General features: G+C 50.8%; 50 protein-coding genes (2 of these 50 cut by a window edge). 14 read left to right on the forward strand and 36 right to left on the reverse strand.

Annotation, left to right across the window (positions count from 1 at the left end; translation table 11 throughout):
• Together EHT25_RS01260 and EHT25_RS01265 are read right to left on the reverse strand one after the other, a co-directional pair.
• Window positions 1-80, reverse strand: partial view of a DUF3037 domain-containing protein gene (locus tag EHT25_RS01260; protein WP_124869447.1) — the 5' portion only. 301 nt of this gene lie to the left of the window's left edge; only the first 80 of its 381 coding nucleotides appear in the window; the start codon lies at window positions 78-80; its stop codon lies off the left edge, out of view.
• Window positions 61-861, reverse strand: a complete 801-nt coding sequence (locus tag EHT25_RS01265; protein WP_124869450.1) for a HipA family kinase — start codon at window positions 859-861, stop codon at window positions 61-63. Before EHT25_RS01265 ends, EHT25_RS01260 begins: the two co-directional genes overlap by 20 nt.
• Before the next feature lie 168 nt (window positions 862-1,029).
• On the opposite strand from EHT25_RS01265, the gene purL reads away from it, so the two are divergent.
• The 5 genes from purL (at window position 1,030) to EHT25_RS01290 (ending at window position 6,359) form a co-directional block, all read left to right on the forward strand.
• A complete protein-coding gene (gene purL / locus EHT25_RS01270) occupies window positions 1,030-3,279 on the forward strand; it encodes a phosphoribosylformylglycinamidine synthase subunit PurL (RefSeq protein WP_124869454.1) in 2,250 nt (749 codons plus the stop codon).
• Window positions 3,280-3,293: 14 nt separating this feature from the next.
• Window positions 3,294-3,890 (forward strand): Uma2 family endonuclease, encoded by a 597-nt coding sequence (locus EHT25_RS01275; protein ID WP_124869457.1) that lies wholly within the window; start codon window positions 3,294-3,296, stop codon window positions 3,888-3,890.
• A gap of 46 nt (window positions 3,891-3,936) precedes the next feature.
• Window positions 3,937-4,701, forward strand: a complete 765-nt coding sequence (gene truA, locus EHT25_RS01280) for a tRNA pseudouridine(38-40) synthase TruA (RefSeq protein WP_124869460.1) — start codon at window positions 3,937-3,939, stop codon at window positions 4,699-4,701.
• Window positions 4,702-4,771: 70 nt separating this feature from the next.
• Complete coding sequence (locus EHT25_RS01285; RefSeq protein ID WP_229311396.1) at window positions 4,772-5,755, forward strand: XdhC family protein; 984 nt, start codon at window positions 4,772-4,774, stop codon at window positions 5,753-5,755.
• 13 nt (window positions 5,756-5,768) lie between these two features.
• Window positions 5,769-6,359, forward strand: a complete 591-nt coding sequence (locus tag EHT25_RS01290; RefSeq protein WP_124869466.1) for a nucleotidyltransferase family protein — start codon at window positions 5,769-5,771, stop codon at window positions 6,357-6,359.
• A 37-nt stretch (window positions 6,360-6,396) separates the two neighbouring features.
• On the opposite strand, the gene EHT25_RS01295 is transcribed toward EHT25_RS01290, so the two are convergent.
• The 10 genes from EHT25_RS01295 to EHT25_RS01340 form a co-directional block, all read right to left on the reverse strand.
• Entirely contained in the window at window positions 6,397-6,921 is a 525-nt protein-coding gene (locus EHT25_RS01295; protein WP_124869468.1) for a DinB family protein, read from the reverse strand.
• Between the two features lie 212 nt (window positions 6,922-7,133).
• Complete coding sequence (locus EHT25_RS01300; RefSeq protein WP_124869471.1) at window positions 7,134-8,426, reverse strand: serine hydrolase; 1,293 nt, start codon at window positions 8,424-8,426, stop codon at window positions 7,134-7,136.
• A gap of 16 nt (window positions 8,427-8,442) precedes the next feature.
• The gene (locus EHT25_RS01305; protein ID WP_124869475.1) at window positions 8,443-10,884 is read right to left on the reverse strand and encodes a TonB-dependent receptor; all 2,442 of its coding nucleotides are present in this window, start codon (window positions 10,882-10,884) and stop codon (window positions 8,443-8,445) included.
• Between the two features lie 16 nt (window positions 10,885-10,900).
• Window positions 10,901-11,674: a hypothetical protein gene (locus EHT25_RS01310; protein WP_124869478.1), complete on the reverse strand. Its 774-nt coding sequence runs from the start codon at window positions 11,672-11,674 to the stop codon at window positions 10,901-10,903.
• 230 nt (window positions 11,675-11,904) lie between these two features.
• The gene (locus EHT25_RS01315) at window positions 11,905-12,870 is read right to left on the reverse strand and encodes an AAA family ATPase (RefSeq protein ID WP_124869481.1); all 966 of its coding nucleotides are present in this window, start codon (window positions 12,868-12,870) and stop codon (window positions 11,905-11,907) included.
• Window positions 12,871-12,983: 113 nt separating this feature from the next.
• A complete protein-coding gene (locus EHT25_RS01320) occupies window positions 12,984-14,345 on the reverse strand; it encodes a peptidylprolyl isomerase (protein WP_124869485.1) in 1,362 nt (453 codons plus the stop codon).
• Window positions 14,346-14,445: 100 nt separating this feature from the next.
• Entirely contained in the window at window positions 14,446-16,665 is a 2,220-nt protein-coding gene (locus EHT25_RS01325; RefSeq protein WP_229311397.1) for a peptidylprolyl isomerase, read from the reverse strand.
• A gap of 285 nt (window positions 16,666-16,950) precedes the next feature.
• Window positions 16,951-17,523: a hypothetical protein gene (locus EHT25_RS01330; protein ID WP_124869489.1), complete on the reverse strand. Its 573-nt coding sequence runs from the start codon at window positions 17,521-17,523 to the stop codon at window positions 16,951-16,953.
• Window positions 17,524-17,605: 82 nt separating this feature from the next.
• Window positions 17,606-17,944 (reverse strand): avidin-fold protein, encoded by a 339-nt coding sequence (locus EHT25_RS01335; RefSeq protein WP_310588709.1) that lies wholly within the window; start codon window positions 17,942-17,944, stop codon window positions 17,606-17,608.
• Window positions 17,941-19,023 carry an agmatine deiminase family protein gene (locus EHT25_RS01340; RefSeq protein ID WP_124869492.1) on the reverse strand — a complete coding sequence of 361 codons (1,083 nt, stop codon included), beginning with the start codon at window positions 19,021-19,023 and terminating at the stop codon, window positions 17,941-17,943. The genes EHT25_RS01335 and EHT25_RS01340 overlap by 4 nt, the downstream gene beginning before the upstream one ends.
• 35 nt (window positions 19,024-19,058) lie before the next feature.
• On the opposite strand from EHT25_RS01340, the gene EHT25_RS01345 reads away from it, so the two are divergent.
• Window positions 19,059-22,370: a leucine-rich repeat domain-containing protein gene (locus EHT25_RS01345; RefSeq protein WP_124869495.1), complete on the forward strand. Its 3,312-nt coding sequence runs from the start codon at window positions 19,059-19,061 to the stop codon at window positions 22,368-22,370.
• On the opposite strand, the gene EHT25_RS01350 is transcribed toward EHT25_RS01345, so the two are convergent.
• From EHT25_RS01350 to EHT25_RS01395, 10 genes are all read right to left on the reverse strand, one after another.
• Window positions 22,371-22,874, reverse strand: a complete 504-nt coding sequence (locus EHT25_RS01350; RefSeq protein ID WP_124869499.1) for a hypothetical protein — start codon at window positions 22,872-22,874, stop codon at window positions 22,371-22,373.
• Window positions 22,875-22,987: 113 nt separating this feature from the next.
• The gene (locus EHT25_RS01355; RefSeq protein ID WP_124869502.1) at window positions 22,988-24,025 is read right to left on the reverse strand and encodes an acetate and sugar kinases/Hsc70/actin family protein; all 1,038 of its coding nucleotides are present in this window, start codon (window positions 24,023-24,025) and stop codon (window positions 22,988-22,990) included.
• A 110-nt stretch (window positions 24,026-24,135) separates the two neighbouring features.
• Window positions 24,136-25,161, reverse strand: a complete 1,026-nt coding sequence (locus EHT25_RS01360; protein ID WP_124869507.1) for a hypothetical protein — start codon at window positions 25,159-25,161, stop codon at window positions 24,136-24,138.
• Between the two features lie 110 nt (window positions 25,162-25,271).
• The gene (locus EHT25_RS01365) at window positions 25,272-25,997 is read right to left on the reverse strand and encodes a hypothetical protein (RefSeq protein WP_124869510.1); all 726 of its coding nucleotides are present in this window, start codon (window positions 25,995-25,997) and stop codon (window positions 25,272-25,274) included.
• Between the two features lie 186 nt (window positions 25,998-26,183).
• Entirely contained in the window at window positions 26,184-27,812 is a 1,629-nt protein-coding gene (locus EHT25_RS01370) for a hypothetical protein (RefSeq protein ID WP_229311398.1), read from the reverse strand.
• Between the two features lie 8 nt (window positions 27,813-27,820).
• Window positions 27,821-28,693 carry a carbon-nitrogen hydrolase gene (locus EHT25_RS01375; RefSeq protein ID WP_124869516.1) on the reverse strand — a complete coding sequence of 291 codons (873 nt, stop codon included), beginning with the start codon at window positions 28,691-28,693 and terminating at the stop codon, window positions 27,821-27,823.
• A 12-nt stretch (window positions 28,694-28,705) separates the two neighbouring features.
• On the reverse strand, window positions 28,706-29,728 hold the full coding sequence (locus EHT25_RS01380; protein ID WP_124869518.1) for a glycosyltransferase family 9 protein: 1,023 nt from the start codon (window positions 29,726-29,728) through the stop codon (window positions 28,706-28,708).
• Window positions 29,729-29,875: 147 nt separating this feature from the next.
• Entirely contained in the window at window positions 29,876-30,970 is a 1,095-nt protein-coding gene (locus EHT25_RS01385) for a DUF4249 domain-containing protein (protein WP_124869521.1), read from the reverse strand.
• Between the two features lie 12 nt (window positions 30,971-30,982).
• The gene (locus EHT25_RS01390; protein ID WP_124869524.1) at window positions 30,983-33,400 is read right to left on the reverse strand and encodes a TonB-dependent receptor; all 2,418 of its coding nucleotides are present in this window, start codon (window positions 33,398-33,400) and stop codon (window positions 30,983-30,985) included.
• Between the two features lie 111 nt (window positions 33,401-33,511).
• Window positions 33,512-35,209 (reverse strand): helix-hairpin-helix domain-containing protein, encoded by a 1,698-nt coding sequence (locus EHT25_RS01395; RefSeq protein WP_124869527.1) that lies wholly within the window; start codon window positions 35,207-35,209, stop codon window positions 33,512-33,514.
• Window positions 35,210-35,353: 144 nt separating this feature from the next.
• Between EHT25_RS01395 and EHT25_RS01400 the strand changes: the two genes are divergently transcribed.
• Entirely contained in the window at window positions 35,354-35,638 is a 285-nt protein-coding gene (locus EHT25_RS01400; protein WP_124869530.1) for a 2TM domain-containing protein, read from the forward strand.
• 53 nt (window positions 35,639-35,691) lie between these two features.
• Here the strand turns inward: EHT25_RS01400 and EHT25_RS01405 are convergent, their stop codons facing one another.
• The gene (locus tag EHT25_RS01405) at window positions 35,692-36,486 is read right to left on the reverse strand and encodes a thymidylate synthase (RefSeq protein ID WP_124869533.1); all 795 of its coding nucleotides are present in this window, start codon (window positions 36,484-36,486) and stop codon (window positions 35,692-35,694) included.
• A gap of 133 nt (window positions 36,487-36,619) precedes the next feature.
• On the reverse strand, window positions 36,620-37,036 hold the full coding sequence (locus EHT25_RS01410; RefSeq protein ID WP_124873432.1) for an OsmC family protein: 417 nt from the start codon (window positions 37,034-37,036) through the stop codon (window positions 36,620-36,622).
• A 135-nt stretch (window positions 37,037-37,171) separates the two neighbouring features.
• On the opposite strand from EHT25_RS01410, the gene EHT25_RS01415 reads away from it, so the two are divergent.
• A complete protein-coding gene (locus tag EHT25_RS01415; RefSeq protein ID WP_124869535.1) occupies window positions 37,172-37,507 on the forward strand; it encodes a hypothetical protein in 336 nt (111 codons plus the stop codon).
• Here the strand turns inward: EHT25_RS01415 and EHT25_RS01420 are convergent.
• The 12 genes from EHT25_RS01420 to EHT25_RS01475 form a co-directional block, all read right to left on the reverse strand.
• Window positions 37,504-38,073 (reverse strand): precorrin-2 dehydrogenase/sirohydrochlorin ferrochelatase family protein, encoded by a 570-nt coding sequence (locus tag EHT25_RS01420; RefSeq protein ID WP_124869538.1) that lies wholly within the window; start codon window positions 38,071-38,073, stop codon window positions 37,504-37,506. The genes EHT25_RS01415 and EHT25_RS01420 overlap by 4 nt on opposite strands.
• Window positions 38,074-38,124: 51 nt before the next feature.
• Window positions 38,125-38,874 carry a uroporphyrinogen-III C-methyltransferase gene (cobA, locus tag EHT25_RS01425; protein ID WP_124869540.1) on the reverse strand — a complete coding sequence of 250 codons (750 nt, stop codon included), beginning with the start codon at window positions 38,872-38,874 and terminating at the stop codon, window positions 38,125-38,127.
• Window positions 38,875-38,952: 78 nt separating this feature from the next.
• Window positions 38,953-41,100: a nitrite/sulfite reductase gene (locus EHT25_RS01430; protein ID WP_124869543.1), complete on the reverse strand. Its 2,148-nt coding sequence runs from the start codon at window positions 41,098-41,100 to the stop codon at window positions 38,953-38,955.
• Between the two features lie 358 nt (window positions 41,101-41,458).
• Window positions 41,459-42,712 (reverse strand): sulfate adenylyltransferase subunit 1, encoded by a 1,254-nt coding sequence (locus tag EHT25_RS01435; protein WP_124869546.1) that lies wholly within the window; start codon window positions 42,710-42,712, stop codon window positions 41,459-41,461.
• 85 nt (window positions 42,713-42,797) lie between these two features.
• The gene (gene cysD, locus EHT25_RS01440) at window positions 42,798-43,709 is read right to left on the reverse strand and encodes a sulfate adenylyltransferase subunit CysD (RefSeq protein WP_124869549.1); all 912 of its coding nucleotides are present in this window, start codon (window positions 43,707-43,709) and stop codon (window positions 42,798-42,800) included.
• 94 nt (window positions 43,710-43,803) lie between these two features.
• The gene (locus tag EHT25_RS01445; protein ID WP_124869553.1) at window positions 43,804-44,517 is read right to left on the reverse strand and encodes a phosphoadenylyl-sulfate reductase; all 714 of its coding nucleotides are present in this window, start codon (window positions 44,515-44,517) and stop codon (window positions 43,804-43,806) included.
• A gap of 53 nt (window positions 44,518-44,570) precedes the next feature.
• A complete protein-coding gene (locus EHT25_RS01450; RefSeq protein ID WP_229311400.1) occupies window positions 44,571-45,635 on the reverse strand; it encodes a Gfo/Idh/MocA family protein in 1,065 nt (354 codons plus the stop codon).
• 52 nt (window positions 45,636-45,687) lie between these two features.
• On the reverse strand, window positions 45,688-46,164 hold the full coding sequence (locus tag EHT25_RS01455) for a PIN domain-containing protein (protein WP_124869559.1): 477 nt from the start codon (window positions 46,162-46,164) through the stop codon (window positions 45,688-45,690).
• Window positions 46,136-46,372 carry a UPF0175 family protein gene (locus EHT25_RS01460; protein ID WP_124869562.1) on the reverse strand — a complete coding sequence of 79 codons (237 nt, stop codon included), beginning with the start codon at window positions 46,370-46,372 and terminating at the stop codon, window positions 46,136-46,138. Before EHT25_RS01460 ends, EHT25_RS01455 begins: the two co-directional genes overlap by 29 nt.
• A 44-nt stretch (window positions 46,373-46,416) precedes the next feature.
• Window positions 46,417-47,610, reverse strand: coding sequence for a trans-sulfuration enzyme family protein (locus EHT25_RS01465; RefSeq protein ID WP_124869566.1), 1,194 nt, complete (start codon window positions 47,608-47,610; stop codon window positions 46,417-46,419).
• A gap of 91 nt (window positions 47,611-47,701) precedes the next feature.
• Window positions 47,702-48,760 (reverse strand): sulfite exporter TauE/SafE family protein, encoded by a 1,059-nt coding sequence (locus EHT25_RS01470; RefSeq protein WP_124869570.1) that lies wholly within the window; start codon window positions 48,758-48,760, stop codon window positions 47,702-47,704.
• 227 nt (window positions 48,761-48,987) lie between these two features.
• Complete coding sequence (locus tag EHT25_RS01475) at window positions 48,988-50,160, reverse strand: S8 family serine peptidase (RefSeq protein ID WP_124869574.1); 1,173 nt, start codon at window positions 50,158-50,160, stop codon at window positions 48,988-48,990.
• Window positions 50,161-50,361: 201 nt separating this feature from the next.
• On the opposite strand from EHT25_RS01475, the gene EHT25_RS01480 reads away from it, so the two are divergent.
• From EHT25_RS01480 to pnuC, 6 genes are all read left to right on the forward strand, one after another.
• Complete coding sequence (locus tag EHT25_RS01480; RefSeq protein ID WP_124869577.1) at window positions 50,362-51,435, forward strand: plastocyanin/azurin family copper-binding protein; 1,074 nt, start codon at window positions 50,362-50,364, stop codon at window positions 51,433-51,435.
• Complete coding sequence (locus EHT25_RS01485) at window positions 51,432-52,991, forward strand: DUF7133 domain-containing protein (protein ID WP_229311401.1); 1,560 nt, start codon at window positions 51,432-51,434, stop codon at window positions 52,989-52,991. Before EHT25_RS01480 ends, EHT25_RS01485 begins: the two co-directional genes overlap by 4 nt.
• A 143-nt stretch (window positions 52,992-53,134) precedes the next feature.
• Window positions 53,135-55,942, forward strand: a complete 2,808-nt coding sequence (leuS, locus tag EHT25_RS01490; RefSeq protein WP_124869581.1) for a leucine--tRNA ligase — start codon at window positions 53,135-53,137, stop codon at window positions 55,940-55,942.
• A gap of 102 nt (window positions 55,943-56,044) precedes the next feature.
• Window positions 56,045-56,845, forward strand: a complete 801-nt coding sequence (locus EHT25_RS01495; protein ID WP_124869584.1) for an exodeoxyribonuclease III — start codon at window positions 56,045-56,047, stop codon at window positions 56,843-56,845.
• 46 nt (window positions 56,846-56,891) lie between these two features.
• The gene (locus tag EHT25_RS01500) at window positions 56,892-57,329 is read left to right on the forward strand and encodes a DUF29 family protein (RefSeq protein ID WP_124869588.1); all 438 of its coding nucleotides are present in this window, start codon (window positions 56,892-56,894) and stop codon (window positions 57,327-57,329) included.
• Window positions 57,330-57,428: 99 nt separating this feature from the next.
• A protein-coding gene (gene pnuC, locus EHT25_RS01505; RefSeq protein ID WP_229311402.1) for a nicotinamide riboside transporter PnuC crosses the window boundary here: on the forward strand, window positions 57,429-57,671 show its 5' portion. The gene runs 372 nt beyond the window's last position; 243 of the gene's 615 nt are visible here — the first part of the coding sequence; its start codon is at window positions 57,429-57,431; its stop codon lies beyond the right edge, outside the window.

Raw genomic sequence — 57,671 nt, forward strand, 5'->3', positions numbered from 1 at the left:
ACGCCGACATTTAGGAATTCTTCGCGTTCGACGCGTGGCACGACGCGGATCACGGCGTACTCAAACAAGTGATTGGGCATGTTTCGCTTCGTTGACAAAGACTTCTGAATGGGCGAGCCGGGTTTCTAAAAACCGGACATAAATCTGTCGTTGTTCTTCCGCCGAATCGGCCGTTGGCTCGTTCGTCAGCCACTCATCCGGAACCAGATCAACAATGGCCTGAATGCGTTCAGAAGTTAATATCTGACGAAATTCGGCATCGACGGCATCTAATTCGGTGGCCCAGGGGAGCAACACGTGATCTTTCACCGCTGCGAATGGTTTTTTAGCCTGTTCTTCCCAGGGTTGCCCGGAATGGTGAAAATAAAGCGCAGCTCCGTGGTCGATCAGCCAGAGTTCCCGGTGCCAGATCAGCATGTTGGTATTGCGGGCCGTCCGATCCACGTTGGTGATGAAACAATCGAACCAGACAATCTGCGACGCCAGCCGGGCGCTGACCGCGTTCAAAACCGGATCGAAGGTCGTGGCGCGGGAAAGAAAGTGCAGCCCCAGATTCAGTCCTCCACTGGCCCGTAACAAATCCTGAATTTCCTCGTCCGGTTCGGTTCGGGCCATCGCCGGATCGAGAATGGCGAATACAATTTCGGGAATCCGGAAACCGAGTGCGCGGGCTAGCTCCCCGGCGATCAGTTCGGCAATGAGCGCTTTGACGCCCTGACCCGCGCCCCGAAATTTCAGCACGTACAGAAAATCGTCGTCAGCATCCACAATGGCGGGCAGCGAACCGCCTTCGCGCAACGGCGTAACGTAGCGGGTCACCTGGACGGTCCGGACGGGAGATTCGCGATTGCGTTGGGCCATTCGTAGTAATTTATTGGGGCCGTCTTCAGCTCCGGTTTCAAGTTTGCGGGAAATTTAGGCCATTTTTTTGAGAATTCAGGGTTGATTTACCGATTCGTTCGGCAACGGTTTCGGCAGGATACGTGAAAAGCCTTACCTTTGCCCACACGAACATTCTGCTCAATCCGCATGTCTGCTGAAACGACCGATCAATTACCAACTCTCGAAACTGCTCGCAAACTGGGCCTTCTTCCCGACGAATACGACCGTATCATTGCCATTCTGGGTCGCAAACCCAATTTCACCGAACTGAGTATTTTCTCCGTAATGTGGTCGGAGCACTGCTCGTATAAAAACTCGATTGTCTGGCTCAAAACCCTGCCCCGCGACACCACCGGCGATGCACCGAGCCGGATGCTGGCCAAAGCAGGTGAAGAAAACGCCGGTCTGGTCGATATTGGCGATGGTCTGGCCTGTAGTTTCAAGATCGAGTCGCACAACCACCCGTCGGCCATCGAACCGTATCAGGGCGCAGCGACCGGTGTGGGAGGGATCAACCGCGACATTTTTACGATGGGCGCGCGGCCGATTGCCCAGTTAAACTCCTTGCGGTTTGGTAATTTATCGTTGCCCAAAACCCGGCGACTGCTAAAAGGTGTGGTCAAAGGCATCGGCGATTACGGCAATGCGTTCGGGATTCCGACCGTGGGCGGAGAGGTTTATTTCGACGATTGTTACAACGTCAATCCGCTCGTCAACGCGTTCTCGGCCGGGATCGTTGAAACCGGAAAGGTGGCAAAAGCTACGTCGTATGGTGTTGGTAACCCGGTTTTTATCGTCGGATCAGCCACGGGCAAAGACGGTATTCACGGCGCAACGTTTGCATCAGAAGATATTTCGGATAAATCGACCGAAAAACTCCCGGCGGTTCAGGTGGGCGATCCGTTCATGGAAAAACTATTGCTGGAAGCCACATTGGAGATCATTGCGACAGGCTATGTCATTGGTATTCAGGATATGGGCGCAGCCGGTATCATCTGTTCGACGTCTGAAATGAGCGCCAAAGGCGAACACGGTATGGACATCGACCTCGATAAAGTGCCGACGCGCCAGCTTAACATGGAACCGTTCGAAATCCTCCTGTCGGAGTCGCAGGAACGGATGCTGGTGGTCATTGAAAAAGGCAAGGAAGACGTTATTCGTCAGATTTTTGATAAATGGGATTTGAATTGTGAGCAGATCGGCGTCGTTACCGATACCGGTCGTTTGCATTTTCACCGCTATGGTCGGCTGGTGGCCGACGTTCCCGCCGATGACCTCGTGCTGGGGGGTGGTGCTCCGCAATACCATCGCGAATACCGCGAACCGGCTTATTTTCAGGAGTTTAAGAAGTTTACGATTGATGGTATTCCCGACGTAGAAACCGCAGAGATCAAAACGGTTGCCGAACACCTGCTTTCGCACCCGAACATCTGCTCGCGCCGGTGGGTCTACGAACAATATGATTCGATGGTCGGAACCGCCAACCGCAGCACGAACGAACCTTCGGATGCCGCCGTGGTCAGTGTGAAAGGAACCGACAAATCCATCGTCATCACGGTCGATTGCAACAGCCGCTACGTCAATGCCGACCCCGAAGAAGGGTGCGCCATCGCCGTGGCCGAAGCCGCCCGCAACATCGTGTGTTCGGGTGGAGAACCGCTGGCCATTACAAACTGCCTGAATTTCGGAAATCCCTATGTGCCAGAGGTTTACTGGCAGTTTGTGGGTGCCATCAAAGGGATGAAAAAAGCCTGCGAAAAATTCAATACGCCGGTAACGGGTGGTAACGTCAGTTTCTACAACCAGAGCTCCGACGAAGGACCGGTTTTCCCGACGCCGACAATCGGGATGCTGGGGCTGATGGAAAAGCCGGATAACCGCATGACGCTCGGTTTCCGTCAGCCGGGTGACCTGATTTACCTGCTGGGCGAGTCGAAAAATGATGTCGGTTCATCGGAATATCTGTACTCATACCGGGGCGTCAAAGGCTCGCCGGCACCGGTTTTTGATCTGGACGAAGAATTTACGCTGCAAGCCATTGTCAAGGGTATTATTCAGGAAAAATTAGTTGTTTCGGCACACGATATTTCCGATGGTGGGTTGTTCGTCACGCTGGCCGAATCGGCGATGGTGAATCAAACCGGTTTTACGATCCGGACCGATGGCGGTTTTCGGAAAGATGCGTTCCTGTTCGGTGAGAGCCAGAGCCGGGTGGTCGTGTCGGTTTCACCGGATCAACAGGCTCAGTTTGAAGGCTCGCTGGAAAAGTCCAATGTTTCGGTTCGCCAGTTAGGTACGGTTACAGATGGTGACTTTGTGATCGACGACGATACGGTTTTGTCCGTTGCTGATGCGAAGGCATTGTACGACAATGCGTTGGGTCAGAAAATGCAATAAGAAGCCTTTAAAATATGAATGCAACTCCGGTTGGTAAAACACATTTAACGGTCGAAGAGTATTTCAAACTGGAAGAATCCAGCGAAATTCGGCATGAGTTTTACAAAGGACAGATTTATGATATGGCGGGGAGTTCGCTCCGCCATAATCGTCTGGTTCGGAAAATTGCCGGAATGCTTGAAAGCCAGCCCGCCAATGAGCGTTGTGGCGTATTTACGGAAACCGTTAAAGTCGAAGTTGTCAAAAATATCTACTATCCATATCCAGACGTCGTTCTGACTTGTCATCCGTTTGATTTACAAAGCCAATTCATCATCCGGCAACCCAGCCTTATCGTTGAGGTATTGTCCAAATCGTCGGTGGCTACTGATCGGGATTATAAATGGGAGGAATACCAAAAAATGCCATCCCTGCTGTATTACTTGTTGGTTAACCAATATAAGGTGGGAGTGGAATTATATGCCCGGGTGGAAAATACGGATCAATGGACGTATCAGCGATATATCCAATTGGAAGATGTTGTAGTTTTTCCACGCCTAAATTTTGAATTGGCAATCGGAGCCATTTACCAAGGAATTAATTTTACAACTACCGAGGAAGAGCCTGCCTAGTTTCAAAAAGACGGTTTTGCGCATTAGAGCGTTATTTTTGCATGTTATGCGCTACTTCATCCAACTTTCCTACCGAGGCACGGCCTACCACGGCTGGCAATTTCAGCCCAATGGCATCAGTATTCAGGAAGTTCTGGAGCAGAAACTGACCCTAATTCTGAAAGAACGCATTGCCATCGTGGGCAGCGGTCGGACGGATGCCGGGGTTCATGCCGAACAGCAGTTTGCCCATTTTGAGCTGGACCGCCCGTTGGAATTGACGGACACCCTGATTCATGCCCTGAATTGCCTGCTGCCGCCGGATATTGCCATCCAGACCATTTTTCCGGTCGCCCCTGACGTTCATGCCCGGTTTTCGGCCACAACCCGTTACTACCAATACCGCATCCGGAAACAGAAAAGTCCGTTTCTGGACTACCTGGTGTACGTTTTTCGGCCTCAGCTCGACATCGACGAGATGAACAGAGCGGCTGCGCTGCTGTTTCAATACGATGATTTTGAAAGTTTTAGCAAGGTTCGGACGAAGGTTTCGCATTTTCGCTGTGTCATGCACCGGGCCGAGTGGGTGGTCGAGGACGATCAGCTTGTTTTTCACATCAAAGCCAACCGGTTTTTATATGGCATGGTCAGAACGCTGGTGGGAACGATGCTCGAAATCGGGCAGGGGCGCATGACCGTTGCCGAATTTAAACAGATTCTGCTGGCGAAAGACCGCACCAAAGCCGGGCGTTCGGCACCCGCCAGCGGATTATTTCTGGTTGAAGTAGGCTATCCACCAGCCGTGTTCGATAAGAAAAATGAGAAACGGTGAATGAGGAATGCTGATTTCGAGTAAATTGGGTAATTCATCGTTTCTCATTCATCAATCATCGTCTAAAAACGTGATTAACGAATTTCAGCAACTCATTCGGGCTTACCGAAAGACCGACTTTACCCAGCGTAAAGCCGCTTTGGCAACCGTCGTCGGACTGAGCGGTTCGGGGTATCGCCGTCCGGGTGCCCGCATGTACATCACCGACGATGGCCAGTGGATTGGAGCTATCAGTGGCGGTTGTCTGGAGGGCGATGCGCTGCGAAAAGCCCGTGAGGTCATGCAAACCCGTCAGGCTCGTTTGGTCACCTATGACACCTCTGACCCGGAGGGCGAAAACTTTGGCATCGGTCTGGGTTGCAACGGGGTTTTGGATGTACTCATTCAATCCATTGATCCTGCTGATTCGGAAAATCCGCTCGAAACGCTCGATCGCGTGATGCAGGAACGTCGCCCGCTGACATTGGAAACCAATCTGCCCGATGGTGCCGGAATCTTCGTGGAAGAACTCAAACCCGACATTCAATTGCTGGTGTTTGGGGGCGGCTACGATGCCGTGCCGCTGGTGCAACTGGCCAAGCAAATTGGCTGGCGGGTGGTAGTTACCGACGATTGTGTGGCGCACCTGCAACCCCGGCGATTTGGCGTAGCCGACGAAATGCTGGCCGTTCAGCGCGACGATATTCGGAAGCAACTACCAATCGATGCCTTTTCAGCCGCGGTTTTGATCTCCCATAATTTTAAGTACGACCGATCGGTTTTGCGGGAATTATTGCAAACCGATATCCCGTATATTGGCCTTCTGGGGCCGAAAAAACGCGGTGATGCGCTGCTGGATGAGGTAGGAGACCTGGTTACATCGAAAGATGAAAAACGGCTTTTCTGGCCGATCGGCCTGGATGTCGGAGCCGACAATCCACAGGAAATTGCACTGTCGATCCTGGCAGAAATTCAGGCGGTTTTCCGGCGGGCCTCAGCACAACCGCTGAAATTCAAGAACGCGCCGATTCATCAGCCGGTGCAATCGATCTCTACGTCTGTTGACCTCACCTGACCGGTCATTACGCATGAACCTCGCCATCATTATTTTAGCCGCCGGAGCATCGACGCGGTTGGACAACGAACCTAAGCAACTCATTGAATGGGAAGGCAGAACATTGCTTCGACGGGTGGTCGATACGGCTTTGTCCACCCCTTTTCGGCCGGTTGTCGTCGTTGTAGGGGCCAATAAAAACCGGATTTCGCCCGAACTGGAAGGACTGCCCGTGACCATTATCGACAATCAACACTGGCAACAGGGGCTTTCATCGTCGGTAAAAACCGGTCTGGCGGCTGTTTACCTGACCCAGAAAGACATCGATGCGGTTTTGTTTTTACTGACCGATCAACCCCATGTCGATCGCGGGTTGTTGCTGCAGCTGGCGCAGGTTTACCAGGAAAGCGGCAAAGGAATTGTGGCTTCGGGTTACGCGGGCAGTTTGGGCGTTCCGGCCTTGTTCGACCGGAAATACATCAGTGAACTGCTCAGCCTGGAAGGCGATAAGGGAGCAAAGTGGGTGATCAAAAACCACGCAGACGACTGCGCCGAAGTGCCTTTCGAGTCCGGAAATATTGATCTGGATACGGGTGAAGATGTCGTGCGGTTTTTAGGCTTGTGAAGGAGAAATTTGTGAGACGGTGAGCGTTTGTTCCTGCTCATTTGGATAGCTTCAGACCAAAGTTATAACGCTTATCGACGACTCGGCTTAGAATACCAATCTGTCCGCAATGGTACATGGTATGCTTAATATTCCAGTCAATTGCCTCAAATTTTGTTGCAGCAATTGGGTGTGGTATGGACGTAGGCTCGAGTGGGCCGTTTAGTTCTGAGAGGGATAGAGAAGTCAAGATATCGATTGACTTCTGTTGAATGACTTTTAGGTCCTGGAACAGCGTCCTTGCGTTGGTCTTTCCAACCGAAAGGATCGGGGCTGAGACCGTAAAAAAATCACTGTATTCCTTGATTGGAAGCCTTTGGAGAACATCCATCTGATGCCCTCTGATGACCAGAATGGAATGGAAATAATGACTGATAATCAAATGCCCAACCTGCCAGTTGAGATTGGATTCAACGGTATCAGGAATGATTTCCCACTTATCGAATGGAACTGCTTCGAGGAGCTTGTTTGTCCATTCGTAAGCATTTGAAGTTTGGTTGATTAAAATTTCGGTCTCTGTCATTGAAACGAAGAAGTTATAAATCAGACTGCCATTTGACAGGATTCGCGCACAAATTATAAAACTTTGTGAAGAAGACAGCATGTAGATAACGGTGAGAAACGTTGTCAAACCGATGTCCGTATGGGCGGCCCGTCACATATCAGTGTATCCGTTCGTGGTCTTTGATACGACTTCGTATTGTACGCTCCCTTAAAACGCTACAATCCCAAACGTCAATTATCGACATCCTTTATTGTGGGTCGTTCATCATTTTTCCGCGTTTCATACTGCCTTTTAAATTCCCGCAAATTCGGGCGGTTTTTTCGCTTCCTTTTCAATTCATACGCATAAACCGTTTGACCCAACTGGTATAGAAACGGGTGCGCTACACTCTCGTACTCGTATTTGTTATCGTTCAGAATCTCGTCTTTATTGACGTAGATTGTCGCCGAAAGCATAAACTCGATCCGGTTTTTGAAATCAGCAACGTAAGACGCATCCGTCATAAAACCGTACGCCCAACCCACTTTATTAAACACCCGAACCCCTTCCGGTAACTTGTGGTGTAAACTGTCCTGAAAAAAGAACTTCACGTACGTGTCGTAATACTGATCCGAGTCGTATTTGGGGTAATTGGTTTCGCCGGGAAACTGGGATAAATACTGGTATAAAAATGCATAGTCGCTGTCGGTTAAATCGAATCGCTGGCGTTCCGGAACGGATTGCGGAAACAGCACCGACTGCAAGGTTTGCTGAAAGGCTTCGAGCGGGTATTTGTTCCGGGTTGAAAAGTCGAACGGTTCATGAACCAGGCTGTCGCGGGCGGTCAGATACCCCTTTCCCAACTTATCAATCCGGCGAAAATCAAACGCATCCGGATTATAGGCGGCTGGCTGTGCGTAAATCAATGTGCCATCGGGACGAATGAATCGGACCGGGTTCGTATGGCGGTTTTCTTCGGAAGTCATCCGGACGAAACGGTGGGTGATGCGGGTGTCGAGATAGCCTTTGGCGTGCAGCGAACGATTGATTTCCTGTTGACCTACAAACTCATACATACGGCTATAGGCATCGTTATCGCTCACCAGAAATGCTTTTTTGATAAAATGGGCAATTGACGGAAAACCGGTTTCGGACGTATTATCCGTCCACTCCCTGGTTTGATTCCGAAACGCACTGTCGAACTGCATGGCCGTGAACAGGGTCACATCCGGAATCTTCATCCGGTTCAGTTTTTCGAGCGAAAGCAGGGCCAGCGGTAATTTGACCGTTGAAGCCGGATTGAAATAAGTAGTGCTGTCGACGTGAAAATAGTAGTTGGTAAACGTCGGAACGTTGTTACGGTCGCGGTCGATTCGGGTGTAGATGATTTGTAATCGGTACGTGTCCGGGTGTCTGATCACTTCCTGAAAAACCGGGTTCTGATTTTTCGCGAAAAGGTTCGTCAGCAGGGGAGAGGTTCGAGCCTGACCATATCCGGTTGTTAGGGCCAAACCAAGGGCGAAGACGGCTAAAAGTTTGTTCATGATGAAGAATCTGGTATCAAAAATCCACCCGATAATAAAAAACCGGCAGAAAACCCAACTGGTATTCCCGCTTGATGAACGTGCCATCAGGCTGGGGCGCATAGCTCAGCGTCAGGATATTCTGAATGCCAAGTATGTTGACGAGGTCGACGGCAATCGTGTGAGTCAGCCGGGTGCGGTTAATTTTATAATCCACTTTCAGGTCAAACCGGCGGTAATCCGGAAATTGGAGCGTGTTGCGGCTGGCACTCTGGTACACAATATCCTGGGCGGCTTGCGAGCGGGCTTCGTCGACCGGACCGTACCAGCGACCACCGATGGCGGTGAACTTCGCACCCAGATTCAGGCTCGTGCGGCCAAAGGTAAATTCTTTCGCAAAAACCGCATTGAATGCGTATTTTCCGTTGAAATCCGTATTTCGCAACACGCCGTCGGAGCCTTTGTATTTGGCATCGAACAACGAACCCGTGACGAGAAAATAATACCCATCGCTGAAAAACTTCTCGAGCGTCAGTTCCGCGCCATAATTCCGCCCGGTTCCTTTGTTCACCAGCTTACCCGGAAAAATCCGTGAAAAACCTGCTCCGGTATTCAGAATGGAAAATGAGCTTTGCTGTTCTTCAATCGGTACATCAAACAATTTCTGGTAATAGGCTTCGATTTTCAACCGCATGTTTCGGCCCAGCAACCGATCGTAGGAGGTCACATAATGCCAGCTTTTGGTCAGCCCCACATCCGAATTCAGGTATTGCCGGTTTTTATGTAAATCCGCCCCGTAAAAGTAAGTATACGTTGGCTGAATCTGGCTGTGCAAACCGGCCGCGAAGCTGAGCTTCTGGCGGTTGGGCAAATCCCAGGACAGACCCAGGCGGGGCTCGGCGGGCGAATAACTGTTTTTGTTGAGCGAAAAATACAAACTCGTCAAACCGGCGCTCAGCGTCAGTCGATCGGCCAGATTAACGCGCCACTGCACATAAGGCTGCAGCAAAACCGCCGATTGCCGCGAATCCCAGCGGGTTAGCCACGGACCCAGTTGAGTTGGCGCATTTGGAACCGGCGTTACCACGCGGGCACTATCGATAAAATTAAATGAATACAGATCCCCGATCAAACCGGCCCGCAGCGTACTGCGCGAACTGAATTTATGGTTGACAGCTCCCGCCAGGGAGGTTTTGGTTTCGGAAAACCGGTAATCCAGAATCGGGGCTTTGCCCGTAATTTTATAGCGGTTATTCTCCACAACTGGCAAACCATCGGCTCCGTTCTGGAAAAAAAGGTAGTTGTGGTACGCGTCCTGCACAGTGCCCGACTCGGCCAGGGTCAGCCGAACAAATGTTTTGCGGTTGAGCGGTTTTTCGTAGGTAATACCAGCAACGCCCATGCGCGCCGTGTAATACTGGTCGCGGTCGTTTTGTCCGAAAATATTCCGGTCGGTCACTTCCTGTTCACTGATGAGCAGGTCGATGGTGCTCGTGCCTCCGAATCCCCAGAAGGACAGTTTCGCGTTGTTTTTGAGCGGGAAATTGAACCGAAACGAGGCATCCTGGTAGCGCGGAAGTGCCTGGGTACCAATGTCGATACCGGCTTTTTTGAAGAGCCAGAGGTTGGCGTAGCGATACGTTACGAAATACGACGACCCGGTTTTTCTGGACAACGGCCCTTCCAGTGCAGCTTCGGTTCCTAAAAAGCCAAATTGCAGCGAGCGCTGGTGTTTTTCGTTATTGCCGTTTCGCAACCGAAGGTCGAAAACACCGGCGATGCCGTTGCCGTATTCCGCCGGAAAAGCGCCGGTGAAAAAGTCGGAATTGGCCAGCATTTTATTACTGATGATGCTTACCGAACCGCCGGTTGTTCCGGCAATGGCGAAATGGTTGGGATTCGGAACCGAGATGCCCTCGACCCGCCAGAGGACGCCACCCGGCGAATTGCCCCGAATCACAATGTCATTGCGGGAGTCGTCGGCACCCTGCACGCCGGCAAAGTTGGACGCCATCCGGGCGGGTTCGCCCCGGCTTCCGGCGTAGCGGTCGGCTTCGTCGACCGTAAATTGTCGGGCCGATACAACGGCCATTTCATTGCGGGCGTCGCCGGTTCGCTGCGCCTTAACGGTAACGCTGGCTAGTTCGGTAATGGCTTCTTCCAGGTCGACATCCAGAATGGTTTCGCGGCCCGCATCAACAATAATGTTATTTAGTAAAGCTTCTTTGTAACCAATCAGACTTATTTTGACCGTTCGCCGACCCACCGGTACATTAGGCAGGCGATAACGACCCAACGAATCGGTGGCAGTTCCGAGCCCGTCGGCCGTGGCATTCAGAATTTGAACGGTGGCACCGACCAACGGAAACTTAGATTCTTTATCGGAAACCCGGCCGCGAACGGTTTGGGTTAAACTGGTCTGAGCATGGAGTGAAGATAGAAAACCGGTATAAAAAAGCAGGCAATAGACGTATTTCATGGATGTGTGGTGGTAGTTAATTCGTAGCCGAAGCGATCAAACCAAAAAGAAGCAGGCCAACGACAGTACCCAGCAACGTTCGGAAAAAGCGCCGTTTCTCCCGTTTTCGTTCCGGTTGAGTCATGTCCTTGTAGGACTTCATGTTTTTCGTAAGTGCCCGTCCCAGGAAATAAAATCCGCCCGCCAGCACACCGGTTCCGAGCAAAATAACCAGTACGGCCGCAAACCCTTGTTCGCTGCACAGTAAACCACAGGCCAGACGGCTCGCAAAAATAAACAGAGGAATGCTGGCCAGGAATAAAAGAATATAGGCAATTTTTGTTCCAGTACCCGGTTTTTCCGAAACGGAGGTGCCATTGGACTGATTAACCCGCTGATTGGGCGTAGGTTGAACTAAAGAGTCTTTCTCGCTGATTACGGTGTAAGCGTTTTCGCTGGATACGCTGACCGACGGCTCGGGATGCAAAACCGCCCGGCCACAGATGCCACCCGCAACGATATACGCCAGAAAATTGATGAGAAAAAGCAGGAAATAACTGTATTTCTGAAACCGAAACCGCTCGACTGAAACCAAATCGGTCGACTGTATGGCGTTATATCGGCACACGCGTTGCCGGATGAAAACCAACGCACCCAACAGGATGGACAAATACCAGCCCGGTAGGTTGGGCAAAATTGAACTCCCCAGCAGCATTCCGATGGCTACACTGGTAAACTCCGATAGCACGATCAGACCGACAGCAATTTTTTGGTGGCGACTGGCGAAAGCCGCAAGGACAGAAGTCGTCATTGATTAGCAGTTAACCGTTTTACGATTCCGTCATCCAACGCGTTTGCCTGAAGCCTGAACCGAAAGCTACCTAGTAATCAAGTTTATGATTATTTTGTTTGATTTTGGCAAAAGAGGGCCGGGATTTACTTTGCGGTCAGGGACGGTGAAGAAATAGGTGGTTTACGGTGACGGGCGCGTTCAAACATGTTTTACCAGAATGCGCCAGCCACCGAAAACCGTATCCCGAATTACAATAACCGCTTGATAAGCTGGTCGACCGTAATACCTTCGGCTTCAGCTTTGAAATTCCGGACGATCCGGTGACGGATGATGGGATAAGCGACAGCCCGGACGTCTTCGATATCGGGTGAATATTTGCCATTGAGCAATGCGTTGCACTTGGCGGCCAGAATCAAGGCCTGGGAAGCCCGCGGACCTGCCCCCCATTCCAGGTAGGTATTGGCATCCGGCGAACCCATTTCGGTGTTCGGGCGGGTTTTATGAACCAGTTTAACGGCATATTCGACCACATTGTCGACCACCGGAACCCGGCGCACCAGATGCTGAAAGGCCAGCAGTTCGTCGCCGGATAATACTTTTTGTACCTGGTATTTCTCGTCGCTGGTCGTTGATTTTACAATGTCCAGCTCCGATTGGTAGGATGGATAATCCAGAAAAACGTTGAACATAAACCGGTCCAGCTGGGCTTCGGGCAGGGGATAAGTACCTTCCTGTTCGATCGGGTTTTGGGTAGCCAGCACGAAGAACGGGCGGTCGAGCGGGTATTTTTGCCCGGCAATCGTCACGGCGTATTCCTGCATGGCTTCCAGCAGCGCCGACTGCGTTTTGGGAGGTGTCCGGTTAATCTCGTCGGCCAGAATGATGTTGGCAAAAACCGGTCCTTTGATGAATTTGAAACGCCGTTCCTGATCAAGTGTTTCGGAACCCAGAATGTCCGAGGGCATCAGGTCCGGGGTAAACTGAATCCGGTTAAAACTCAGGTCGAGCGCCCCGGCGATGGTCTGGATGAGCAGCGTTTTGGCGAGACCCGGCACCCCGACCAGCAAACAGTGTCCCTGGCAAAAAATAGCCGTGAGCAAAAGCCGCACGGTTTCTTCCTGACCAATCACCACTTTCGAAATCTCCGTTTTCAGTCTTTTATACGCATCATTCAGCGCTTCAGCAGCCGCAACGTCGGAATTAAATTGTACCACAAGAGAAAGAGTTAAGAGTTAAGAATTAAGCGTTAAGAGTTAAAAATTAAAAGCAACAAGGTATGGGAATTCGCCCACCACACGGGTGGCCCCGTCTTAACTCTTAACTCCCTTTAGGGGCCATCGGTTTTCTGACTGCCTAAAATGTGGCAGCTCTGGTATTCGGGATCAACATTGATGTAGACATCGCTGACGGCTTTTTTGAACCAGGCATCAATGGCGGTATTCTTTTTATTGTTCAGCACAATGTTGGCGATTTTCTCGTAATCGTCTTTGATGCTGGCGGTGTGCGGGGCCACTTTTCGCTTGTAAAACAAAAGCCGCACGGCACTTTTTCCATCCTCGAGCCGGTAATCCATCGGTTGGCTAACGCTGCCTACTTTCATCGTGTCCAGCGTCATGTAAAGCGTGTAATCCATGTTCTGATCGAGCGGCATGAGGGTGCTGTTCGACTGCTGATCCCGGATGACTCCACCCGCATCGGCCGTTGCTTTGTCTTCCGAAAAGTCCTTGGCGGCTTTTTCAAACTTGATGCTATCGGCCACAATCAACGTTCGCAGGCTGTCCAGAAACCGGCGTGGCTGGCTCAGGTCCAGGCGGTTGTAATCGGGGCGGAGCAGAATGTGCCGGGCGTGGTATTCCGCACCCCGCACTTCAATAAGCTGGATCAGGTGCAAACCAAATTCCGACTCGACAATGTCCGACATTTCATTGGGTTTCAGCTTCATGGCGGCCCCTTCGAATTCGGCGACCATCGCACCGCGTTTGGCAAAACCGAGGCTACCCCCTTTTTGGGCAGAACCCACATCTTCGGAAAATTCAGTTGCCAGTTTCGCAAAATCTTCGCCTTTTTCAACGCGCTCCTTTAGTGCCTGCAACCGCTTCCGTAACTCCTCTTTCTGCTCTTTCGTCACTTTTGCCAACCGGACAATGTGCCCGATTTCGACTTCAGCGGGGATATACGGCAAGCTATCTTTGGGAATGCCGTTGAAAAACTTCCGGACTTCGTTGGGGCTTACTTTTACATCGTCGGTTATTTTAGTCTGCATCCGCTGCCCCAGCATCTGCTCTTTCACTTCCGAACGGAGTTCACTTTTTAAAGCCTCGATGCTTTTTCCGTAGGCTTCAACCAGGTTTTTTTCCGAACCAAATTGCTGAATCATGTACGACATCCGGCCATCCATCTGGTTTTCAATCAACTTATCGTCGACGGTGACGGAGTCAATTTCGGCTTTGGCCAACAGTACTTTCTGCACAACCAGGCTTTCCAGCAGCTGGCAATCACCAGGTGCCTTCTGGTTTTGCTGGGCATAAGACTGGCGGGCCTGCTCCAGATCCGATTTGAGGACGTAATAATTGTCGGCTTTGGCAATAATCTTGTTTAGACTGACGCCCTTCCCCTGCGAATAGGCAGGAGATGCCGCTACAATCAGCAGCGTCGTCAGAATAAAGTAGGAGAGAAGGATTGATTTCATTAAAAACTTTATTCAGGTTTATTATTCAATATTAACTATTTCGGCAGGATTTATCGTCATGCCAAATCGATGAATGTGTTAAATGATGTTAAGGACCGATTTATTTCGCCAGTTTCCGGACCTCTTCTTCATTCATTTGGACCGGATATTGCTGTTTTAAGCGGTCGAGCCATTGTTTTTCCAGAACAGCCTGGTAATCGTTGATAACCGCTCCCCGGGCTTCTTCGAACGTTTTCAGCCGGGGAGGATCAATCTGGTCAATTTTCACCAGAGCTACCTTTCCATCACGCCGAATTGTGGTGGTTCCGGGTTGCCAGTCAACGGCGTCCAGGTACGGATTGATGCCTTTGGCAAACAGTCCTTCTGTCAGTTTGACCGCCCCCGGTTCTTTCGAATTCAATATCTTCTCTACATCTTTTTTAGACGTCGAATAGAGCTGAAAGGTCACGCGACGGGCTTTGTCATTCCGGCCCGTTCCGGTTAAACCGGGCCGGAATTTACCGTGGTCTTTTTCCATGATCCGGACAATCGGAATCCGGTTTGCTGTCAATAAACTAACCACATTCCGAATCCGGCTGGCCGAGATCGTATCCCGTTCCGTGCCATCGGCCGAGCCCGACACTTCAACCAGGTAATCCGAATTCTTAACCAGCAACACGATTAAATCAAACAGGGTTTCCCGCTGTTTGGGCGTCAGCGCACTCTGGTTTGTTGCGTAACTCAATTCTTCGACCGACCGCCGTAGCTGATACGGACTTTTGGCCAGCATTTCCGACGCCTGTTTCAGTATTTCGTCGTTCGGCACCACCAGAATCGAAGCAGCCGCCCGCTGGTCGTACCGGTATTTTTCCTTATGGGCTTCGTAATAAGCACGCTGTCCGAGCGAGTCGGTCAGTGACTTTTCCCAGACGTTCATTTCCATTACCTGCGAAAGCAGCACCCCATCGCGGATGTCATTCATCAACGACCGGAATTCCGGATACTTTTTCTCCAAACCGGTTTCTTCCTGCTCAATGATTTTATCATCAACAAATCGTCGGAAAAGCCGCTCCATCTGAACCGTCGCCGAAGAGGTTGGGTCCCGGCGGGGCTGCTGCCGGCGAACGACCGTTGCCAGAAAATCATTGGCGGTATACGGCTGTTGATTGATCAACACAATCGGTTTCTTTTCAATGGATGCATCCAGTTTGGCCGGTAATTTCCACTTCCCGGTCAATAAACTACTGTCGGCCATGGTCAGCGTTTTCGCCAGCACGTCGGGCGACTCCGTTACCGTGTAGTTTTTCCGCAACCGCCGAACCATTGCCTGACGAACAATTTCGGCCCGGGTGTCGGTCACTACTTTCTGCCGAAGTGTTGCCGCCATCGACTCAAACGATTCCAGCGGTTGCCGTTCGATGAGCCGGACAATGTGCCAGCCGTAATTACTCTGGAACGGTTTTGAAAACGTGCCGGGCTGCGACAAACTATAAGCGGCTTCTTCAAACGGCTGAACCATCTGTCCAACTCCAAAGACGGGCAACACCCCGCCGGTGTTGCGCGACTCCCGATCGTCCGAAAATTCTTTCACCAGCATATCGAACGGTTCGCCTTTTTCCAGCCGGTTATACGCTTCGTCGATTCGGGCTTTGGCGGCTTTCTGCCCTTCATTACCACCGCCCGACGCGGCCGCGCTCGGGCTGATCCGCACCAAAATATGGGCCACCTGCACCTTGCCCCGGCTGGGCCGTTTGTCGAGAACCTTCACCAGGTGGTAGCCCGAACGCGAGCGAACCGGCGTGGAAATGCCGCCAACCGGCGTCGTATATGCAGCGGTTTCGATGGGATAAACCACCTGAAAAGCCGTCAGATAGCCCAGATTGCCGCCGTTCGTTGCCGCCGTTGGGTCTTTGGAAAACTGCCGGGCTGCCGTTGAAAAGTCGGTGCCGTTCAGGATTTGTTTCCGCACATCAAGGGCCGCCTGGTACGCTTTCAGCGTATCGGCCGGAGCCGCATCTTCCGCCACCGAAAATAAAATGTGCGAAACGTTCACTTCTTCTTTTAACCGTTCGTATGCTTCGGCGGTGAGGTGTTCAATGGTCTCTTTGTCATTGAGATACGACTGCGCCAGTTGCTTGCGGTAGGTGGCAATTTCTTCCCGAAACCCTTCCGTGGTGTCGCGGCCTTCCTGTTCGGCGGCCATGACTTTGAGCTTCAGGTTGGTGTATAAATCAATGTATTCACGAAGACCCGTCCGGCGGGAGGAGTCACCGTTGATTTGATTTTTAGTAAACGACTGGAAAAACTCGTCCGTTGTGAACGATTTGTTACCGAGTTTCAAAATAACCGGTTCGGGAGCCTTTGTAACAACCGGCGTTGAGGACTTACAGCCCGCAAGCACACCGCAGAACAGTAAAAAACCGGATGTTTTTTTTAAACGATTAGTCGAGGTCAAAACAGGTATCAATTGGAGTGTTTGTAAGATGGTGAGACAAGAGACCTTCAAAATCATCATCGTTGCTGTCTCTTGTCTCACCTCTATTCTCTTTTATCTAGTCAGCAACAGCTATTTACAGAAAACCGCTATGGCTTTAACGACCGGAAGCGGGCTTTATTTTCATCTTTTTCAGCTGAATATCGTACTCAACTTCGTATTCAAACGAATCGCGCAGGTGCCTTCCCGAAAACCGGGCGGGAACGTGGACCACCGACTCTTTTTTTTAGGATCCTTGCTGCTGTCTTTCACTTCGACGCTGCTCTGACCCAGAATATCGTCTTTGTCCAGCCGGTCGGTCAACTGAATGCCCAGACCCGCTGCCGTCAGTGCCGTGGTGACGTATTTCAAAGGCGTGAGCAATTCGCTCCCGATTTCGAAAAGGCCGACGGGAACCTGAATCCAGCCGTTGACGTCGCGAATGCGTTTGATAAATTGCTGGGCCTGAGTGTAATCATCCACTTCGATCAGCAACAGGGACGCGACCACTTTGCCACCTTTCGGAATCGCCAACTGCACGGGAGCCTGGTTCTCGAACGATAAAACCGCGCCCTTTTTCACCTTTTCCACCCCCCACGCGCTGGATGCAACACCTACCAGGCGGTTTTGGCTGTCAAAGGCCGTGAGCGACCAGGTCATCATCAATTCGTCTTTCCGGCTGATGGTTTCTTCCAGGTTGACGGCTTTCAGACGGTTCAGCTTCATTTCCGCAGTTAACGGTTTTTGGCTTGAACAGGCCGTTAGCAATGCCAAACCCATCACATAATGTAATTTCATAAACGGATGATCAGGCAATTTCTTCGATGATCGATGCGCCTTCCGAGCCGTCGCCGTTGGTCCAGCGCCAGCGTTCGTGCAGGCGAATGCGCCCGTCGGGCAGCCATTCCGGAGTGGAATGACAAACGCCGTTCCGGAATTCGCCATCGGTGTTCAGGTGCTGATAAACCATATCCAACGCATTATCTGCCAGTATTTTCGCAACCAGAAAGCCTTTTACCACTGAACCACCACGGTATTCGGCCCAGACGACTTCGCCCTCCTGGTGATACCAGAATCTGGTTTCGGAACCGACTTCTCCGTTGTCGGTGTTGGCCACCGAACCAAAAATCTTCTGATCGTACATCATTCTTCGATGGCGGGTTCCTGCTGGCTCAGGCAGTGGAATGTGCCCAATCCCCAAACAATTTCCGTTGCGTCAATACCGACTACTTTGCGGGTTGGAAAACAACGTTCGAGAAGATCGATTGCCGTCTGGTCTTTCGCACACCGGAATGTCGGTACAATAACCGAACCATTTGTAATGTAAAAATTGGCGTACGATGCGGGCAGACGCTGACCTTCGCTGATAACCGGGTCGGGCATGGGCAGTTCGATGATGTTGAGCTGCTTGCCGTTCACCAATCGCATGGCTTTTACCGCTTCATGAATCTCCTGAAGAAACGGATAATTCTCGTCGTTGGGATTATTTTCGGTGGCGACCACCACCGTATCCTCGTTGACAAACCGCACGGTATCGTCGATGTGGCCGTCAGTGTCGTCACCCACGATGCCTTCTTCCACCCACAAGACCTGCTGAACCCCGTAGTATTCACAAAGATAATGTTCGATTTGCGCCTGGGTCAGATGGGCATTACGGTTTTGATTCAACAGACACGCGCGGCTGGTCAAAACCGTCCCTTTTCCGTTGAATTCGACGGAACCGCCCTCCATCACAATCCCCGGATTGACGTATTGCAATTTCCGGTAATGCGCGATTTCGACCGGAATGAGCTGGTCGCGGTCGTAGGGCGGGTATTTGTTACCCCAGGCATTGTATTCCCAGTTGACAATGATTTTTTCTTTCGAAACCGGATTGATCAGGAAGGCCGGGCCGTGGTCGCGGCACCATGAATCGTTGGTCGGGTTAGGAAGCAGGGTTACCTTCGATAAATCGACACCGGCCACCAAAAGCCGCATTTTGGCCGTTTGAATAACGGTTTCGTTGTGGGCGTTGATGCAAACATGCTCGCTTTCGCTGATCGCCCGGATAAACTCGATATAGGCCGGAAACATCAGCTCCTGCCGCTCATTGGACCACGACGCTTCGGTATGCGGCCAACTGAGCCAGGTTGCCACGTGCGGGTGCCATTCGGCCGGGAAGTAAAAACCGTTCTGAGCCGGAACGAAATGGGTGTTGGGTAGATGGTGCTGGGATTGTATATTCATGCAATTTTTCGTTCACACCGCAAAAATACAAAATTATGTCGGCATCTGGGATGCGAATCTTGCTGATGATCGCTTTGTGCGGGCTGGTTTCACTGGCATCGGCACAGGAGAACGGGTTAACGGATGCGGAACTGGAGAGTCTGGTGATCTGGTATCCGCAGGAAAAGTCCTTTGCCGGACCTGGACTGGACCGCCCAAATTCGTATGTAGCACCAAACAGTTACGAAGATCTGGCGGAGTTGGTAGACCGAAAAGACAAAAACGCCCCCGTTCAGTCCCTGCGGGTAACAATTGAAGTTCTGAAGAAAGGAAATGTCAGTCGGCTCGCCGAATTGAAGGAATTGCGGGTTCTGAATCTGGAAGTCGACTCGCTGACGGCGAAATCCTCGCTCTGGCAGACGGTCAGCCAATTGAAACAATTGCAGCGATTGACGATTCACCAGCGGTTTTTTGGTTCTAATTTTTTGCCATTTTCGCTTTCGCTCCCCAGTTCGCTGCAGCAATTGAAGGTGTTGGATCGACTGGATGTCATGATCGCTTCCCACGAGAACGAACAGACATTTACAACGCTGGCCGGTATGCCCGCGCTGCGGAAGTTAACGGTTTGGGTGAACGGTAATCCGGCGGTTTTACCGACGGGCATTACGAAACTTCAGCAGATCACGTCACTCAGGGTACAGAATGGTCAATACCAGCTCCAAATTCCCCCAACTCTCGGCGAGCTCAAAAATCTTCGGGAACTGGATTTCAGTTACCAGCGGATCGATGCGAAAACCGACTGGTCGTTTCTCAGCCGACTGACGGACCTGGAGACGTTGCGGCTGGCCAATACCAATCTGACGGTTTTGCCCGATCTCCGGAAATTAACCCGATTGGAAACGATTGATCTTCAGGGAAATCGGCAGCTGACTATTACCGAAGGCATATTCAGCGAACTGAATACCCTGGAAAAAATAAACCTGGACAATTGCAATCTGCGCAAATTCCCGATGGCCCTGGTGCAGCTCGGAAGTTTGAAACAATTGACGATCAACAACAATCCGTTGGGCGAATTGCCCCCACAAATCGGCTTACTGAAGCAACTCAACGTCCTGCAGGCCAATGGATGTCAGTTGAACAAACTACCCGAATCGATGGATGAACTGGTCCGTTTGAAGTCATTGGGACTGTCGGGCAATCAACTGGACACGCTGAACTTTGATCTGGGCAAGCTTTCCGGCTTGGTTTCGCTGTCGATTTTCAATAATCAATTACGCTACTTACCGGCTTCGATCGGCCAGTTAGCCCGGCTGGATCAGTTGAATTTGTCGGGTAACAGGCTGGTACGTTTACCCGAATCAATGGGTGATTTGATTTACCTGACGAGTTTGTCACTTTCCATGAATCAACTGACGGAATTGCCGAAGAACATTGGCAAATTGGTCAAAATCAATCGTTTGGATGTAGGCCAGAATCAATTACAACGGATTCCCAACGAAATAGGTCAGCTCTGGCAACTGAGACAGCTCACGCTGAACGATAACAAATTGACACAATTGCCGGAAGGTCTGGGTAAACTCGATTCGCTTCACGGGATCAATTTGCAAAAAAACCAGTTCACGGTTTTTCCCGAGGTATTGTTCCGGCTAAAGAAGTTGCTGGACCTCAATCTGAACGAGAATAAACTGAGCTCGATTCCGGCTGGCCTGGGCGCCCTTTCCAGGCTGAGAAACCTGACGATAACCCACAACCAACTCCCAACGCTGCCCGCCGAGTTGGGAAAATTGACTCACCTTCACCATCTCATTCTGGACGGAAATCCGCTGGCGCAACTGCCCGAAACGATTGGGAATTGTCGGGAACTGGAACTGTTTTTTGCCCGCAATACAAAATTGACCGTATTGCCCGAAGGGATTACCCAACTGGCCAAATTGCAGATGATCGATCTTTCCGGCAATGAACTGACCATTTTACCCGCTTCGCTCGGAAATCTGGCCGAACTTCGGAACCTGCAACTGGGCCGGACCCGGTTGGTGACGCTTCCGGAATCCATCGGTCGGTTGACGCGGCTGACCAATTTGCAGGTTGGCGAAATGGAAGAAGACACACCCAAAGAAAATTCTGGATTGCGCCAGTTGCCGGACAGTATCGTGTATTGTCGGGAACTCAACAGTTTGCAGTTGATGAACCAGCCGAGTCTGGATGGGGAAGATGTATTTACGAAAATCAGTAGACTTCCGAAGCTGCGGAATCTGACGCTGTTTCACTGCAACATCGATCGTATTCCCTCCGTTGACTGGAAGAGCCTCCAACTGCACCAACTTTCGCTCATGCGAAACCGGCTGTCGGAACTGCCTGTCGAATTACTGGAAGCTCCTCAACTGAATCAGATTTCCCTGTACGACAATCTGTTGCCGCAACCGCTCAATACCAATTTTAGCAGCAAAGATGCGCTCCGGCTGGCGTTCAGCGAAGCCGGTCTGTTGCCACTGGAAAAAATTGCCAAACCCAACCGGAACGTCGCCAACGCGTTTGTTCAGGCGGCTTTTCAGAAAGCGCGGGAACGCAACTGGTCCGGGGCGTTTGTTGACCTGGAGAAAGCCATTGAATATGGTTCCGATACGATGCGGATTGTAACATATGCCCAGCGGGCCGATATGCACACATTCCGGCAAGAATATCCGGAGGCCATTGCGGATTACGATCAGAGTATTCGTCTGTCCAGCCAGTTGAGCAAAGGAGTGCCCGAGCAAGCCCTTCAGAAACAGCAATTTGAACAACCAGCGGTGTTGGCGTTGCGGGGCCGGGCAAACGCGAAAGCCAAACTGGGTCAGATCGATGCTGCCAGCGCTGATATTGAACTGGCGCTACGAAAACTGAACTCGTTTAAAGGCGATCCGCAATTAACCAGCAATTTGTTGACCGAACAGGGACGGTACTTTACGTTATCAAATAAGCTCAGGGAAGCGAGTCTGAGCTACCGAAAAGCCATTGAAGAATACGAAAAACTTCCTTACGCCAACCCGGGCAGTAAATTAACGATTGTTGAACTTCACCTGATCGTAGGACAGCCCGATCAGGCCCGGATGGCCTTGCAGCGAATCGATAAACGGGAGCTAACCGGCGGTTTTGCCATTCTGGAGCGGTACCTGGAAAACAGTATTCAGATCTTGAAAAGCGAAAAACCGGATGCGGAAATTCTAAAAGATCTAACCACTTTTCTGGCAAGTCACAACGAGCGGATTTTCGGCTGGAGCTTCGAACTCTACGAAAACTGGTTGTCGCGCTCGGGCTTGCCAACGGAAAAGCAGACGGTTTTGCGGCAATTGACCCAGCTCACCAAAGAGCGACTTCCGAAAATGGATTAATTAGAAGAGTTTGCTCCACGCAAACCGGATGACCAGCAGCAGGCCGACAAATCCGACCACGATATAAATGAAAGGAATGTAGGTGACGGCGTAAATCCGGGTTCGGTCGATGAACCAGAGGAGGCCGATGACGGCACCGATGAGGGTCATGAAACCCGATAGTTTGCCAAAACCGGGGATGTAGTTGAACGGCAGCTTGCGTTTAATGAGCATCAGCGTAGCCGCCATCGTTACGATGGGCAATACCTGCGTAATCAGGTTCATTTGCCAGATGCTTTGCCGCTCGAACAGAAACAGATAGATGTTGAGGGTAAAGGCAAAAATGCCGGGAATGCAGGCCAGATACACCAGCGTCGCGTACACGAACCGCCACCGCCAGATCTCTTCGGCAGTTGCGCCCGACCACATATTGACGACAAAGGCCAGCGCCGGAATCGATAATAGAAAAACCGCCAGCAGCGCCGGGTTGGAAGAAACCGCGTTGAAGAAGTCCTGTAGCGTCATGAGTGAAAAGTTGTTTCGCGGAGTTGAGCGGAGTTAAAAAGAGTTAAGCAGAGTGAAATAAATACCTTCGCTTAACTCCTTTTAACTCCGCTCAACTCCGCGAAATAACTTCTTTATAAAGTCAGCAGATAACCGATGGTGAAGTTGGCATCCCAGTCGAAGACGAAGGTATCGCAGTTGGTGCCGTCGGCGATGGCTTTGTAAATGTTGACCCCGGCTTTGGTTTTGGCTTCTGTCGATTTGTAAGCCGAAGGCGCATTCAAAACCGTGTAACGCTCTTTGTCTTTCCGAACTTCTTTCGCCAGTTCAAACGGCACCCCGCCGATGATGAAGGCGGTTTTGCGGTTTCCGGACGGAATTTTTTCGGCCAGGGCTTTCACCTCGTTGTACACTTTGGCATCGTCGTCACCGTTCTGGAAATACTTGGCACCGGGGCCTTCCAGAGCCGTGGTTTTTCCGCCATCTTTCCATGAAATCTTGGTGTTACCGGAGCCGATATCAACGACGAAACCGGAGCTTTCAAAGTCTTTCGGCAGCACCGATCGGAGTGCCAGGCGACCTTCCTGTTCGGCAGTAACCGTATTGACTACGTAATTGAGCGACTTCAGTGCCTTGATAATTTTCTGCGTATTGTCGGCTTTCACGGCTCCCGAGCTGACCACAAAGTGGATGTCCCGCCCGGCGACACCGAAGTTCAGCATCCCGGAAATGTATTTCTTCAAACCTTCGCGAACGTCCTGATCGGTGGCCATGTTTTCCAGCACCAGACTGTTGCCAAATTCGGCTTTCTCCAGTTTCCAGGCTTTCTGGCTATCGACGGTGATAATGAACGAGTTAAAGCCACTCGCGCCCAGTTCAACAACGCCTTTTAGTTTGCCGTTTTGCGGGGCAGGTGGGGTGTAGCTGAACGTTGGCCGGGAACCTGCATTGTCAGTCGCTTCGGTATCCGTTGCAGTTTTTGAAGATTCTTCGTCTTTCGATTCACCCTCTGCCGCCGGCATCGAGGGCGAGTCAGACGCTTGTTCCGTGGGTTGTTTCGATGTAAACTTTTTCAGCAGATCAACTCCGCCGATGTATTTAACACCAAAGTAAATACCGGCCAAAATCAGAGCCGTGATGAGGAGCCTTCCGGCTACGGTTAAGCGTTGCATGAATTAAATGGTTAGATGGTTAATATGGTTAGATGGTTAACTAATGGTTGAATGGTAGCATAGCGGTTTTGTAACCAGTGAGCCATCAAACCATTCAACCATCAAATTCATTAGTCCAGCAGACTCCGATACCCTTCGTCTTTCGGCGGATTAATCGGGCGGGCGACGGGTGGGGCGGGGGGAGCGTCGTCCAGTTTGATGATTTTAAATTCGCCGTGGTTGTAAGCTTCCAGCAGGGCCTGGCCTTTGTCCGACAAAATACCGTTCTGGATATCGACCGAGTTGATGAAGTCCATCGACATATCCATCGCGCGTTTCATTTCGCCCAACTTCTTGCTCATGTCGTCCTGGATGTATTCCATCGACTCATCGAAGTAAAACTTCTTGTCGGGATCGCCTTTGAAAATGCTGATGGCGGTACGGAGTGCGTTGGAGCTTTCCTTGACAATCTGATACTCAGCCTCTTTCAGTTTTACCTTGATCTCGGTTTCCTTGATGATGTAGTCGGCGCTTTTGTTTACCTTCTCCATGAATTCCAGCACCGTCCGCATGTTGCGCTGAAGTGGCTGCAATTTTTCGTTCATCTCCTGCAAACCGGCGCCTTCGATGGTCGCCAGCTGAGCCGCTTCCCGCATGCCCGGCCGATCGGACATGTTGTTGGCTTTGTTGGCTTCGGCAAATTTCTGCTTGATGACGTCGTTATTTTCGGCAATTTTCCGGTTCAGTTTCACCAGCTGACCCGCCAGCGTATCGATCTGTCCCTGCATGCTGCGCCGTTTGTCTTTCAGGTCGTTGACGTAAATCTTCATGATCGCAATCGGGTCGAGCTGGATGACCAGACCGGTCAGTTTCCGCATCAACGTTTTGTATAGGAAGAAAACCGCCGTGCGTACATCTTTGCTGGTAAACAGGAAGATCAGGAAGCCCAGAACGGCGAGCAAACCCGCCAGATAGAGCGTATTTTCGGTCACCTTGATCAGAAATTCGACGATCCGGTTAAAGTATACCAATCCCATTGCACCCAGCGCGGCCAGAAAAAACAGACCGGTGATGCCTTCCGGGCGGCTCCAGAACGACCGCTTGTCGCCGTCTTCGGTTCGGCCACCCACTTGTGAAAAATCAGGAGTTGATGCCATTTGTTTCGTTTAAGGTTTATTGTTTAACGTGGTCGGTATACGGTTTTCAGTTGGCTGACGCATTCGTTTTTAGCAAGTGTCGGTTTACCGAAAACAGAAAACCGTATACCTCATTTTATATATTCCCCCAGCTTCAGCAAATCCCGCTTGATCTGGCCGACAAAAACCGCCAGCGTCGCTTCGTAATTGCTTTTACTTTGGGTAATCTTCTGACGCTGGTCAGTTAACTCCCCGCCGATTTTAGCCAGTCGTTCGGCATTGGCGTCCATTTTGCGCTGAAGCTCCAGAATCTGTCTGGCGAGCTGTTCATTCTCCGATTGCAGTTGTTTCTGCTCGTTGGATAAACCACCCACTTTTTCGGTCAGCGCTTCCTCAACGGTTTTCGAAAACGCCTGCTGGTCGTTGTTCAGCGCGGTCAGATACTGATTGGCCGAACTGACCAGCGCGGCCACATCTGCCGAACCACCCATTGCCTTGTAACTCGCCCAGGCCGCCTGATACTGCTGATCTTCACTCAAATTGAGGTTCGACAAGTTTTTCAGCGTTTCCCGAAATTCAAAATAATCCGGCCCGGGTGGATTATTCTTATGCAAAACGGATGCAAAATGATCAACAAACTTGGTGTCGACGGTGCCTTCCGGTTGAGGTGTTGAAACCGTCGATGCGGAAACCACCGGCGCCGGGTTTGACGGAGAGGATGGAATCGGTGCGGTATTCCCCTGATTCTGAGGAATAACCGGTGCGGTTTTGCCGGATGTCGGCTCGTCTTTGATAAAGAGATTCAGGAGTTTTTTTCCGAAGCCCTCCAGCCCGGAACTCGTTTCTTGTTCTGCCATCTTGTTTTAGGTTAAAAACGTTTCGCTCTTGCGGATGAAAGACGGAACAATATTAGAAGGACGCAAGATGATAAAATAACCGTTTTAAGCCAAACGGTTCACTTATGGCCTGTAAGGAAAAAAACAGGGCCGAATTATCTGTCAATACATATTTCTCCGGTTTTTAAGGCGGGGAAACAGGTGACCTTACGCTTTCTTGCGGGCGGCTCCGGTTTTCAACATGGTGGCCCGACCAAGGTAAATTTCGTCACCCTTCAAATTGACGGTTGTATAAAATTGATACCCATCTTCAATGTACCGCACCAGGACCTGTTTATTCTGACCGGGTTTTCCGTACGGTTGCGTAGCCGCCACCAGAATCTGATTGCCGTTGACAATGGCCCGGGCAAAGGGAACGTCGTGGGTTTTGAGCTGATTGGCGTTGTATTTATACCAGGTTTTGCCGCCGTCCACCGAACATTCGGTCTGCTCGTTCAGGTATTTTTCACGGCCATTGAAAAGGTCGCCGTGGTGTTTGAACAACCGCCAGAGGCCGTGAATATAGTGTTCATAACAGGCATAAACCCGGTCATTCCCAATTTCCCGCAGGTTCACTTCGGCCGGAGTAGGCTGATCCGGTTTTAAGTCCACCATATCGTCCCAGAAAAGAGCGCCATAAGCGCCGGTAAACCAGTAAAAAATGGCAACACCTTCGGCAATGGCGGGCGGTGCTGCGTTCTTGGCTTTTTCGCTATTCGGAAAATCGCTGCTCTGGGTGTTGAATAACCACTGCCACGCAATCCTTTTCTTCGGTGAAAGACGCATATTAACTTCCTGTTCGCCCAGCAAAGCCCCCAGCCAATGGCGTGAACCATCGTCGTTGTGGTTGATGGAATAATCGAATTCGGGATACAGGTAATAGGTGCCCGGCATCTGAAAATCGATGTAGTCGGCAAATGTCTTTCCAACGATCGCATCGGGCATTCCGCGTTCCTTCGAGGAGGCCGTTTGCTTCGCCGGCATCGCCCAAAGCCAGTCGGGCGACGCAGTATAATCGCGGGCGCGGGAATAGCCGTAGCCGTTTAACGGAACCGGGGCGATGGAACCCACTTCGGTATACGGACTGATCCATTCCCGCAGCGACTTCATCATAAACGTATACAGATTTACGTGTTCCTGCCGGTTTAACGGATTGCCCAGTCCTTCGTTTTCGATGTCGAAAAAGATTTTTCCGTAGGTACTTTTCCGCTTGTCGGGCGGACAATCGCCAAAATTGACGCAACCACCACTTAACTCGAGCATCGCCCAGGAGATGCTGTTTTTATACCCTTTATCGCCCCATGGCCGGACATACCAGGTTTCCGGGCCTTTGTCGCCCGATCGGGACCACGCAATATTGAACGGTTCGTCGGCCATATAGCCCTGCCCGATGGTCAACGCGCGCTGCGACGGTTTCAGGCGGCTCGTCCAGCCGTCCGGTTTGGGGTTCCATTCGCTTCGGTATTCATCCTTCGCCATTCGGGTCTTATCGATCGACGAAAACCCCCGGCGAAACAGTTTCGACCAGTCCTGATCAACATGCAAGTTTCGCCCGGCTCCGCTGAATGTCAGGGATTTGGTCGCAGGAAGCGTAAAATCACCCACAACATCCGGATTCCAGTAGCCTTTCCGGGTTGTTGGCGTAAAGGTCTGCCGGGGTGTCGGTGTCAATGCGGTTTGGGCGGGCAAAGCACCGGTATAAACGGTTGTGATGGGCTCCGGGCCGCTTATGTAGTTCGTATAATAGATGCCCACGCCTGCGATGGCGGGAAGCAAAAGAGTCAGAAAAAGCTTCATACGTTTGTTCATTCGTCTAAATACCGTTTCGTGATGGGTTGATAGGAATCAATTCGCCGATCACGTAAATAAGGCCAGGTGGTACGGTATTTATCGGTTAAATTCAAGTCAACTTCCTGTACGTGAACGACCTCCTCGTCGTGCGGAGCCAGGTAGAGCAACGAACCGTGCGGATTGGCTACGAATGATCCACCCCAGAACTTTTGCCCGCCCTCGGTTCCGACCCGGTTGACCGAAACGACATGCACCCCATTGGCAATCGCGTGACTGCGCTGAATGGTTTGCCAGGCACTGTACTGTTCGGCATCCACTTTCGGATCGGTTTCCTCCGTATCCCAGCCGATGGCAGTGGGGTAAAACAGGATTTCAGCCCCCATCAGTGACGTAATACGGGCCGGTTCGGGATACCACTGGTCCCAGCAAATGAGAACGCCTATTTTGGCATATTTGGTTTCGAAAACCTTATAACCCAGGTCGCCGGGCGTAAAGTAAAATTTCTCGTAATAACCCGGATCGTCGGGAATGTGCATTTTCCGGTATTTACCCAGGTACGTTCCATCGGCATCCAGAACGGCGGTCGTATTGTGATACAAACCGGCTGCGCGTTTTTCAAATAACGACGCAATAATGACCGTATTGGTTTCGCGGGCAATTTCGGCTAAACGTTCCGTTGTCGGGCCGGGAATGGCTTCGGCCAGACTGAAATTATGGTGATCCTCGACGTCGCAGAAATAGAGCGAGCGGAACAATTCCTGCAAACAAACGATTTGCGCCCCTTTTTCGGCGGCTTCACGAATGCCCGCTATGGCTTTTTCAAGATTAGCTTCCAGGTCGGCCGAGCAGGACATCTGCACGAGGCCAATCGATACTTTTTTTGACATGGGTTGGTTGGATTAACGTTCCGGACCGGTTCGTCGGGTCGACGGTCCGGCGCCACGCTTCAGCTCTTTCAGGTCAAAATCGAACGGTAATTCGTTCATGCATTTGAAATGACCCAGTGGACACCGATCGTAGCCTATTTTAGAACAAGGGCGACAGGGCAACAGTTTGTTTTCGAGCAAAACAAAATTGGTTTTGTACGGATACATGCCCAGTTGCGGAGTCGTATTGCCCCAGATGGAGTAGATTTTTTTCTTCAGGGCGGCTGCAATGTGCATTAGCCCGGTGTCGTGGCTGAACACCAGCGTTGATTGTTGCAGAAGCGATGCCGACTGGTTCAGATTGTACTTGCCGCAGGCGTTATAAATCAGCTTGTCACTTAGCACCTGTCGGATTTCTTCCCCCGCCTGAACGTCTTCTTTTCCGCCTAAAAGAATGACGGGATAATTGATTTTTCGGCACAATTCAATCATGCGCTCCACGGGCAGCTTCTTCGTCGTGTGTTGCCCCCCAATCGCATAGGCAACAAAACCGCGTCGGTGGGTGGCCGGAATCCATTCCGGTTCTACAATGTCTTTGTACGGAATGAAGTAATCCAGCCCTTTGTCGTCGTTGACGACCCCAAACGATTCTGTCGTTTGCAGGTATCGGTCAACAATGTGCAGCGAAGGCATGGTATTGATCTTGAACCGAACGTAAAGCCATTTTTCCCAGTTCAGCTTGTCGAAACTACGCGAAGGAACGCCTAGCCGTAATTTGATCAACATCGTACGGAGGTTGCGGTGCAAATCGATGATGTAATCGTAGCGTTCGCTCCGCAACTGAGCAATCAGGTCATTCAGGTTATTGTCCAGGTAAAACCCCTTGTCAATGTACGGATTCGATTCAATGAGGGATTGGTAGGAGCGTTTGGTGCAATAATGAATTTCGGCTCCCGGAACCTGCTGTTTCAGGCAACGAACAACCGGCGTCGTCAGCACAATGTCGCCGATGGACGAAAACCGGATAATCAGGAACTTGACGGGAGTGGTATGCATCTGCTGCCAAAAGTACGATAAGGTCGGGATTTTTTGAAAGAACGCCCGGAAACCTGCGTAATTGTTACTCCATAAATGATTTGGCGGCTCACCCTGTCAGCGCCGGGCCGTCGTACGGTCGCAGGCCCGGCGCTGACAGGGTGGTGGCTACTGGTCCCAAAAGCGCGGTTTGGTCGGTGTACGGTTTATGCTGTTCATACAGGGAATACAGGCTGCCAGGTTATCCAACTGGATTACTTTTCCATTCGGGACGCCCACCGCATCTTTTGTCCGGTCTACTCTCAGCGGCAGCACGCTAACACCGGCCGCGCCAAAATAACCGTATACCACCTCATCTGGATCGCTGGTGCATTTCATGTTTCCACCGACGGTAGCCGGTGCCGAATCGAACAGGCCACCCGTATTGTTAACCAATTTTTGAACACTGCTGAAAAACCGGTAGGCCCCGGGACTGATCGACTGTTGTTCCACTTCCACGTAGTAAATGCTGCGCGACGTAAAAGGCACGCTCAGGATGTATTGCCGACTGATCGCTTTTCCGTTGATGGCGGCATCGGAACTGATGTTGATGCAATTGCTGTAACATTGGTTGATATTCCAGCAAGCCGTGCAACAGGGAATGCCGGTATAGGCCCCGTCTGCATTAAGACCCGGACTTACCTGACAGGCCGGTGTCATTTCGTAATTCTTCCAAACCCAGCGGTAATAATCGCCGGGTGTTTCGGGATCTTTCGTGTCCAGATAGACCTCCCAGTAATTGCGTAAATCGTTGCTGAAAGCGGCCGGATTATACTTGTATTCGGAGCTCAGTTTCGTGATCGGTGGAGCGGCTTTCAACAACTCCAGAGCCGATTCGTACTGTTTTCCGGCGGAGGTTCGGATGGTGATTTTGTAGGAACGACCCGCAATGCCACGGATTCCGTTAGCTGCGGTTTGGTAGGAACCCGGTGTCGCTTCTTTTAGAATTTCCTGATTGCCGAGGTTGTCGGAAAGTGTTACGGTGGCACCGGTAACCAGTAAATTCAGGCCCGAATAGGTGTAATCTGCCGTTTGGGTCAGATTGACGAAATAAGGGCCGGGTTGGTCGGTAATCATTCCCTCCACCACCACGGCTCTCCCGATGGACTGGGTATCGGGTTGGTAGGGTGACAGACAGGAACTGACCAGTCCGGAAAAGAACAAAAGGAGCGGAGTGATCCGTATCAAAGTCAGTAACCGGTGGCTCTTTAGTTTATTTTTCATAGCATAGCCAGGTCAGAACTTGAAATTATACGTCAGCGACGGGAAGGCGGAACCAAAAACCGAGAGCTTGTACCCGTCATTCAACGAAGCCGAATTCAACTTGAAAAAGACCGAATAGGCGTTTTTCCGGGCGTAAACGTTATAAATCGAAAAGACCCAGCTTCGCTCATACCGCTTTTTTTTAGCCGGGTCACTCCTGACCGGGTCCTGATTGAACTCAACCGCGAAATCCAGTCGGTGATAATCCGGAATCCGTTGCTGGTTGCGGTTGATGTAAATCGGAACGATGATGCCATTGATGCGGGCGCGGGCGTAAGGCTGGGTCACGGGGCGGCCCGTGCTGTAGGTGAAATTGAACGAAATATTCACCCGGTTGTTGGGCCGGAACGTCGTCATCGCATTCAGCGTGTGCGGTTTATCGAAATTGGCCGGATATTGTTGGCCGTTGTTCACCCGTTCTTGCGGGAAAGGCCCGTTTATCGTGTACAAAACCCGGGAATAGGTGTAACTAACCCAGCCAATCCAGTGACCTTTATTTTTCTTAAGCTGCGTTTCCAGTCCGTAAGCCTTGCCGCTGCCCTGCAACAACTCGGTTTCGGGGGTCGGATTCAGGGTTAAATTGGCGCCATCTTTGTAATCGATCGCGTTTTGAACGGTCTTGTAATACACTTCAGCGGATGCCTCAATCGCATTCCCTGCCGTATTTTTGAAATAACCTACCGACCATTGATCGGCAATCTGCGGTTTGATGAACGAGTCGCTCAGTTTCCAGCGCGAGATGGGCAGCGCAGCCGTCGTATTGGTGATCTGTTGAATATATTGCCGCATGCGGTTGTATCCCGCTTTAATCGACTGGCCTTCACCCACCGTCCAGCGCACTGCCAGTCGCGGCTCGACTCCGCCGGTTTTGTGGAAAATATGACCTTTATTGTAAGTGGTTGACGATGTGGTGGTTTCAGGTTGCAATGGAACACCTTCCTCGTAAATGGGTACGGAAGCTGGTCCACGATTCAGAAATTGAGAATAGCGAATGCCGCCCACAATAGAAACCGCTTCGTTTACTTTCCACTCATCCTGCACGTAAACCGCCAGTTCATACGCCCGCTCAACGGGCAGCGTCTTCGCCAGCACATTCGACTGAAAACCGGGAATCAGTTTGTTGGGCAGGAGGTAATAATCGATCAGGCTAAAACCGCCCTGAAACTGGTGGGTTTCGGTAGCGGTAAAACTCAGATCGGCCTTCAATTGACGGTGGCGTATTTCCGAGCTAAGCCGGAACGCGTTGGAAGAGTCCGGCACGGACGTTTCGGGGCGGTATTGGCTGTAAATGGCGGTTGTCGCCAGATTTAGGCGGTTGTTAATGGAATAATTCCACTTCAGGGTTCCGTTCAGGGTGCGGTATTCGAATAAGGTTGACGAGGCATTGACTTCCACGGTCGAAAGCGAATCGGAAGCGAGCTTAAATGAGTCGTGGCTGTTGTATCCTGTAAACGTAACCGTATGTTTCTCATTGGGTTGAAACTTCAGTTTCGTGGTTACATCGTAAAAGTTGGCTTTTGTGTCCCGTATACTGCGCGGCATTAATTTGAACAGAAAATCATTGAACGATGCCCGACCGGCGAGTAAAAAGGAGAGTTTTTTCTTCATAATCGGACCTTCAATTCCCAGGCGGCTGGCTACAACGCCAATGCCGCCGTTGACCGTGATTTTCTCGGTTTCCGGTTCTTTCACCCGAATGTCGAGCACCGAAGCGGCCCGTCCGCCCATATTGGGTGCAATACCGCCCCGGTTCAGCGTAACATCGCGAACAATATCGGGGTTGAAAACCGAAAAGAAACCCATCAGGTGGCTGGAATTGAAGATCGGCGCGTCATCCATCAACACCAGATTCTGGTCGGTGCTACCACCCCGGACATTGATGCCCGGTGCTCCCTCGCCAACGGTCGTTACGCCGGGTAACAACAGCAGACTCCGCACCACATCAGCTTCGCCCATAAAAGCCGGAATCCGTTTGATGGTTTTGATGGTCATTTGAGTAACCCCCAACTCCACTTTTTTGACATTTCGATCGGGTGCTTCGGTCGTCACGGTCACTTCGTCCAGATCCTTGGAGTCGTCCTGGAGCAGGATTTCCGTCAAAACCGTTTTATGGAGCGTAATGGTATGGGTCTGGGCGTGAAAACCGACGTGTGTAAATTTGACGTTGTAGGTTCCGGCCGGAAGCGAAATGACGAAAAACCCATCGCGACTGGTGTTGGTGCCCCGGCGGTTTTCGGTAATAAAAACCGAGGCACCCTGAATGGGTTGTTTGGTGATGGCGTCGCGAATGTAGCCGGTTAACGAGTGATTGGTTTTATCAATTTTTGACTGTGCAACCGCAAAATACGGAATCAGCCAACTACACACGAAGGTGAAGTAGAAAAATCTCATCAGGTCAGGTTGTAAGGGTTCTTACTACCTGGTAAATATCAAATATTGAATAGTAAATAACGAATAATGAGCGAATTAAAATTACATTTAAAATTCGACCGATACCGAAATTTACGACCGTGGTTGCCTTTTGCGAAGATAGGCTTCCATTTCGGGCAGCGTTAGCGCATTGAACGTCATGTTTTTTGTCAAACCGCCTTTCCTGGCCACGGCTACCCCGTAGTGCATATCGTGAAAACCCGCCATTTCGTGCGCATCCGGGTTGATGCTTAGTTTAACCCCTTGGCTAACTGCGTATTGAATCCAGCGCCAGTCGAGGTCAAGTCGCCAGGGGCTGGCGTTGATCTCGATTACGACTCCGTTTTCGGCACAGGCGTCGATTACGGCTTTGTAGTCGATGGGATACCCGGCCCGGGCCAGCAATAACCGACCCGTCGGATGGCCCAGAATAGTTGTATACGGATTTTGAATGGCATTGATCAACCGGGCTGTCGCTTTTTCGCTGCTCATCGTCAGGTTCTGGTGCACAGATGCCACCACGTAATCGAATGACGCCAGAATATCGTCACTGTAATCAAGCGCACCGTCGCTCAAAATATCGGATTCAATCCCTTTCAGGATTTTGAACGAACCGCCAAACTGAGCGTTCAGTCGGTCAATTTCTTCATGCTGTTGCTGAATGCGGTACGGCTCCAGGCCTTTGGCATACACCGCCGTCTGTGAGTGATCGGCAATACCAAAATACGCAAACCCAAGTTCCCGGCAGTAATTGGCCATTTGTTCCAGCGTATGTTTGCCGTCGGAATACGTGCTGTGGTTGTGCAGAATCCCACGCAATGCATCCCAGGTCACCAGGTCGCTTACGCTATGTTTTTGCGCCCAATCAAACTCAAAACCGCCTTCGCGCATCTCAGGTACAATGAACGGCAGGCCCGATCGCTCATAAACCGCTTCTTCGGTTTCGGTCGGAAACGTCCGGCTGGTTTGGAGTAAAGTCCAGCCCGAAGCTCCGGTTACTTGCAGGTGTTTTTCGGCGGCCGAATGGATAAATAATTGACTTTCAAATTGATCGGAAGACACCGTAATGATTTCAATCAACACTTCGTAGCCACTGGCCTGCCCGCGCCAGGTGAAAGGAGTGGACTCGATCTCATTTTGTTCGAGATACGACAGGGAATTCAGGAACTCAAACGCGGCAATCGGATCGGCCGTGCTGACGATAAACTGGACGGTATCCACTTCTTCGATTTTCCGCCGGATCTGCCCGGTTATTTCAACGCGGCTAAATTCTTTTTCAAAAACATCCAGCAGCATATGAGCCAGGGCGTCAGCTTTGTCCATTCGCAATTTACCCGACTGGTTTTCCAGAAATGCCAGTGATTCAAGAATGGCCTGCTGCGTTTTTTCACCAAACCCTTTGATTTTTGCAACTTCGCCACTTTCGCAGGCCAGTCGCAAATCCTGCAAGGTATCGATGCCGTAATCCCGCCAGATTACCCGAATTTTTTTGGCACCAATTCCTTTGATCCGAAACATTTCCAGCACCCCTTCCGGCGTTTGAGCCAACAAATCATCCAGATCCTGAAGCCGACCGGTTTCGATGATTTGCAGTATTTTTCCGGCCACCGATTTTCCGACGCCTGGCAATTTGATCAGCTCCGGAAACGACAGTTTGGTGAGGTCTTCGCTGGTTTTGTCCAGGTTAAAAGCGGCCGACTGAAACGCCCGGATTTTGAAAGCATCCACATCGTGGAGTTCCATCAATTTGGCCGTTAATTCCAGCATATCGATAATTTCGGTATTGCTCATGGTGTCGATTAATTCAGTCGTTTTTGTAACCAAAATATCAAATACGGTTTCTTGCTGTCCCGCTGTAAAAGAAAGTTGGTCTTCCCTATTGATTATAGTCTGAATCTGACTAACTTAATTTCCCCAACAATCGTAGACCCCTACATGGACACACGCGACCCTCATCTTTGGAAGCAGGCAAAAGCTCGGGCCGGCTTTAAAATGCACCTGCGGACTTACCTGTTTGTCAACGTTGTTCTCTGGCTGATATGGCTGGTTATTTTCCTGGTTTTCAAGGAAAAATGGGGCGTTTATCCGTGGCCAATCTGGACGACACTCGGTTGGGGTATTGGCTTAATTTCCCACTACTTCAGTGTTTACCACGGTTTTAACGAAAAAAGCCTGGCCGAACGCGAATACGAAAAACTCAAACGTACTCACGGACTTTAGTCCCTTGTATTCCAGTCCATCGTCAGGGTTTCCCGGAGTAAAGTCTGTGGGTGTTAAACCGCTACGGGGGCTTTGATGGCCGGGAACGGATCGTAATTTTCCAGCTTGAAGTCATCGTACTTGAAGTCGAAAATCGACTTCACCGACGGGTTCATTTTCATGACCGGAAGCTGACGCGGCTCGCGGGAAAGCTGCAGGTGAACCTGATCCAGGTGATTGAGGTAGAGGTGTGTATCTCCGCCCGTCCAGATAAATTCGTGGGGTTCGTAGCCGCATTCCTGCGCCATCATCATGGTCAGTAGCGCGTACGAAGCAATGTTGAATGGGACGCCCAGAAACACATCGGCACTGCGTTGGTACAACTGGCACGACAGCCGGTTTTCGGCGACGTAAAATTGAAACAGTGCGTGGCAGGGCGGCAAGGCCATGTTCGGAACATCGGCCGGATTCCAGGCCGAGACAATCATCCGGCGTGAGTCGGGGCGGTATTTCAATTGCTTCAGAACGTCCTGCAACTGATCGATAAGCTGGCCGTTGGGAGCTTCCCAACTGCGCCACTGCTTGCCATAAACCGGTCCGAGTTCGCCGTTCTCATCTGCCCACTCGTCCCAGATTTTGACGCCGTGTTCGGTCAGGTAAGTGATATTCGTATCCCCTTTGATAAACCACAGCAATTCGTGAATTACCGATTTAAGGTGTATTTTTTTCGTCGTAACAAGCGGAAATCCTTCCTGTAAATCAAACCGCATCTGGTAGCCAAAAACACTGATGGTGCCAGTGCCGGTGCGGTCGGTTTTTTGGGTGCCGTTTGCTAAAATATGCCGGAGCAGGTCGTGGTATTGTTTCATAGTGCCAAAATAAAAAAAGGCTTCCGGGTTCGAAAGCCTTTCAGGAGATAAAAGATGTGAGACAATAGACAAGAGATTTACAGTGCTGATTACGAGATATTTACTCTCTCGTCTCTTGTCGATCCTCTTGTGTCTATTTTTCAATCGTCAGCGAATACGTGATCGCGGCCGTTGGGCGAAGCTGGGCGGTCGCCGAGCAGTATTTATCCATCGACAGGTCGATGGCTCGCCGTGCCTTTTCTTCATCCAGATTTCCTTTCAGAATGTAATGCAGGTGAATGGCCTGAAACGGGTTCGGAATGGCATCGGCGGGACGTTGTCCTTCAACCGTTATCCGAAAATCCTCAATGACCTGCCGCTGTTTTTTCAGAATGAGGATGACGTCGATGGCACTGCATCCGGCTAATCCCATCAGCAGCATTTCCATGGGACGCGCGCCAGCGTTGTGGCCGCCAATGTCCAGAGCGCCGTCGATGTGAATGGGCACATTGGAAACACCGGTTGCCTCGAAATGAAAGTCGTTATCGACCCGATTCAGCTCCACTTTCATGGTTTTAAATTGGGGCGAAACGGTATTGGATTGCTCACTTACCATGGTTTTTTCGTTATAGGAATATTGACAAACTACAAGATTGTTTGTTTGTCATAAAATACGTAATTTCACTCGAATAAATTCCTGACAATCATGTCGGATCGACTTTTTGACTTAAAAAACGACCGCCGGTTTAGCATGTATCTGTACCGCGCAGGTTTCGGTTTTTGGCTGTTATACATCCTGATGGGCGCCCGATTCATGCGGGAGCTGGTAGCGTACCGGACGGACTGTGCGGTTTTTTCTTTCTTTCTGATGGTCATGGCGCTGTCGGCGTCCATGTACTACGATTACCACCATCATCCTGCTGAATTTGAGCAGAAGAAAAAGTGGTTGATTGCCATGTATTTGATTCTGGCCGGTCTAATTTACGTCTTTATTCTCCGGAAAGAACCGTTTAATCTGACCCAATTACTGCCCCATTTTTAGGGCTTCATTATTTTCGTAATTTCATTCAACCGCTCTACTTTCTCCTGAAAATCGCCTTTCAGGCGGTTTCGGATGCTTTGTAGGTTATTGAGCGTATCCTGTAACGAATCCGGCAGGATTTCTTCCAGGATCTCCCGAAACCGCTTGGCAAACGTGGGCGATTTTCCGTTTGTCGAAATGGCGATTTTCAAATCCCCTTTTTTTACTACGGAACTCAGGTAAAAATCGCACAAATCCGGGGTGTCGGCTACGTTGACCAGAATCCGGCGGTTTTTGCAGTCGGTCTGCACCTGAGCATTGACCGCTTTATCGTTTGTGGCCACAATGACCAGATCGCTGTTTTCCAAGTAATCAGGAGCGTACGAATCGTAGATCAGGCTAAAATTCGGGTGCTGCTCAGCCAGCGTTACCAGTTCCGCCCGAATTTCGGGGGCCACCAGCGTTATCGGGGCACCGGGAGCATTCGATAACAGGGCGTTCGCTTTTTCCAACCCCACATTTCCACCGCCAACCACCAGCGTCTGGAGGTGTTCGATTTTCAGAAAAACAGGGAAGAGGTTGTTCATGGAAACAGGAGGGAAGTGGTGGAGACCCGGCCGTATCCCCATCCAAAATGATCAGTTATTTGCAATAACCTGTTGCAGTTCAGTTAATTGTAAATCCCGCAACCGAGCTACTTCGCCAACAACAATAATGGCCGGGGAACTGATTTTAGACGTGGCAACCTGATCAACAATTGTCGAGACCTTCCCGGTTACGACCCGTTCTTCAGTCAGCGAGCCGTTTTGAATAATGGCAACCGGCAGATCGGTTTTGCCGCATTCGCCGAAAACCGTCATGATTTCAGCCAGCTTGTGCATACCCATCAGGATTACAACGGTGGCGGTTGACTGGGCCGCCAGGTGGAGATCCTGCGAAAGTTGACCGGTTTTGGTGGTGCCGGTTACGACCCAGAAACTCTCACTAACTCCGCGCGTGGTCAGCGGAATTCCAGCCAGGGCCGGAACGGCATAGCTGCTGGATAAACCGGGGACCACTTCTGTTTCAATACCGTACTGCCGGGCATATTCCATCTCTTCATATCCCCGGCCGAAAACGAAGGAATCACCACCTTTCAATCGCACGACATTTCCATAACGCTGCGCATAATGTACAATCAGCGGATTGATTTCTTCCTGCGTACAGGAATATTCGTTGATCCGTTTGCCGACATATACCTTCAGCGCATCCGGTTTGCAATAATCCAGTAAATCGGGATGAACAAGCGCATCGTACATGACCACCTCAGCCTGTTGCAATGCTTTGATTCCCTTCAATGTTATCAAATCCGGATCGCCAGGACCCGCACCTACCAAGGTTAATTTCATCTTTAAGAGAGGAGCAAATGCGGAAAGGATAAAAGAAAGAAAAAACGTATTTCTTCATCCTCTCCGCTTTTCTACTTTTTAGCTGTCTTTTGCACTGACTAATTCCCGCAGTGCGGGCAAGCCTTCCAATTCGATCTGACGTTCACGGTATATCCGGAATTTTTCGATAAACGAGGCTGCCTGTGCCATGAAGGATTGCGCAAACGCTTCAGTGGGTTCATTTTTATTGATGCTGAAAACCACCGCCTTGAAGTCGCCTTCCTGTTCGTGGAAGCCTTCACCAACGAAATTCTTATCGAAATCGCTGACAATACCGTGCTGGGTATTGGTGTTGATGTCTTTCATCATCAAACATCCTTTGGCCCCCACAATCCACACGTTGTAGGTGTGGTAAATGGCATCAGCCCATCTTCCTTCGTTGAAAGCCTCGCGGGCCCAGCCCAGTTTTTCATGGGCTTCGGTCAAGACCGTGGCCACTAGGTCGATCATGACACTGGCACATTCGCCAATCCCAATCTCGGTGACGAACTGTTCCGTATGATCCCAATCCGTATAGTCTTCCTGAGCCAGCGTTTTCAGGTCTGCCAGCGGTTTTAGCAGCGTATAGAAATAATTTTTACCTTTCCGGGCGTAATAATCGCTGTAATACTCGCCATCAAACGCGTTAGCATCGTAATCATTCAGCAGCAAACGAAGTCCGTCGGGGCCGCGTTTGGTCGGGATTTTCACTACTTTATCGCCGAACAGACCTTCACCTTTTCCGTTAAAACCGCCCCCAAGCAACACCTGCAGGGCCGGAATGATATAGGCTCCGTTTTTCACCGAACTACTGTGGAAACCGATGTTGGCAACGGAATGCTGACCGCAGCCGTTCATACAACCCGAAATCTTGATCTTGATATCGTTGTTGTAAATCAGGTCGGGAAATTCGGCCGTCATCATTTTTTCCAGAGCCCGTGTAATGCCGTAGCTGCTCGAAATCGCCAGGTTACAGGTATCGGTACCGGGGCAGGTGGTGATGTCGGCGGCAGAGTCAAAACCGGGATTGGCCAGACCGAGCGCGTCGAGTGCCGCGTGCAGCGAGGGCAGATTTTCCGGCTGGATGTGCCGCAGGATATAGCCCTGATTTACCGTCACGCGAATATCATCACCAGCGTATTTTTTAACGACAGCAGCCAGCGCCCGGGCCGTATCCGAGTGCATATCACCTAATAAAACCCGGATTTGCGCAGCATACCACCCTTTTTGTTTCTGCTCGAACACATTGGTTTTCAGCCAGGCCTGGTACCGCTCATCACCCGACAACTCCGCAGTATTTATCGGATCGCCAGTCGCCGTTGCACCAGGTTCTGAGGAAGCAACGATATTGGTATCGATGGTGTACGTTTTGTTTTTCAACGCCAGTCGTTCTCCTTCTACTCGCTGTAAAAATTCCTCCAGACCAATGTCCTGTAACAGGAATTTCATGCGGGCTTTGTGTCGACGGGTGCGCTCGCCAAAGCGGTCGAAAACGCGGATGCAGCCTTCGATAAACGGAATGATTTTGTCTTCTTCCAGAAATTCATAAGCGGTTTCGGCCATGTAAGGCTGAGCGCCCAAACCACCACCGACCATCACTTTAAAGCCTCTTTGTCCGGCTTCGTTGATTCGCGGAACCAGCCCGACATCGTGCATATAACCGTAGGCAGAGTCTTTTTCGCTGGAGGATAAGGAGATTTTGAATTTCCGGCCCATTTCCTGGCAAATCGGATTGCGGAGGAGGTAGTCGAAAATCGAATAGGCGTAGGGCGTAATATCAAACGGTTCTTCGGGATCGATACCCGCTGTAGCCGAACCCGTTACGTTGCGGACTGTATTGCCGCAGGCTTCCCGAAGTGTTATTTTGGCATCTTCGAGATCCGACCATAGTTGGGGCGTATCAACCAGTTTAACAAAGTGCAGCTGAATATCCTGCCGCGTGGTTGCGTGGAGGTTTCCGGTTGCGTATTTATCAGAAATGTCGGCAATTCGAATCAGCTGATCGGCCGTAATGCGTCCGTGCGGTAATTTAATCCGGATCATCTGCACACCCGGTTGTCGCTGCCCGTAGACACCCCGCCCTAAACGGAATTTGCGAAAGTTTTCTTCGGGCATTTCACCCTTGGCAAAGCTTTCAATTTTGCTCTGCAGGATCAGAATATCGCGCTGGGCGGCCGGGCTGATGTTGTCGGTGAATTGAACTGACATAATTTATCGCTTTAGTGAGATAGTCGATGGATTTAAGAGACTACTATTTTGGACAAAAAGCCGGAAATCCGGCACTTTGGGTATGGTTTACATACAAATGTACTCATTTATCAGTTCCTGTCATTCCGTAAATAGGCCTACTTTTTATTATTGGTTATTACAATTGGTTATAAAGTAAATCCGTTTTTGTTTCGATAAAACCCAATCAGTTAGCCAAATGGTAGTGAAGCCCGAAACCTGGTTTTCTAAAGCTGCGGGGATGGGTAAGCATAATGCGAAACGCTGCCCCTTCCGTAGCGAGGACCAAACTCCGGTCACGCAACGAATGAGGCAGCGCCTGTTAAGGGATAATTTATCGTTAGACGGCTTCTTTCTGGAGCATCAACGCCCCAACCGTTACGTTCGAGGTTTCGTCAATTAAAATGGCTCCGCCATTGACCCGGTTCTTGTCGTACGGATCAAAGCTGACCGGTTTGGCGGTTTTCAGAACGATCCGGGCGATATCGTTCAGTTTCAAACTCTCAACGTCTTCTTTTTCTTCGTACGTGTTGACATTCAGCTGATAAACAATGTCACGCACGGCGCAGCGGGTCCGGAACGTCCCATGCTGCAGCGTGTATTTATTACCCGCTTTTAACGGTTTTGAATCCATCCAGCAAAGCATAGCTTCGACGTTTTGGCTAACGATCGGCAGACTTTCCGATTTTACAATGAGATTTCCGCGGCTCACATCAACATCATCGGCTAAATGCAGTACGACCGACATGGGCGCAAACGCTTCGTCAAAATGCGTCTCGGCCATTTCGATGGCATCGATAGTGGATGTTTCACCGGTCGGCAAAACCGTTACCGAATCACCTTTCCGGAAAATACCGCTGGTGATTTTCCCGGCGTATCCACGGTAGTCGTGGAGTTCGGCGGTTTGCGGACGAATCACGTATTGAACGGGAAAGCGAGCGTCGGTCAGGTTTTCGTCATGATCCAGCTCAACGGTTTCGAGGTAGCTGAGCAGCGGTTCACCTTCGTACCACGGCATGTTGGCCGACTTTTCGACCACGTTATCTCCATTCAGGGCGCTCAGTGGAATGTAGGTCACCTCGCCGACGTCCAGTTTTTGTGCCAGTTCGTTATAATGGATGCAAATGTTGGAAAAAACATCCTGCGAATAATCCACCAGATCCATTTTGTTGATGGCCACTACCAGGTGCGGAATGCCCAGCATCGAAGCAATCAGCGAATGCCGACGCGTCTGTTCAACCACCCCATGACGCGCATCGACCAGAACCACCGCCAGTTGACAATTGGAGGCACCGGTTACCATGTTGCGGGTGTACTGGATGTGGCCCGGCGCATCGACGATGATAAACTTCCGTTTGGTGGTCTGGAAATACCGGTAGGCTACGTCGATTGTAATGCCCTGTTCGCGTTCGGAGCGCAAACCGTCGGTCAGCAGCGCCAGATCAATTTCACCATCATCCCGGCTTTTGCTGGCGCGTTCGATGGCTTCCATCTGGTCGGCCAGAATGGATTTTGAATCGTATAACAGGCGGCCGATCAGGGTGCTTTTGCCATCGTCGACGCTGCCTGCGGTAATAAATCGGAGTAAGTCCACTTTAAAAATGATGAATTAAGAATGATGAATTATGAGTTAGAATTGGAAGGAATAAACTCTACATTCTCAACTCATAACTCTTAACTTAAAAATATCCTCCCTTTTTCCGGTCTTCCATGGCGGCTTCCGACACCTGATCGTCGATCCGGGTTTCGCCCCGTTCACTGATGCGGGTGGCCTGAATTTCGGCGATGGCGGCTTCCAGCGTGTCGGCATCTGATTCAACGGCGGCCGTGCAGGAAATGTCACCCACCGTGCGGAACCGCACTTTTCGCGTCACTAGCTGGTCCGTTTCTTCCGTTTGAATGACGCCTTTGGCCGTTGCAAGTAACTTGCCGTCGCGCAGAATCAACTCACGCTCGTGGGCAAAATAAATGCTCGGCAGGGCAATGTTTTCGCGCTTGATGTAATTCCAGACGTCCAGCTCGGTCCAGTTCGAAATCGGAAAAACCCGGACGTTCTCACCTTTGTGAATCTTGCCGTTGTAAATGTTCCAGAGTTCGGGCCGTTGCAGTTTGGGGTCCCAGGAGCCAAATTCGTCCCGAACGGAAAAGACGCGTTCTTTGGCGCGGGCTTTTTCTTCGTCGCGCCGGGCACCACCGATGCAGGCATCGAACTCAAATTCTTCGATGGTATCCAGAAGGGTAAACGTTTGTAAGGCGTTCCGGCTGGCGTTTCGGCCCGTCGGTTCTTTCAGTTTCTTTTCCCGAATGGTATCTTCCACATACCGCACAATCAGCTTTTCGCCCAGACTTTCGGCCAGCCAATCCCGGAAATCGAGGGCTTCCTGAAAGTTATGACCGGTATCGATGTGCACCAGCGGAAACGGAAATTTGCCCGGGCGAAATGCTTTGAGCGCCAGATGCACCAGCGTAATGGAATCTTTTCCGCCCGAAAACAGCAGCGCCGGTCGTTCGAACTGCCCGGCCACTTCGCGCATGATGTGAATCGCTTCCGATTCGAGTTGATCTAAATAATCAAGTTTGTACGTACTCATATGAATTTCTCTGCTTCCCCCTGATTAACCCTGTGTAATAACTATTTAACTGTTACACAGGGTTAATCAGAGAATATCAGGGGTGATCAAAGTTTTATTTGGCATGTAATCCACACTCTTTTTTCGAATTATCTTCCCACCACCAGCGACCGGCCCGGAAATCCTCGCCCTCCTGAATGGCGCGGGTACAGGGCTGGCAACCGATCGATACAAAACCGCGATCGTGCAATGGGTTATACGGCACGTTGTTTTTACGCACATAATCCTTAACCTCACCGAACGTCCAGCTCATCAGCGGGTGGAATTTGACCAGGTTGTGTACCTCATCGGCTTCCAGTTGCGTCATCGTCTGGCGGTTTTGGGATTGTTCGGCCCGAATGCCGGTAACCCAGATTTTATTGCCTGCCAGCGCCCGGTTCAGCGGTTCCACTTTCCGGATGAAGCAACACTCCTTGCGGTTTTCGATTGACTCGTAAAAACTGAACGGTCCTTTTTCGTTCAGCATTTTTTCAACGGCAGCGGTTTTGGGATAATGCGCTTCAATCCTGGTATCGTACCGGCTGTTGGTTTTTTGCCAGACCTGATACGTTTCGCCAAACATCCGGCCCGTATCCAGTGAAAAAATCCGAATCGGGATGTTGTTGGCCAGAATCATATCCGTAATCACCTGATCCTCATAGCCGAAGCTGGAGGAAAAAACCACCTGACCGGGAAATAGCTCGGCCAGCGTCCGCAGGCTTTCTACTTCGGTTTTCCCCGCGAGGAGGTCCGTCAGACTTTCAATGGTGTAAGAAGGTTCTGCTATCATAGCGTACCTACGGGCCTCAGCCCGTTATCAAGTTACAATTAAGCTATAGTTACTCAGTTGAGGGCGATGGGTTTGCCGCCTGCTTTGGCCGAACGACGGGCCGCATCCAGAATTTCCATCACCACCATATTCACCTGCAGGGATGACAAATCATCCACGGATTTAGTTTCACCCCGCACCACGTGCGCCAGATAATCGAACGGATCGGAAACCGGCGCATCGGTTTTGGCGGCTTCGGTCGTCTGCTCGGTTTTGTCGTCTTTCAGCCGAATCCGCATTTTCGTTCCGTCGAGCGTAAACACGTACCCGGTTGACCCGTAAACTTCCATATCCTTGCGGCTAAAAGGCCAGTTCCACGACGGCTGAATCACCACCTGCGTTTTCGGATAAACCAGCACAATCGTTGCATCGTCGTCCACTTTGGGGTACGTATCCGGCTGAATCTGGAGCGTAAACGCACTGACGGAGGTTGGGCGCTGGCCTTTCAGGAGCCAGGTCGCCAGGTTGGCACCGTAGCAGCCGAAATCGAACAGGGCTCCGGCTCCGTTCGTGGCCGGATCGGTCAGCCAGGCCACAAACTCTTTATTCATCCGGCTCGGGCCGTCGTGACCATCGTGTACGACAATCCGCCGAATCGGGCCGATGGCGCCGTCTTTTACCGCCAGCTGGTAGGCTTTGTGGTTGCTGCCGTACCAGGTGGTTTCGTAATTGGTTAGCAAATGAATGTTATGCTTTTTCGCCAGGGCTTCCATTTGTTTGGCCTGATCGAGACTCACCGCCAGCGGTTTTTCCACCATGACGTGAATGCCACGGGGTGCACAGACTTTCACCACATCGATGTGTTTGCTGATCTCGTTGAACGCCGTCACTGCATCCGGTTTGGTCTTGTCCAGCATTTCCTCAATGGTGGAGTAAACCATACTCATTGGCAAACCGTACCGCTTCATGTACCGTTCGGCCACTTCCCGATTAGGCTCGGCAATCCCAACCACTTCTATGTCAGGGTCGCCGGTTTTCGTGGCCCGATTCAAGATCCAGCCGACATGCGAATGTACCAGTCCTACCACCCCAACGCGAAGCGGTTTTTTGGTGGTTTGGGCGACAGCTTCGTTACTCATTAAAAATGAGAATAAAATGATGTAAAGAAGGGTCCGGGAAAGATGTCGCATATTATTCTCCAACGCTCGTTAAAACACGATTAAGTAAAGGTTCATTAGCATGAAAATTCGTTGCCCTAATCTTTTCAATAAACGGCTTAATAGCGGGAATAACACCCAAATTCTTTGCTCTGATCAGAATTCCTAATGTACCTGTGAACTTAAGGTCAAGTGTTTTTGCCAATTTACGTGCTTTGTCGTCATCCAGAATAAGAATGCAGTCTGGCAGTTCTTCAGCCAAAGCAATAATACTGGCTTCTCCTTTGTCTACAAGCTTTGAGGTATTTATTAAAAAGTTTTTATCGACAACTTCCCGAACCTGGACCCATTCGGGTAGCTGAATACCAAATTCCTGAGTAACTACCGTTGTTGTATAAACAGTCCGGAAGCAATCTTTCAAAAGTGACAATGCGTCAATCTTGTCAAGCAATATAAAACAAGAGGTGTCTGATATGGCACCATCAGTTTCCAAGGGCAACTTTGATGTCATGCTCCAGATCCTCTACAGAGTAGTTAAAAACACTAAATCCAAAGCGCCCCATAATTTCAATGAAAGACCGTTTACTGATGCCTACAATGTCGGCAGCCTGGCCCAGTGTCACTTTGCCTTTTTCATACAATTGGCCGGCAAACAACATTTTGGCCTCAAACTCCTCAATATCAAGGCTATCGGGTAAATTCAGAGTCAGTGTTTTCATCTTATTGTGATTTGAATTTATAACCGGAAACCACGCTTTAAAATTCACTGAGCTGTCGACTGAACAACCTCCGCCGACTTGGAAACCGCCTGTTCAAAATCCGCTACCAGATCGTCTGCATCTTCCAGCCCAACCGAAACCCGGATCAATCCTTCGGTAATGCCCAATGCCAGCTTCTCATCCGGTTTTAATTTGGAGTGAGTAGTGGTGAATGGATTGGTTACAATTGTGCGTGTATCCCCTAAGTTAGACGAAAGCGACGCAATTTTCAAGGATTCAAACAAGGCTTTCACCCGTTCAAAACCGCCCTCCACTTCAAACGTCACAATGGCACCACCGGCCGACATCTGCCGTTGGGCGAGCTCAAATTGCGGGTGGGAGGGAAGGAACGGGTATTTCACATGCTGCACATCCGGATGTTCTTCCAGCGCCTGCGCCAGTTTCAAGGCATTCTCGCAGTGCCGATCCATGCGGAGTTCCAGCGTTTCCAGGCTTTTCGACAAGGTCCAGGCATTGAACGGCGACATTGACGGACCGGTATGGCGAGCAAAAAAACGGATCGGTGCAATCAATTCTTCCGAACCCACCACTACACCTCCCAGAACCCGTCCCTGGCCGTCCATGTATTTCGTTGCGGAATGGACCGACAAATCAGCGCCCAGATCGAGCGGAGTTTGCAGAATGGGCGTGGCAAAGCAGTTATCAACGTTGAGAATAAAACCGTATTTTTCCTTCAGACGAACCAGCATTTCCAGATCGACCAGCTCCAGCCCGGGATTCGAAGGCGTTTCCAGGTACACCATTTTGGTGTTGGGCTGCATGGCGGCTTCCCATTCGGCTTCCGACGCGCTGGCGTCTACATACGTGTAGGTAATGCCCCATTTCGTCAGAATCTGCGAAATAATCTGGTGCGCCGATCCAAACAACGCCCGGCAGGCCACAATGTGATCGCCCGACTGCAGCAAAGCCGCCATACTCGCAAAAACCGCAGCCATACCCGTCGCCGTGGCAATACCGGCCTCGGCGTTTTCGAGCATACAGACTTTATCGACAAACTCGGTTACGTTCGGATTGGAAAAACGGGAATAAATATTGCCCTCTTCTGATTCTTCAAAAAGCGCTTTTCCCTGTTCGGCACTTTCAAAAGTAAAACTGGACGTTAAAAACAAAGGCGTCGAATGTTCGCGGTATTGCGACTTCTTCGTCTGAATCCGGATGGCTTTCGTTTGTTTTTTCATGAATTGGGGGAATAGACAAGCGACGATAGGCAGGAGAGGAAAGAGGCTACGGTTTTAAAAGTCGTTACTCTCTTGTCTAACCGCTCAACTCTCATAACACTACCGATAAAAAATTACGCAAACTTACAATTATTACGACTACGCCGACCATAATCATCATGGCTTTTATCGGCAAACGGGTGGAAAGAAGGGCCGCAATGGGAGCCGCAATCATGCCGCCCAGCACCAGACCGAGAATGACCTGCCAGTGAGTCAGACCAATCAGCGTGACGAATGTAAGTGAACTGGAAAGCGAAATGAAAAACTCGGCGAGGTTAACCGATCCGATGGTGTAACGCGGATGGCGACCGCTGGCAATCAGGGTGGAAGACACAATCGGTCCCCAGCCTCCACCGCCGATGGCATCCATCGTGCCCCCAAACCAGGCCAGCAAACCGATTTTCTTGATCGGTTTTTTCTTGATCCGTTTGGCGAGGGCTTTCTGGATGATCAGAACGCCCAAAACGGCCGTATAAACCGCAACCGCCGGTTTGATATACACCGAATATTGTTCCAGTGAAACCAGCACGTAAGCACCCAGACAGGCACCGATAACGCCCGGAATCAAAACCGCCTTGAACAGTTTGCTGTTGACGTTCCCGAACCGCAGGTGCATGTAGCCCGAAACTCCGCTCGTAAAAATCTCCGAACTGTGAACACTGGCACTGACGGCCGCCGGGCTAACGCCCACCGTGAGCAGCAGGGTCGAGGCCGTAACCCCGTAGGCCATGCCCAGCGCTCCGTCGATCATCTGCGCCACAAAACCTCCGACCACATAATACCAGAAATCCGAATTCAATTCCAGCGCTGTCATGACCAGTGTCAGCCGGTCGAGCGTCAGGTAACTGAACAACAGATGGCCCACAATCATCAGGGCAATGGCGGAGGAAATATAGATGGCAATTTCGGTTCGATTTCGTCGGCGTAGGAAAACGGAGCGGGCGGGGGTATTCGGTACCAGCTCGATCTGGGAATCGGGAAACGCGGTGCGCAGCGCAGTAACCTGTTGGGCGGCTGAATCGCCCTGAACCGTAATCTTCAATCCATTCAAGTTCAGTCCGACGGGAGAACTCGCTTCGGGTGCCGGGTCGGATGCTGAGACAGGTTGCATAACTAATTTGGTATATATAGTTAGTAGAGAATGCTTCTTATGAAAAACGGCATTTGAACAATGCCGCCCTGTAAATCGAAATGGAATGCAAAGTTGGATAATCTATTGTATTAAAGCAAGAAATTTGTCCTTACTATTCTGAATTTAGTTCGTTTGGTAGTATTTTTCTAATTGAATGCGTTTTGATATATATCTATAAAAATAGGAGAGCATTCCGGTCTGATTGGTCATTCTCCGGCAATCGGGTCCGCCGTTCCGTCCGGATCATTTTTGACAAAACCGTTCGTGGGAATCGCGCGACCGCGAATAAGCAGCAGACCCGCTACGTGGGGAGACGCCATCGAGGTGCCCGACATCGTTGCGTATTTTCCGTTCAGGTAGGTTGAGGTAATGCGAACGCCATAGGCGCAAATATCGACCGTAGGGCCGTAATTGGAAAAGGAGGCAAAACTACCATTTTGGTCCATCGCCGATACGGTAAAGACGTTCGTGTGATTGATGTTGGCGGGCGCGTATTTTTCGGCCGATTGCCCTTCGTTTCCGGCGGCAATAGCGAATAGTATGCCTTTGTCGGCCGCTTGTTTGATCACCCGTTCCAGCGTCGCGGAAGTGCCTTCGCCACCGATACTGATGTTGACCACGTCACCGGCTTTGCCATTCTGGTAAACATGCGAAACCGCCTGAACCAGCACCGACAGCTTTCCTTCACCTTCGTTATCGAGTACCCGGAGGGCAACCAGGGTGGCTCCCGAAGCAATCCCGGTTACACCAATGGTATTGTTTTTGGCTCCGATAACACCGGCAACGTGAGTGCCGTGACCGTTTTCATCCTCGACGGTTTTGCCGGTCAGAAACGATTGACTACGCTTAAGATCGACATTCAAATCAGGGTGATCCGTGTCGATGCCGGTGTCGAGAATCCAGGCGGTTTTGTCAGGATTCAGGTCGCCCCGGCCATAACCGGTTTGCTTCACATTCCAGGTCAGCGTTGAGGTGACGGCCACATCAACGCAACTGCACAGCGAGATAATCCGGTCGGGTTCAATGAGTTCAACCGATGCGTCGGTTTTTAATTCCTCGGCTTCCTTTGCGCTGATATGGGCCAGAAGACCGGTTTTTTCGCCGGAAAACAGAACCTGCAAATCGGGGTCGCTTAGTCCATGCCGGGTCAGAAGTTGCTGAGAGACAGCACCCACCCGTGCGTTCGGCACTACTGGTAATTCTTCGGTTGGCTTATAGGTTACAATGTAAGCCCCGGCAATCGCCTGACCGTTGGAGGTGGAAGCCTTTACCAGGCAATCCCCTGCTGGTCCGATGGCTTCTTCATCGGATTGGCAACTGATTAACAGCGAGATAAGCAGGGCATTGAAAGACAACGCCGTAAAAGAGGACCACCGCATGAACGTTCGAAGTAAGAAAGCCGAAAAAAAGTAGCGGTAAATCGATAGAATTCACAGAGGTATGGTGAAAAGAACTGACTATTCAACGAATGGAAAAACTGAAAATTGTACCCGGTTTTATGCGGTTTTGATTTTGCAGAAATGAAACCAGATTAGTAGAAAAAGCCGTTAATTTGCTTATTTTTCAAATAATTTTCCTGCATGAGAAAGTACGCAGCCGTAGTGATTTTCGTTGCACTTTGCGGCCTAAAAATTCCACTGGCCTTTGCCCAGGATACAACGCTGACGATCCGAGCCGTTGAAGGGCTGAAATTTGACGTGCCACGATTCGTGGTGCGGCCCGGCACCCGCATTAATCTGACGCTTGATAATTACGACGACATGGCTCACAATCTGGTGGTTACGCTACCGGGTGGGCGATTGCGGGTTGTCAACACGGCCATTGGTCTGGGGGCAGAAGCCGTCAAACTCAACTACGTTCCCCGTACCCCGGACGTGGTCGCGCACACGGCAATTGTGGAGCCGGGAAAATCGGAAAAGATTAGTTTCAAGCTCGATCAGGAGGGAACTTACGCGTATGTCTGTACTTATCCGGGACACGGTTTTGTGATGTACGGGGCGATTTACGTCACCAGAAAACCGGCTACGGTTCCACCTTTGGACAAAGATCCGAATGTAGCAGCTAATCGGAAGGACGATATGGGTGGTCATGCCGGTCACATGCCGAATCATCCGTATGACCTGAAATATCCGGTGGTTTATCGAACCTTTATGCCCGACTCCGGCCCCGCGTCGATTGCGGTTGGGCTGACTCCCACACAGTCGTATTGCTGGGATGCGGGCGCGTGTCGGCTGCGGTATGCCTGGACGGGCGGTTTTGTTGATTTAACCGATCATTGGGACGGAAATGGCAAGAAACCCTCGCACGTGGTGGGCGATGTGTATTTCCGGGATCGGGGTGGTTTTCCGATCCGGTTTGGCACCGCCGACCGGCTGCCCGACGTGCATTTCAAAGGCTATCAACTCATCAATCGCAACCCGGAATTCCGGTATCTGGTGAACGGGATCGAAGTGCGGGAGCTGATCAAACCGCTGCCAACGGGCCGGGGGCTGGTGCGCTATTTCACTCTTGGGCCGGTGGCGGGGCCGGTTTACTTTGTCTGCAAATCCGGTGATGGGGTGAAATACCGCCCGTCGGTGGGTAAAATTCAGGACGGCATGGTGCGTCTGCCAGTGGGAACGAAGAAATTCACGATAACGATGATGGCCGAATGAAAACGATAAACAGAATAGGAACCCTGATTGAACGGATAGGACGGAAAAAACGGATTTTAATTTATCTCTTCTTATCCGTTTTATCCGTTTTATCCGTTTCATCCGCGTTCCCATCCAGCCATTTCCCCGCCGATACAATCACGGATTATTACGAAGTGGAAACCATTCAGATGCCGAAAGGGCTGACGGCCGAAACCGACGGATTGGCAATCATGCCGGATGGCCGGATCGTGGCCGGTTTTCACCGGGGCGAAATCATGATCTATAACCCCAAAACGAAGGTCTGGAAGCTTTTTGCCGAAGGAATTCACGATCCATTGGGCATTATGGCGATCAGCAATAGCGAAATTCTGGTGATGCAGCGCCCCGAACTGACCCGGATAAAAGACACCAACAACGATGGTGTGGCGGATGAATACCTGACCGTTACGGATGATTTTGGCCTGTCGGGAAATTATCATGAATTTGCTTTTGGCCCAATTAAAGACAAAAAAGGGAATCTGTACATCGCCCTGAATTGTGCGTCGAGTGGAGCCGGTATTTTTCCGGAAGTGCGGGGAAAACTGGACACGCTGGGCCGGCCGGGCCGCATGTATTCGGCGGTGCCGTATCGCGGCTGGATTATGAAACTAACGCCCGATGGAAAACTGCATCCGTACGCCAGCGGTTTTCGGTCGCCCAACAGCATCGGGTTTGATGCCAACGGAAATCTGTTTGCCGCTGACAATCAGGGCGACTGGCTGGGAACGAGCAAGTTGTACCATGTGCAGGAAGGAAAGCATTATGGACACCCGGCCAGCCTGCTGTGGAAAGACGGTTTTCCGCACGTGACGCCAAGCAAGTTGCCCGTTAAAATGCTGGACAGCTTGCGGACCGTCGAAAGTGTGGCATTTCCGCACAGCCGGATCGCAGATTCACCCACGCAGCCGGTGCTGGACAATACCGGCGGTAAATTTGGGCCGTTTGCGGGAAAAATGCTGGTCGGCGAGATGAACCATCCGTACCTGGTACGGCTGATGCTCGAAACCGTCGATGGCCATATCCAGGGGGCCTGTGCGCCATTTCTGGTGGGAAGCGGTTTACAGAAGGGGAATAACCGCCTGGCGTTTGCGGCCGATGGCAGTCTCTGGATCGGCCAGACCGACCACGGCTGGGCGGGCGACCGGGGCATTCAGCACGTTCGCTGGAAAGGAAAAACCCCGCTGGAACTGGCCGACATGAAACTGACGCCGACCGGTTTTGCACTGACATTTACGCAGCCGCTCGATGCCGTTACGGCGAAGCAACTCGCTAATTATCAGTTCCAGCGGTATTATTACGAATACCACGAAGCCTATGGTTCGAAGCAGTTCGACGTAAAACCGGTGCCGGTTACCAGTGCCGAACTCTCATCCGATGGCCGAACAGTGACGCTCAAACTGGCCGAACTGAAAGCCGGATATATCTACGAACTTGAACTCGGTAAACTCCGCTCCACGACCCGGCAAAATCTCCTGAATCACCTGGTTTGCTACACCCTCAACCGACTTCAACGAAATACGCAGGCGAATCCATAAGAAAATCCCTACTTTTGTAAATAAGTTTTGAAGTTGTTTCGCAGAGTTGAGCGGAGATTTTAGAGTGAAGCGGAGCCTCTGATAAACTCTTTTTTACTCTGCTTAACTCTGCGAAACAATTTTCATTAAAAGCATCAGCTACAATGTCTGAGTACAACCACAAGAAGATTGAAGAAAAATGGCGGGCGTTCTGGGAAAAGAACCACACCTTTCGCACCGAAAACGATCCTTCTAAACCCAAATATTATATTCTCGACATGTTTCCGTATCCCTCCGGAGCCGGTTTGCACGTCGGGCACCCGCTGGGCTACATTGCTTCCGATATTGTTACCCGCTACAAACGACTGAAAGGTTTCAACGTGCTGCACCCGATGGGTTTCGACTCGTTCGGGCTTCCCGCCGAACAATACGCCATTCAAACCGGTCAGCACCCGGCCATTACGACCGAACAAAACATTGCCCGTTACATCGAGCAATTGAAAAATATTGGATTCAGCTTCGACTGGAACCGCGAAGTCCGCACGTCCGAGCCGAATTTTTACAAATGGACGCAATGGATTTTTATGGAATTATTCCGCAGCTGGTACAACAAAGAAACCGACAAAGCGGAACCGATTGAAACTCTGATCGCCAAATTTGAAACCGCTGGTACGCAGGGTATTCAGGCCGTTTCGGACGAAGACGCTTCGCATTTTGCCGCTGAGGAATGGAAAGCTAAATCAGATCGCGAGCAATACGAAATTACCCTGAAATACCGCCTGACGTACGTGGCTGACGCGGTGGTGAACTGGTGCGCGGCTTTGGGAACGGTTTTGGCGAATGACGAAGTAAAAGACGGCGTTTCGGAGCGGGGCGGTTATCCGGTCGAGCAGAAACTAATGCGCCAGTGGATGATGCGGATTACGGCCTATGCCGACCGCCTGTTGCAGGGACTTGACACCGTCGACTGGTCGGATTCGCTGAAAGAACAACAACGCAACTGGATCGGCAAGTCGACCGGCGCGGAAGTCAGTTTTCAGATTGAACACCGCGTTGAACACATCAAAGTTTTTACAACCCGGCTGGACACCATCTTTGGCGTGTCGTTTATGGTGTTGGCACCGGAACACGAACTGGTGGCGGAACTGACCACATTGGCGCAAAAACCGGAGGTCGATGCCTACGTGACAGCGGCCAAAATGCGCTCCGAACGCGACCGGATGGCGGATGCCAAAACCGTATCGGGCGTTTTTACCGGCAGTTACTGCATCAATCCGTTCAATGGCGAACGCGTGCCGATTTTCCTGGCCGATTACGTGCTGGCGGGCTACGGAACCGGGGCCGTGATGGCTGTTCCATCGGGCGACCAGCGCGACTGGGCGTTTGCCAAACACTTCGATTTGCCGATCATTCCCATTCTGGATGCGCAGAAAGAGATTGATAAACAGGCCGATAACACCAAAGAAGGTCGGTATATCAACTCCGGAATCATCGACGGACTGACGTATCAGGAAGCGTTGCCGGTGTTGGTTCAGTTTCTGGAACAACACGGCATTGGAAAAGCCAAGATCAATTTTCGGATGCGCGATGCGGTTTTTAGCCGCCAGCGGTATTGGGGTGAACCCGTTCCCGTTTACTTTAAAGACGGATTACCGCATTTACTGGAGGAATCCGAATTGCCGGTGGAACTACCGGCAGTGGACAAATACTTACCAACCGAAACCGGCGAACCGCCGTTGGCGCGCGCCGAAGGCTGGAAGTATAAAGATGAATATGAGTATGAATTGAGCACCATGCCCGGCTGGGCGGGTTCGAGCTGGTATTGGTACCGCTACATGGACCCGCAAAACGAAAGTGAGTTTGCGGATGCCAAAGCCATCGACTACTGGCGCGATGTGGATTTGTACGTGGGCGGTTCCGAACACGCAACGGGTCACTTGCTCTACAGCCGGTTCTGGAACAAATTCATGAAAGACCGGGGCTTTGTACCGGAAGAAGAACCGTTTAAGAAATTGGTGAATCAGGGAATGATTCAAGGGAGGTCTAATATCGTGTATCGATTGAAGTCGTCCGAAGGCGAAGGAAAACCACCGGTTTTTGTTTCATTGGGTTTAAAAAGTAATTATGAAACAACGGAACTTCATGTTGATGTGAATATCGTTGAAAATGATATTTTGGACATTGAAGCCTTCAAAAACTGGTTGCCGGATTTTGCGCAGTCGGAATTCATTCTTGAGAATGGGAAGTACGTTTGCGGGCATATGGTGGAGAAAATGTCGAAGCGGTATTTCAACGTCGTCAATCCCGATACGATTGTGGAACGCTACGGCGCGGATACCCTGCGGTTGTACGAAATGTTCCTCGGCCCGCTGACGGATGCCAAACCGTGGAATACGAACGGCATTGACGGAGTTTACCGGTTTTTGAAGAAATTCTGGCGGTTATTTTACGAAGAACCGACCGAAACCCGGCCCGGCCGCTGGCTGGTAACGGACGAAAAGCCGACACCGGCCGAGTTGAAAGTCCTGCACAAAACGATTCGGAAAGTAGCGGAAGATATTGAAAATCTGTCGTTCAACACGTCCGTGAGTGCCTTCATGGTGTGCGTCAACGAACTGACGGCGTTGAAGTGCAACAAAAAGGCGGTTTTACAGGACCTGGTGGTGATTCTGGCCCCGTTTGCGCCCCACATTACAGAAGAACTCTGGGCGGCTATGGGCAACCAGCCCGGCACGCTGAGTTACGCCGAATTCCCGGTTTTCAACGCGGCTTTTCTGGTGGAAGACACCATTGAATACCCGGTGCAAATCAACGGAAAGATGCGGACGACCTTGGTGTTTCCGGCCGATACCGTGGCCTCGGAGATCGAAAAAGAAGTGCTGGTAAACGCGACGGTTTTGAAGTGGCTGGAAGGAAAAACGCCGAAAAAAATAGTGGTTGTGCCGAAACGGATTGTGAACGTGGTGATTTGAGAATAGGCTTCAACCGCTGTCAGGGTCTTCGACCGCTGACAGGGTTTCAGTGCCCTGACAGCGATTAATTGCAGGAATATCAAATGAAAAACGCTGTTTAGTATGACGCTCGACGCACCCATCCACTCCGGCGAAACCGTCCGGATTCTGACCTATAACCTCAACGGTATCCGGTCGGCCCTGAGTAAGGGCCTGATCGAATGGTTGTCGCAAAATCCGTTCGATATTCTCTGCTTTCAGGAAGTAAAAGCCACGCATGATGTGGTCGATCTGCTGCCATTCGAAGCACTGGGCTATAAATACCACTGGCATGCGGCCGAGAAAAAGGGCTACAGTGGCGTGGCGACATTTTCCAAAATTGCACCCGATCAGGTCGTGATGGGCTGCGGCATTCCGGCGTATGATTGTGAAGGCCGGATTCTGCGCACCGATTTTGGCGACCTGACCCTGTTGAACTGCTACTTTCCGTCGGGAACGACCGGCGAAATCCGCCAAACCGTTAAGATGCAGTTTCTGAATGATTTTTTCAATTACGTTCAGGAACTCCGCAAAAACCGCCCGAATGTGGTGGTCGTGGGTGATTACAACATTGCGCACACCCCGATCGACATTCATGACCCCGTTCGAAACAAAACCTCCTCCGGTTTTTTGCCGGAAGAGCGCGAATGGCTGACGAAGTGGTTCGACAGCGGGTTTGTGGATTCGTACCGGTTCAAAAACCCGGGAAAAGTAGAATACAGCTGGTGGAGTTTCCGGGCCGGGTCGCGCTCGACCAACAAAGGCTGGCGGATCGACTACATTTCTGTCAGCGAACCTTTTAAAGACCGGATTGTGGCCGCCGGTCACCGAACGGATGCCGTTCATTCCGACCACGGGCCGGTCTGGGCCGAGGTCCTGCTGTAAGGAATTGATTCTTTTTGTCGTAAATTAGGTTAAAAATCAAGTTGCTATGAAACGGAACTGGGATGAACTAACCGCAACCTCATATACCGATACGGTGGCAGAACTTCAGGCAACACTGGAGGAAAAGGATTACGAACAGGTAGCCGAGGGCTTACAGACGTTATTCAGTAGCATATCACAGGAATTGAAGAGGGCGCTGCGAAGTCAGCTTTCGCGCTTGATGATGCACATCATAAAATGGAAAATCCAGCCGGAAAAGCGATCGGGAAGCTGGGCCGTTTCCATTCTGGATGCGCGCGAAAATATTGAGGAGATTATGGCTGAAAAACCCAGTCTGAATCAGCAATACCTGGCCGAAATCTGGGAGAAGACGTTCGCGCAGGCAACCCGCAAAGCAGAAGAGGAAACCCAACAGAGTTCAAAACTGGACCGACTAACGTGGCAGGAGGTTTTTGACGATGAATATTCCATTTTAAAGAAATAACCTTTCGGTGCAGGAATGGCCACGGCGGTTTTGGCTATTCGTTTGGTAATGAACATTTTCGATATTAACAGCATTTTTTTTACGGTTCTTGGTTACCCGATGAGCTACCTGGAGTTCTTCGGAACGGTAACGGGAGCGGTGGCAACCTGGTTGTCGGCGCGGGCGCACATTGTCAGCTGGCCGGTCGGGATGGTGAGTGTGGTCCTGTTTGTCTTTCTTTTCTATCAGATTCAACTTTATCCCGACATGTTTTTGCAGGTGTTTTTTTTCGTCACCAACGCGTTGGGCTGGTGGCAATGGACGCACCCCAAAACCGGTGAGGAAGACCGTCGGAATGAATTA

Source organism: Larkinella rosea (assembly GCF_003858635.1).
Classification (GTDB): Bacteria; Bacteroidota; Bacteroidia; order Cytophagales; family Spirosomataceae; genus Larkinella; species Larkinella rosea.

Excerpts from the sequence above, each read along its gene's own strand:
- EHT25_RS01445 (WP_124869553.1), bottom strand. The coding sequence starts at position 44,517 with ATGATAGCAGAACCTTCTTACACCATTGAAAGTCTGACGGACCTCCTC.
- EHT25_RS01265 (WP_124869450.1), bottom strand. The coding sequence starts at position 861 with ATGGCCCAACGCAATCGCGAATCTCCCGTCCGGACCGTCCAGGTGACC.
- EHT25_RS01320 (WP_124869485.1), bottom strand. The coding sequence starts at position 14,345 with ATGAAATCAATCCTTCTCTCCTACTTTATTCTGACGACGCTGCTGATT.
- EHT25_RS01420 (WP_124869538.1), bottom strand. The coding sequence starts at position 38,073 with ATGAACAACCTCTTCCCTGTTTTTCTGAAAATCGAACACCTCCAGACG.
- EHT25_RS01410 (WP_124873432.1), bottom strand. The coding sequence starts at position 37,036 with ATGAAAGTGGAGCTGAATCGGGTCGATAACGACTTTCATTTCGAGGCA.
- EHT25_RS01365 (WP_124869510.1), bottom strand. The coding sequence starts at position 25,997 with ATGGCAGAACAAGAAACGAGTTCCGGGCTGGAGGGCTTCGGAAAAAAA.
- EHT25_RS01390 (WP_124869524.1), bottom strand. The coding sequence starts at position 33,400 with ATGAGATTTTTCTACTTCACCTTCGTGTGTAGTTGGCTGATTCCGTAT.
- EHT25_RS01470 (WP_124869570.1), bottom strand. The coding sequence starts at position 48,760 with ATGCAACCTGTCTCAGCATCCGACCCGGCACCCGAAGCGAGTTCTCCC.
- cobA (WP_124869540.1), bottom strand. The coding sequence starts at position 38,874 with ATGAAATTAACCTTGGTAGGTGCGGGTCCTGGCGATCCGGATTTGATA.
- EHT25_RS01295 (WP_124869468.1), bottom strand. The coding sequence starts at position 6,921 with ATGACAGAGACCGAAATTTTAATCAACCAAACTTCAAATGCTTACGAA.
- EHT25_RS01350 (WP_124869499.1), bottom strand. The coding sequence starts at position 22,874 with ATGACGCTACAGGACTTCTTCAACGCGGTTTCTTCCAACCCGGCGCTG.
- EHT25_RS01485 (WP_229311401.1), top strand. The coding sequence starts at position 51,432 with ATGAAAACGATAAACAGAATAGGAACCCTGATTGAACGGATAGGACGG.
- EHT25_RS01275 (WP_124869457.1), top strand. The coding sequence starts at position 3,294 with ATGAATGCAACTCCGGTTGGTAAAACACATTTAACGGTCGAAGAGTAT.
- EHT25_RS01375 (WP_124869516.1), bottom strand. The coding sequence starts at position 28,693 with ATGTCAAAAAAAGTATCGATTGGCCTCGTGCAGATGTCCTGCTCGGCC.
- EHT25_RS01495 (WP_124869584.1), top strand. The coding sequence starts at position 56,045 with ATGACGCTCGACGCACCCATCCACTCCGGCGAAACCGTCCGGATTCTG.
- EHT25_RS01385 (WP_124869521.1), bottom strand. The coding sequence starts at position 30,970 with ATGAAAAATAAACTAAAGAGCCACCGGTTACTGACTTTGATACGGATC.
- EHT25_RS01300 (WP_124869471.1), bottom strand. The coding sequence starts at position 8,426 with ATGAACAAACTTTTAGCCGTCTTCGCCCTTGGTTTGGCCCTAACAACC.
- cysD (WP_124869549.1), bottom strand. The coding sequence starts at position 43,709 with ATGAGTACGTACAAACTTGATTATTTAGATCAACTCGAATCGGAAGCG.
- EHT25_RS01455 (WP_124869559.1), bottom strand. The coding sequence starts at position 46,164 with ATGACATCAAAGTTGCCCTTGGAAACTGATGGTGCCATATCAGACACC.
- EHT25_RS01450 (WP_229311400.1), bottom strand. The coding sequence starts at position 45,635 with ATGAGTAACGAAGCTGTCGCCCAAACCACCAAAAAACCGCTTCGCGTT.
- EHT25_RS01400 (WP_124869530.1), top strand. The coding sequence starts at position 35,354 with ATGGACACACGCGACCCTCATCTTTGGAAGCAGGCAAAAGCTCGGGCC.
- EHT25_RS01480 (WP_124869577.1), top strand. The coding sequence starts at position 50,362 with ATGAGAAAGTACGCAGCCGTAGTGATTTTCGTTGCACTTTGCGGCCTA.
- EHT25_RS01345 (WP_124869495.1), top strand. The coding sequence starts at position 19,059 with ATGTCGGCATCTGGGATGCGAATCTTGCTGATGATCGCTTTGTGCGGG.
- truA (WP_124869460.1), top strand. The coding sequence starts at position 3,937 with ATGCGCTACTTCATCCAACTTTCCTACCGAGGCACGGCCTACCACGGC.
- EHT25_RS01310 (WP_124869478.1), bottom strand. The coding sequence starts at position 11,674 with ATGACGACTTCTGTCCTTGCGGCTTTCGCCAGTCGCCACCAAAAAATT.
- EHT25_RS01415 (WP_124869535.1), top strand. The coding sequence starts at position 37,172 with ATGTCGGATCGACTTTTTGACTTAAAAAACGACCGCCGGTTTAGCATG.
- leuS (WP_124869581.1), top strand. The coding sequence starts at position 53,135 with ATGTCTGAGTACAACCACAAGAAGATTGAAGAAAAATGGCGGGCGTTC.
- EHT25_RS01465 (WP_124869566.1), bottom strand. The coding sequence starts at position 47,610 with ATGAAAAAACAAACGAAAGCCATCCGGATTCAGACGAAGAAGTCGCAA.
- EHT25_RS01405 (WP_124869533.1), bottom strand. The coding sequence starts at position 36,486 with ATGAAACAATACCACGACCTGCTCCGGCATATTTTAGCAAACGGCACC.
- EHT25_RS01330 (WP_124869489.1), bottom strand. The coding sequence starts at position 17,523 with ATGAAGCTGAACCGTCTGAAAGCCGTCAACCTGGAAGAAACCATCAGC.
- EHT25_RS01360 (WP_124869507.1), bottom strand. The coding sequence starts at position 25,161 with ATGGCATCAACTCCTGATTTTTCACAAGTGGGTGGCCGAACCGAAGAC.
- EHT25_RS01430 (WP_124869543.1), bottom strand. The coding sequence starts at position 41,100 with ATGTCAGTTCAATTCACCGACAACATCAGCCCGGCCGCCCAGCGCGAT.
- EHT25_RS01340 (WP_124869492.1), bottom strand. The coding sequence starts at position 19,023 with ATGAATATACAATCCCAGCACCATCTACCCAACACCCATTTCGTTCCG.
- EHT25_RS01355 (WP_124869502.1), bottom strand. The coding sequence starts at position 24,025 with ATGCAACGCTTAACCGTAGCCGGAAGGCTCCTCATCACGGCTCTGATT.
- EHT25_RS01500 (WP_124869588.1), top strand. The coding sequence starts at position 56,892 with ATGAAACGGAACTGGGATGAACTAACCGCAACCTCATATACCGATACG.
- EHT25_RS01335 (WP_310588709.1), bottom strand. The coding sequence starts at position 17,944 with ATGATGTACGATCAGAAGATTTTTGGTTCGGTGGCCAACACCGACAAC.
- EHT25_RS01395 (WP_124869527.1), bottom strand. The coding sequence starts at position 35,209 with ATGAGCAATACCGAAATTATCGATATGCTGGAATTAACGGCCAAATTG.
- EHT25_RS01370 (WP_229311398.1), bottom strand. The coding sequence starts at position 27,812 with ATGAAGCTTTTTCTGACTCTTTTGCTTCCCGCCATCGCAGGCGTGGGC.
- EHT25_RS01380 (WP_124869518.1), bottom strand. The coding sequence starts at position 29,728 with ATGCATACCACTCCCGTCAAGTTCCTGATTATCCGGTTTTCGTCCATC.
- purL (WP_124869454.1), top strand. The coding sequence starts at position 1,030 with ATGTCTGCTGAAACGACCGATCAATTACCAACTCTCGAAACTGCTCGC.
- EHT25_RS01475 (WP_124869574.1), bottom strand. The coding sequence starts at position 50,160 with ATGCGGTGGTCCTCTTTTACGGCGTTGTCTTTCAATGCCCTGCTTATC.
- EHT25_RS01305 (WP_124869475.1), bottom strand. The coding sequence starts at position 10,884 with ATGAAATACGTCTATTGCCTGCTTTTTTATACCGGTTTTCTATCTTCA.
- EHT25_RS01460 (WP_124869562.1), bottom strand. The coding sequence starts at position 46,372 with ATGAAAACACTGACTCTGAATTTACCCGATAGCCTTGATATTGAGGAG.
- EHT25_RS01290 (WP_124869466.1), top strand. The coding sequence starts at position 5,769 with ATGAACCTCGCCATCATTATTTTAGCCGCCGGAGCATCGACGCGGTTG.